Raw genomic sequence first — 46,441 nt, forward strand, 5'->3', positions numbered from 1 at the left:
AATCATCTCGATTTTGAGATTAAAATAAATCCAATTCCTGACAATCATAATCCCTACGACAGCCTCAGTGAAGACGAACTGGCAAGATTACTTAATCAAAAATTAACGGAGCTTGATCAATATGGAGGTTAAACTTTAAAAATAATGTTTCAAAAGCCATGAGATGTGGTAGGATAGGTAGATGAACATGAGTAAGCTTAACTCTCTGGAGTTAAATTTGGGTTTATATTTACTGATAGCACAGCATCCTAATTTATGTTTAACGGCGTATAAATTTAGAAATTATAGAGAATAGGGCATGGTTGAGAGTATAGATTACAAAAAATTAATGGCAACGACCTTAAGCAAAATGGAGGTCATGCAGGCTCGTATCAATGAATTAGAGACGAGACAAAGTGAAGCTATTGCGGTGGTTGGGATGGCTTGTCGTTTTCCTGGAGGTATTAATTCCCCAGAAAAATATTGGAGTTTTTGTCAAGCCGGGCTTGATGCTATAGTAGAAGTCCCTAAAAGCCGTTGGGATATCTCAGAACTGTATTCTCAAGAACCAACTTTAGGAAAAATGAACACCGCTTATGGGGGATTTATTCAAGAGAATATCACAGAATTTGATGCCCGTTTCTTTTCGATTTCAGCAAGAGAAGCAGCCTCCATGGATCCTCAACAAAGGTTACTCTTAGAAGTTGCTTGGGAAGCGTTAGAAAATGCCAATTTACCTCTGAAAAATTTAGCCGATAATAAAGTAGGGGTATTTGTGGGGATTACTAGCATTGATCATGCCCTGAAGGTTTACGGCACTAACTATGATCAAATTGACTCTTTTTTTGGCACCGGCAATGCTCTAAGCGCAGCCGCCGGAAGGCTATCTTATTTTCTCAATCTTCACGGTCCTTGTCTCTCGATTGATGCAGCCTGTGCATCCTCATTAGTAGCCGTCCATCAGGGGATTCGTAGCCTGAGAAATCGTGAATGTGAACTCGCTTTAGTGGGTGGGGTAAACCTCATTTTAGAACCCGCAATTACGATTAGTCTTTCTCAGTCGGGAATGATGTCCCCCGATGGGCGTTGCAAAACCTTCGATGCCTCTGCTAACGGATATGTGCGAGGGGAAGGCTGTGGGGTTTTAATCTTAAAAACTTTATCAGAAGCCCAGAAAAACGGGGATCACATTCTTGCCCTGTTGCGAGGTTCGGCGGTGAATCATAATGGGGCTGCTGCCGGTTTAACCGTACCCAGTGGACCCGCCCAGCAAGAATTGCTCCGTCAAGCTCTAGCTGATGCCAGAATAGTCCCTGAAGATGTCAGCTACATAGAAGCTCATGGCACAGGCACTTCTTTAGGAGATCCCATCGAATTGAATGCCATTGCCTCAGTTTATGGAAAGCGCTCCGACCCCCTTTATGTCGCCTCAGTCAAAACCAATATCGGTCATCTTGAAGCCGCAGCTGGCATGGCTGGAATAATCAAAACAATTCTGATTCTTCAACAGGGTGAAATCCCCTCCCATCTTCACTTCCAAAGCCCTAATCCTCTGATTAATTGGGAAGATCATCCTATTAAAATTCCTACTCAAAATATACCTTGGCCGAATAACAATAAAGTCCCTATAGCTGGGGTAAGTTCTTTTGGTTTTTCAGGCACAAATGCCCATGTCATTGTTCAACAGGCACCCGTCAGCAAAATCTCAGAAATTCAACAACAAATTCCCAGTCATCTCTTAACCCTTTCAGCCCACAACAAAACCGCTTTAAAAGAATTAGCCACACGCTTCCATACCCTCCTAGAATCTCATCCTGAAATTGGAGATATTTGTTATAGTGCAGCTGTCGGAAGGATAGATTTACCTGAACGTTTAGCCATTGTTGGCGATACTTGTCCAGAATTACAACAAAGATTAACCGCTTTTGCTGAAGAAAAACCACTTGATGATTTGACTTTTTATCAACGTTTTACATCGGAAAAATCCCCTAAAATTGTTTTTCTTTTTACAGGGCAAGGGGCTTGTTATCCCGGCATGGGGCATCAACTCTATCAAACCCAGCCGACATTTCGTCAATATATTGATCAATGTGCCGAAATATTAGCGAAGTATTTAGACCATCCTTTAACTGAAATATTATTTGGTGAACAGACCGATTTACTCAATCAAACTGCTTACGCTCAACCGGCTATATTCGCCCTAGAATATTCCCTAACAATGCTATGGAAATCTTGGGGAATTACCCCCAGTTTACTGATTGGCCATAGTGTGGGAGAATATGTAGCAGCTTGTATCGCAGGAGTATTTAGCTTAGAAGCTGGACTCGCCTTAGTTGTCAAACGGGGGCAATTAATGCAAACCACGACCTCTGGGAAAATGGCTTCAATTTTTGCTGATGAAGAGACAGTAATTTCCCTAATTAAAAATTATACTCAAACAGTTTCAATAGCTGCCATTAATCACCCTCAACAGATTGTTATTGCTGGAGAAAGTGCCAGCATTGAGGAAGTTATTAGCACCTGCAAAAAGCAAAAAATTCCCGCTCAATATCTTCCCGTTACTCAGGCTTTTCATTCCCCTTTAATGGAGCCAATTTTAAAAGAATTTGAAAAAGAGGCTCGTCAAATTTCTTATCAACGCCCCCAAATTCTCTTACTTTCAGGACTTGATGGAGAGGTTTTAGAAAATGCACCAGATGCCACTTACTGGAGCAAACAATGCCGAGAACCAGTAAGATTTTTGTCGAGTTTAATAACCGCTTTCAACAAGGGATATAACCTATTTTTAGAAGTGGGACCAAGACCAATACTAGCAGAACAAGGTCGTCGTTATAAAGATGAGTTCATCTGGTTAAGTTCCCTCAATCGTGGCTTAGATAACTGGCAGACAATTCTTTCAGCCTTGGGACAACTCTACCTAAATGGCGCACCTTTCAATCCAGAACAATTCAATCGAAATTATGGCTATAAAAAAGTCAGATTGCCGAACTATCCCTTTCAAAGGAAACCTTTCCAATTTCAGCCTAATCCTCGAACAGAAAATCAGAGCATTGACAAAATATTCCTAGACGCACAAACCTCTAACCTTACCGATACCGAAACCACAGTTTTCAATATGCAAAAACATCAACAGGAAATCCGTAATCAATTAAAATCAATTTTGGCTTTACTTCTGAAAGAAGATGAGAACGAACTGCCGGAGGATGAGACATTACTAAACTTAGGAGCAGACTCAATTATCTTGACTGACTTTTCTCGCAAAATTGAAGAAAAATTTCAAGTCAAAGTGAAAATAGATCAACTCTTTACCGATTTACAAACTCTTGTTGATATCGCCGAATACCTCTGCCAATTTGTCAAAGAAAAACCCTTAGAAAATGCTTCAGAAATAACAGCTAAAGTTATCGATGACGAGACAGAATTAAGCAATTATCTGCAAGTCATTGATCAATTGCAACCCATCGCTACAGCCTATATCATCAAGGCTTTAGAGTCCTTAGGGAAAAAACTTAATCAGGGGGAACAATGGACAATAGAAACCCTAAGACAAACCTTACCTGTTGCCCCCAAATATCACATTTTGCTCAATCGTTATTTGCAGGATTTAGAGCAAGCTAATATTCTTCAAAATCAAGGGAATATTTGGACTGTCAAAAACTTGCCTGACTCTTTTTCCTTACCCCAAGCCCTACAAAAGCTAGAAAAAACTTGTCCATCTGCAAAACCTGAATTAGAAATGTTGCAACGCTGCGGCGAAAATTTAGCAGAAGTTCTCAAGGGAAATATAGACCCCTTGACATTAATTTTCCCAGAAGGTTTCGTTGCTCATGCAGAAAGTATCTATGGCAATTCTCCCGTATCTCGATTGATGAATCAACGAGTTGCCCAAGCTATTAACCAGATTTTAACGCGCTTTTCTAATAGTGATCGCCCCTATCAAATTCTCGAAATAGGAGGAGGAACTGGTGCCACTTCAGAAGCAATTCTTCACCACTTAAACCTCGATCATGTCACTTATTCTTTTAGCGAAGTTTCTCCCTTCTTACTGCATCAAGCTAGGCAAAAATTTCAGAAAAAATATAACCTAAACTTTCATCAACTAGACATTGAAAAGTCCCCCATTTCTCAGGGGATACCTGCTCGTAATTATCATATTGTTGTGGCCGCTAACGTCCTTCATGCGACCCGAAATATTACAGAAACTCTAACCCATATTCGGGAACTGCTGCGCCCCGGTGGTTACTTAGTTCTCCTCGAAACCGTAGAAAATAACTCATGGCTGAATTTAACCTTTGGATTAACCCCCGGCTGGTGGCGCTTTCAGGACCAAGAATTACGCTCAGACACTCCCTTATTAAGTGGGGAAAATTGGTGTTCCGTTTTAAAGCGCTGTGGTTTCGCTACGGCGAATAGTTTCTCTAAACAAAACAATATTCCCATTAACAATGGCCAAGAATTAATTCTTGCTTGTGTGCCAGATGAACCCCTCTCAATTCCTGCAATTCCTAAGTTCACTGTCTCAGGTGAAAGCTCCGGTAAAGAAGCCTTAATGATGGCTCAATTACAATCTTTAAAAGACCTAAAAGACCTCCATGAGAAAACCATTATCAAGCAATTAGAAGTTCTTCAAACTGCCACCGTCTCCCCCAGTATAGCCCCCGAAATATTAACGAATCAGACTCAAATCATTCCTACCCAAAGCTCTAAGATAGAAACTTCCCTTCCGGTTTCTCAAGAGAAGCCCAAATCTCCTGAGAAACCTAGTTCTCCCAATTTAAACCCCTTAGCCTTAAAGCTGACTGAGAACAAATCCTTAACCGAACAACAACAAGCCTTTATTCAAAATTTACAGAGTATTTATAACCAGAAAACCGCCAAATCAAAAGCCTATTCACAAAATAGCCGTAAGACAATGGTGGATGTTAAACCGACCATTGACTTCCGCATGGCCTTAAAAGAATTTCAATATCCCATTGTTTCAGAATCTGCTCAAGGGGCTTATTTTAAGGACATTGATGGCAATAATTACATTGACTTAGCTATGGGGTTTGGGGTTAACTTTTTTGGGCATAGTCCGGATTTTGTCATTGAAGCGGTTCAAGAACAAATGAACCGAGGAATAGGTTTAGGAATGCAGTCAAATCTGGCTGCCGAAACCGCCGCTTTAATTAGTGAAATGGGTCGAGTCGAAAGAGTCGCTTTTAGTAATACGGGAACCGAGGCGATTATGGCCGCTGTTCGCATTGCTCGCTCTCGTACAAAACGTCAAAAAATCGTTATGTTCGCCGGCTCCTACCATGGAACTTTTGACGGCATCTTAGCACGAGTAGGAGAAGATAAAACCACGACTCAACCCTTAAGTTTAGGCACTCCTTTAGGAATGGTTGAAGACATAATAGTCTTGAGTTATGGAGTTGAAGAAAGCCTCGATATTATTGCTACTCATGCTGATGATTTAGCCGCCGTATTAGTCGAACCAGTTCAAAGTCGCAAACCCGATTTACAGCCTCAAGAATTTCTGCAAAAACTACGACAAATAACCCATAAAAAAGGGATCACACTCATTTTTGATGAAATTATTACCGGCTTTCGGATTGCTCCGGGAGGAGCGCAAGAATGGTTCAATGTTGAAGCTGATATAGTCATTTATGGTAAGGCCATTGGAGGAGGTTTACCAATTAGTATGATCTGCGGTAAAGCAGATTTCTTAGATACCGTTGACGGCGGTTTCTGGCAATACGGAGATGACTCTCATCCCCAAACCGAGTTAACCGCTTTTGGGGGAACTTTTTGTCGTCATCCTTTAGCCCTTGCTGCTTGTCGTGCTGTGCTTTTACATCTTCAAGAAAACAGTCCAACGATTCAAGAAAAAGTGAATCAATTAACTCATCGATTAGCCACCGAAGTCAATCAGTTTTTTCAAGAAATAGGCATTCCGATTCGGGTTGTTAATTTTGGATCTTTATTCCGCTTTGAACCCTTTGGAGCTTATAGTATCTTCTTACAACCCATCGAATTACCCCTCTTTTATTACCTATTAAATCTTCAAGGAATCTACACATGGGAAAAACGAGTTTGTTTTCTCTCCACCTGCCATACTAATGAAGATATAGACAAAGTTATAGTAGCCGTCAAAGAAGCGATTACGGAATTGCAGCAAGCTGGTTTTTTTGCTAATGCTAAACGCCCCCAAGTCAAGAAAGAAGAAAAAAAGCCCCTCTCTGAAGATGAAGATGGTAGGGGACATCTACCATCTTTAAATCAGTCCTTTCCCACCAGTGAAGCTCAACGTCAACTTTGGTTATTAGCTGAATTAGACCGTAATGCTTCAGCATCCTATAACGTCACAACATCTCTAGAATTACTAGGTTCTTTAGATGTTTACATTTTAGAAAAAACGATTAATCAAGTTATTAATCGCCATGAAGCTTTGCGAACCAAAATTATAGAACAAGGAGAATTACAGGAAGTTGTCAATGAAGTTAAAATTAAATTAAACCTCATTGATTTGAAGGATGAAGATAATCCCGAAGCGACGGCCTTAGCGTTACGATCTCAGTTTTCCCAAAAACCCTTTGACCTGTCGATTGCTCCTTTATTTGCTGTGATTTTAATGCGCTTAAAATCTGACCATTATCTGCTCTCTTTAAAAACTCATCATATTGTGGCAGATGGTTGGTCACTAGGATTAATTTTGCAGGAAATTGGTCAACTTTATTCATCCCCAAATAACACAACTAAAGAGGTTCTCACACCACCGATGCAGTTTCGGCAATATTTAACCTTGCGAGCGCAAGAGACGCAAAGTCCGCAAATGTTAGAGCATCGGGATTTTTGGTTGAAAACCTATCAGGAAGAGCTGCCAACCTTTGAGCTTCCCACCGACTTTCCCCGTCCCGCCGTTAAAACCTACACTGGCGGCCAAGAAAGTCAAGTCATTCCCTCGGAAGTTGGGCAAAATTTGCAGAAAGTAGGACGCAAAAATAAAGCTACATTATTTATGACGATGTTCGCCGCTTATACTGCTTTTTTGCGTCGAATTTCTGGCCATAAGGATTTAGTCATTGGTATTCCTATTTCTGGGCGACAAATAGAAGGTAGTGACAACTTAGTAGGCTTTTGTTCTCAATTTTTACCCCTGCGGATACAAGTCGATGCTACCACCTCTTTTATTGAACATTTACAACACACTAAACAAACCCTGATCGACGCTTTTCGCCATCAGAGTTATACTTTAGAGGATTTATTAGCAGCTTTACAATTACCTAGAGATTTTTCTCGTTCTCCTCTCATTTCGGTATCTTTTAACATGGATCCTAGTTTAACTCTGCCTGAGTTTAAAGACTTAAAAGTATCCTTGCCACCGTCACCGATTGCTTACACCCCTTTTGATCTAGGATTTAACTTAATTGAACTTAATGATAACCTCATTATTTACTGCAATTACAATACAGAACTCTTTAAAAAAGAGACAATTAAACAATTTATTGAAAGCTTTGAAATTTTGCTGAGGGGAATCATTGAGGATGCTAATCATCTTCTTTATCAGTTACCTTTATTAACCCCAGTCCAACAAGAGAAGTTACTCAGACAATTAACCGGAAAAACTCGCAAACTCCCTGAGAAAGCCACCATCATTGATGACTTTGTAGCTCAAGTTAAATTAACCCCTAATGCTCCCGCCCTAATTGCGGGAAAAATTAGCCTTAGCTATCAAGAATTAAATGAAAAAGTCAATCGTCTTACCCATTATTTACAGCAGGAATATCAGCTAGGTGTAGGAAAAGTGATTGGGGTCATGCTCCAGCGTAATCACAACTTAATCATCGGGATTCTGGCTACCTTTAAAACTGGAGCGACTTACGTTCCTATAGACTCTCAATATCCTCACAGTCGCATTGAGTTTATTTTAAAAGATAGTGGCTGTCATGTTTGCCTAACGGAGAGTAATTTTATCTCTAAGTTACCTGAAAAAATGGAAAAAATTTGCTTAGATAAAATTGATCCTATTGTTGAAAAATATGACAAAGATGAGCCTAAAATATTTCGCAATTCTAGCCAAACTGCTTATATTTTTTACACTTCAGGATCAACTGGTAATCCTAAAGGAGTCATGGGCCGTCACATCTCAATTTTGAATGTTATTCAAAGCTTACGACTTACCTTTGATTTAGATAAACATCCTGAATGGCGCTATATTTTCACAGCTGCTGTTACTCATGATCCATCTATTCGTAATATTTTTCTCCCCTTAACCATAGGTGCATCCCTATATATGTACGAAATAAAATATATAGGACATTTGGTTTCTTTCCTACAGGAAAATCAAATTAATGCCCTACACACCACCCCATCTATCTATCGAGAAATCTTGGGGCTACTTGAACCAGGAGAAACCATTTCCAGCTTAAAATATATCTCGGTAGGAGGGGAAAAATTAGATCGGGAAACTGCCTTAGCTTTGCGGAAACGTTTTCCAGCAGAAATTATTAGCAATGTCTACGGATCTACAGAAACTTGTGTGGGAGTATCCCAGTATGAAATCAAGGAAAACTTAGACAGCGAAATCCCCCTCGGTCAAGTTTTCCATAACAATCGCTTAGGGGTTCTTGATGAATTTAATAATCCCGTTCCCCTCCATGTAATCGGCGAAATTTGTGTAGAAGGTGCCGCCCTAGCATCGGGTTATCATAACCAACCCGAAATGACTCAAGAAAAATTTAAACCTAGCTTTCTTGATGAGACAAAAACTCTCTTTAGAACCGGCGATTTAGGCAAGCAAACTGCTCCCGGTATCATTGAGTTTATGGGACGAAAAGATAATCAAGTTAAGGTCAATGGTTATCGAATTGACCCCAGAGAAATTGAATATCAATTGACTCGTTATGCTCCCATTGAAAGAGCGATTGTTTTACCAATTCAAGTGAATAATCAAACTCAATTATCTGCTTACTGTCAAACAGAAAAAACTCTAGAAATTGCTGAGATTCGAGAATTTCTTGCCAAGTTTTTACCAGTTTATATGATTCCCAGTTACTTTATTTTTTTAAAGCAATTCCCTTTAACTCGACATGGGAAACTTGACCTGCACTCCCTGAGACAACTCAGAGAAACCGGTAAATCTCTGGTTAATTCTAATTATGTTGCACCCCGTAATCATTTAGAATCCAATCTCGTTAGTATCTGGGAAAAAATTCTCTCTAAACATCCTATCGGTATTTTTGATAACTTCTTTGAAATTGGCGGTCATTCTCTACTCTTATCAAGGGTTGTAACCCGGGTTCATAAAGAACTAAATGTATCCGTAAAATTAGCTGACTTCTTTAAAGTTCCAACCGTTGCTGGATTGGCGACTTTAATCTCCCAGACTCAATACAATTATCAAGAACCCATTTCGGCAATTCCCCCCCAAAAATCTTATCCGATGTCTCATGGTCAGCGTCGTCTTTGGGCTTTAGAATTCCTAGATCAAAATCATAATGCCTACGGAATGCCCAGTGCTTATCAATTCAAGGGCAATCTCAATATTGACGCTTTTGAAAATGCCTTTCAACAGTTAATTCAACGCCATGAAATTTTGCGGACAACCTTTACTTTAATCAATAATCAACCCCGTCAAGTTGTCCATAATCAAATGAACTTTGTCATTAAACAAATAGACCTGACAGCTTATGTTAGCACAGAACAAGAAAACCTTATCGAAGAAGCGATCAGCCATAATGCCAAAACGACCTTTGATTTAGAAGTGGGACCGTTACTTAAAGTTAACTTACTTAAACTAAGCCAAGAGAATTACATCGTCTTGTTTAATATGCACCATATCATTTTTGACGGTTGGTCAGCTGGGGTTTTAATTAAAGATTTCCTCACCCATTATCACGCCTATGGACAAGAAAATTCCCAATTAATGCCCCCTCTTAGAATTCATTATAAAGACTATACTTCTTGGCAAGAAAGTCAATTAGAAACCTCGAAACTTCAAGATCAACGGGATTACTGGTTAGCTAAATTAACTCCTGTTCCTGTGCGTCTTAACTTACCTGTTGATTATCCCCGCCCACCTGTTAAAAGTTTTCAGGGAAATACAATTACATGGCAACCTGAACCCGAATTGATCGATACTTTTGAGAAGTTAGTTAAAGCACAAGAAGCCAGTTTATTTATGGGTTTAGTTAGTTTGGTTAAGAGTTTTCTATTCCGTTACACTGAGCAAAATGAAATTACAATAGGCTCTGCTATCGCCGGCAGAAATCATCCTGATTTAGAAGATCAAATCGGATTTTATGTTAACACTCTCGTCCTGCGGGATCAGATAACAGATCACGACAGTTTTACGGATCTCCTTAGCAAAGTAAAAACAACCACTTTAGAGGCTTATGATCATCAAGACTATCCCTTTGATCAGATCGTATCTGAGTTGAATTTACAACGAGATCCTAGCCGTAATGCTCTCTTTGATGTTGCAATTGTCCTGCAAAATAATCAAAATGTATATCTGGCCTTGGACGGAATTACAGTTAACTCCATTGACCCAAAAATGATTACCGCTAAATTTGATTTAGAATTTATCTTTGTTGAGGAAGAAGAACTTTATCTCAAGCTAATCTACAACACAGATATATTTATCCATGAGCGAATTTTATTGATCATAGATTTGTTCAAAAACTGGCTGGAGCAAGTTTTAAAATTTGCCCATGAACCTTTGATAAACTTATCCTTAGCTTCCTCAGAAAATCTTATTCAAGAGGGGCAGGAACTGTTCACAGAAGACTTTAATTTTTAGTCAACAGCGATTACACTAGCAGGATATTTTAATGAAGACAAAACTACCGATTCTTGGCGTTTTAGGTGGTATGGGACCAGTGGTTACTGCCGAATTTCTGAAGTCGATTTATGAATATAATCCTTTTATTGATAAGGAACAAGAAGCCCCTAATGTTATCGTTTTTTCCCTTCCCTCTGCACCTGATCGCACAGGTTCTATTGATAGTGGAAAAGAAAGAGAATTTATTGATTTTATTCAAGTCAATCTGGAACATCTCAATAAACTGGCTGATTGCATAGTCATTGGCTGTTGTACGGCTCATTATGCTCTACCTCAGATTCCCGAAAATCTGAAGGATAAACTTATTTCCTTAATTAAAATAGCGGACCAAGAACTCCAAGAATATAATAAACCTACCCTTTTACTTGCTAGTACAGGGACTTACCAGAAAAAATTATTTCATGAAGGCTGCACCACCGCAGATCTGATTATTTCTCTCTCAGAAAGTGATCAAAAGTTGATTCATGAAATGATCTATAAAGTGCTAAAAAGAGGACAGGATCCGTTAAGTATTCTTAGGGATATAGAAGCATTATTAGAGAAATATAACACTCGCTCCTATATTTCTGGGTGTACCGAATTTCATCTCTTAACAAAATCTCTCAAACTCAAAGGAATTGACTCCATTAAAGCGATCGATCCTTTAAGTACCATCGCTCAAAACTTTTCTCAGTTAATCATCAAACAAGCTCAGGTAGATCTAGTGACCGACTGCCATCAGCCTTCAAACCCAAAAAGCCCTTGACCATCGCACCTCTATCAGGTACAATTCAAACTTGAGTTGATCACTTCTGACTTTTAACTTGTGCGTAGCGATATACTGGCTCATCAGGTTTTCAAGATTATTCCTATTTTTGATCAAGAGGTGTAAAAAAAAATGTCTAAGCATTCAATCAGTTTTGGAGGACAATTGGAAGATAATTGGCGGACTCTGTCAGAAGTCTTAGAAACTGCCACTAAACATAATAATCATGGAATTACTTATATTAAAAATGACGCAACTGAATATTTTCAGAGTTATCAAGACTTATATCAAGATGCTCTCGTTATTTTAAATGGACTGGAACAAAAAGGGATAAAATTAGGGCATAAAGTCATTCTACAAATTGCCAAAAATCAAGACTTTATTCCCGCACTATGGGCTTGTTTTTTAGGGGGAATTATTCCAGTTCCTTTGACCGTTGCTCCTAGCTATGATCTGGAAAATTCTGCCGTCAAAAAACTAGAGAATGTTTGGAAAATTTTAGACAATCCTTTGATATTATCCGACAGTGAGCTAATTACTGAAATTGAAAAATTAGGAACTTCCTCTCATCTAGAAGGGTGGCAAGTTATCTCAGTTAATGAACTCAGAAAAGCCCCCTCTAAAGTCCATCAATTGCCGATTCTTGATCCACAAGCTCCAGCCTTATTACTCTTTACTTCGGGTAGTACCGGTATGCCCAAGGGAGTAATATTAACTCATCATAATATTCTGTCCATGACTGCTGGTACAGTGGCGATGAACCACTTTACCCAACAAGAAGTTACCCTTAATTGGATGCCTTTGGATCATGTAGGAGCTATCGTATTTTTAGGAATTATGGCGGTAGATTTGGCTTGTGATCAAATTCATGTTCCCATGGAATTAGTCCTACGCCAACCCCTGCAATGGTTAGAACTCATTCAAAAGCATCAAGTAAGCATTTCTTGGTCTCCTAACTTTGCATTTTCCTTAATTAATCAACAGGCCGAAGAACTTAAGCACGTCTCTTATAACCTCTCCTCAATGAAATTTTTAGTGAATGCTGGCGAGCAAGTTTCAGTAAAAACTATTCGCCTATTCTTAGAAATTCTCGAAAAACATCAACTACGGGAGAGAGCGATTAAACCAGCTTTTGGCATGACTGAATCCTGTTCTGGGATTACTTGGTCAGCCGGTTTAAGTAAAAATGAACTCACCGAAGAAAATAGTTTTGTCTCTCTAGGAAAGCCGATTCCTGGAGCAACTATCCGGATAGTCGATCAGGAAAATAATCCTTTACCTGAAAGAGAAATTGGAAAGCTTCAAATTCAAGGTAATTCTGTTACTAAAGGATATTACAATAATACTGAACTCAACCAGGAAGTTTTTCAAGAAGGGTGGTTTACTACGGGAGATTTGGGGTATTTATTTAAGGGCGAACTCTTTATTACTGGGCGAGAAAAACAAGAAATTATAATTAATGGTGTTAATTACTTTGCCCATGAACTTGAAACAACAATCGAAGAATTAGAAGGGGTTAAAGTATCTTATACAGCCGCCTTTGCCGTCTTTGATCAAAGTCGAGAAACTGACTTATTAATTATTACTTTTAGCCCAGAATCTGAGCAATTTGAACAGGGGATAAAAGTTGTTAGAAAAATTCGCAGTCATGTAACCCAAAAATTCGGGATTGCTCCAGCTTATGTCATTCCAATAGACAGAAATTTAGTTCCTAAAACCTCTATTGGCAAAGTTCAAAAATCTAAATTAAAAAAGGATTTTGAACAGGGATTATTTAGCAGCCGTATCCAAGAAATAGATCAATATTTAGCAAAAGAGCGTCAGAAAAATCAAACCTTACCTCAATCAGAAAATGAACGTCAAATAGCAGCAGTTTGGAGTGAAGTTTTACAGTTAACCTCAGTTGGTTTAGAGGATAACTTCTTTGAACTAGGGGGACATTCTATACACTTAATCCGAGTTCAAAATGAACTTGAAAAACTTTTTAACCGTCAGCTATCCCTTGCTGAAATGTTTAAAAATCCTACCGTTGCCACCCTAGCCCGTTTCTTAAGCGAAGAATCAAATACTAATCAAGTTATAGCACAAAAAAGCCGTCAACGTGCCGAAAATCGGAGCCGTCGCCATAATCAAACCCATGACATTGCAATTATTGGTATGGCGGGGCAATTCCCAGGGGCTAAAAATTTAACAACCTTTTGGGAAAATTTAAAAAATGGAATCGAAACTATCTCTTTCTTTTCTGAAGAAGAATTACAAGAATCGGGAGTGTCTTCGGAACTATTTAATCAGCCTAATTATGTTAGAGCTAGACCAATTCTCGAGCAAGTTGAATACTTTGACAGCGAATTTTTTGGCTATACAGATAGAGAGGCAGAATTACTAGATCCTCAGCAACGTTTACTGCTTGAATGTAGTTGGGAATGTTTAGAAAACGCCGGTTATAATCCTAATACTTATCAAGGATCAATTGGTATATTTGCTGGCGCAAGTATGAACACCTATTTGATAAATAATTGTTATCCTAATCGGGGTAAATTAGATAGTAATGACGAGTTACAACCCTTCACACTAGATTCAATGGGAGGGTTTCAAACAATGGTAGCTAATGACAAAGACTATTTAACAACGCGAATTTCTTATAAACTCAACTTACATGGTCCGAGCGTTAATGTTCAAACCGCTTGTTCTACTGGATTAGTTGTAGTTCATCTCGCTTGTCAGAGTCTCATCAGTGGAGAAAGTGATATGGCTTTAGCTGGAGCTGCTTCAATTAATTCTCCTCAAAAAATTGGTTATTTATATCAAGAAGGACTGATTATGTCTCCTGATGGCCATTGTCGCGCCTTTGATGCTGAAGCAAAAGGGACTATTTTTGGCAGTGGAGTAGGAGTAATTATGCTCAAAAGATTGTCAGATGCTTTAGCCGATCATGACCATATTTATGCAGTTATTAAAGGCTCTGCTATTAATAATGATGGTGGCCAAAAATTAGGATTTACTGCCCCCGGTGGAGAGGGTCAAATTGCTGCCGCTACGGAGGCCTTAGCCTTTGCTGGTGTTGATGCTAATACAATTAGTTTTGTGGAAGCTCATGGCACAGGAACCCCCCTTGGAGATCCCATAGAAGTTGATGCTTTAGCTAAAGTTTATCAGGGGGCAAATGAGGGAGAATGTGTTTTAGGTTCAGTAAAAACCAATATCGGACATATGCAGATTGCTTCTGGTATTGCTGGTTTAATGAAAGCGACTTTGTCCCTCAAATATAAGATTATTCCACCTACATTACATTTCCAAAATCCTAACCCTCAAATTAATTTTTCTCAGACTCCTTTTTATATTAATAATGAAGCTATTTCTTGGACTACTAAGCAAGACAAGGACGAAAAATTACCCCGACGGGCAGGGGTAAACTCTTTAGGTATTGGCGGGGTTAATGCTCATGTTATTCTAGAAGAAGCTCCTCCCATTATTCCTCAAGACAATCAGAGCAAACGTCCCTATCATTTGCTCACCCTTTCCGCTCGAACCGAACCAGCTTTAAAAGAGTTAGTAAGTCGCTACATAGACTTTTTAGAAAGTCAACCTGAAAAGGATATGTCTGATGTAGTATTTACGGCAAATACAGGCCGAGTTCATTTCTCAAATCGGTTAGCCTTAACTGGCTATAAAAACAGTGATTTTATTGAACAATTACGTCAGTTCAAGCAACTAGATTATCAGTCAACTATTCATGGTATAGTTGATGAAAAAAGACCGCCTAAAATTGCCTTTTTATTTACAGGACAAGGTTCTCAATATGCAGGGATGGCTCATCAACTCTATCAGACTCAACCCACCTTTAGAAAAACTTTAGATGCAGGGGAAAAATACTATCAAAAACTAACGGGTAAATCCCTACTAAACGTCGTATTTGCCGATACAGATGACCCCTTAAACCAAACCGCTTATACCCAACCGGCACTATTTCTGATTGAAGTTGCTCTCGCTCAATTATGGCATTCTTGGGGAATTCAACCAGCCGCTATTTTAGGCCATAGTTTAGGAGAATATTCAGCTGCTTGTTTTGCTGGTGTTTTTGATCTTGAAAGTGGCTTAAAACTGGTCAGCCATCGAGGCAACTTGATGGGGCAATTACCCCAAAATCAAGGGGAAATGGCCGCTATTTTTCTCGATAAGAACTCAGTTATTGAGCAGTGCCAAAGCCAAGGCATAAAAATCGCTATTGCTGCCATTAACGCGGAACAACATACCGTTATTTCTGGAGAAAAAAGCGTAATTCAAAAACTCTGTAACCATTTCACTAATGCCAGGGTGAAAGTTCGTCAACTCAAAGTTTCCCATGCTTTTCACTCCCCTTTAGTAGAGCCAATGGTTGCAGAATTTAAAACGATTCTTCAAGAGATTTCTTTCAGTCAACCTCAAATTTCTCTGGTCTCTAACCTAACAGGAGAAATTGCTGATGACAGCATTATGACTCCTCAGTATTGGCTTCAACATTTACTAAATACGGTACAATTTCATCCAGGGGCTTTATTCCTACAATCTCTCGGATGTGATACCTTTATTGAAATTGGACCTCAACCTATTCTCTCAGGAATTGTTCAATCATCCCTATCTTCATCTGAACCTCTAACTCTACCCAGTTTACGCTCAGGATTTTCTGATTGGCAAGTTTTATTAGAAAGTCTGGGCAAACTTTATGTTCGCGGTGCAAAGATAGACTGGTTTAGTTTTGATCAAGACTATCATCCTAGACGATGTGCTTTACCTACTTATCCCTTTCAAAAACGTCAACACTGGATTCCTTTAAAAACCCCATCTGCAACTGTTCCACAGGAATCTAATCTAGTCAAAATGTTATCTGAAAAGGACAAAAATACTTTGATGCAAACCCTCTTAGAAACAGGTCATTATTCTGAAGATGAAAAACCAACAATATCCGCCATTGTTCAACAGTTGATTAAACTCTATTATCAGGAAAAAGAGGACTTTAATTTTGCCAAATTACTTTATCAAGTAGCTTGGCTTCCCTGGGATTTAGCCAACGGTAAGCTACAAAATTTGACCCCCCTTAAAACGGATTTAGAGGTTTACTTAGAACCCCAATTACAATCCTCAGAATTGATGGGAGTTTCTCGCGCTTTTTCTGAAATGGAAAAACTGGCGGCTGACTTTGTTGTTAAAGCTCTGAAAGATTTAGAACTCTTTCAAATGAATACCTTTCTTGATCCTGATCAAAGTTTTATTCAAGCTGAACTCAAACAAGAATATAAATCTTTCTGGAATCATCTTCTAGAAATATTAGCGAAAGTCGGCATTTTAGAAAAGCAAAATACCCTATGGAAAATTGTTAAAGAACCCGAACAGTCTAATCCTGATTTAGCGGTAGAGGATTTAATCAATCATTATCCTAATGCTCAAATAGAACTCAATCTATTTCGACAAGTTGCCACAAATTTAGCGGCCATTATTACGGGAAAAATATCTCCTTTATCTATCCTATTTTCTCAAGATGGACAAGGAGGAGCCAGCGAATTTTATAAAAATACATCTTCGGCAAAAATTCTCAATCTGGGTATCTCTAAAACCGTTGAACTTCTCCTCTCAAGTTATGCTCCCTCAGCCTCCCTCCGCATTCTCGAAATTGGTGCGGGAACTGGAGCTACAACCCAACAGGTTCTTAAAGCTTGTAACTCTCGTCAAATTACCTACACATTCACTGATGTTTCCCCCTTCTTTCTAGAGAAAGCTAGAGATAATTTGGCTGAATTTTCTGGACTAGAATACAAAGTTCTCGATATTGAAAAAGATCCGAAATTACAAGGGTTTTGCTGTCATTCTTATGACTTGATTATCGCAGCTAATGTCTTACACTCTACCGCCAATTTACAAGAGGAAACCTTGCCTCATATTCAAAGTTTACTACGTCCAGGCGGTCATTTATTACTGTTAGAATTAACTCAGCAATCTTCCTGGATTGATTTAATCTTTGGTGTGACTCAAGGTTGGTGGCGTTTTAGCGATTATCATTTGCGCCCAAATCATCCTATAATTACAGCATCGACTTGGGAATCTATTCTGCTTAAATCGGGGTTTTCTCAGGTAGAATTTGTTTCTCCTGATCAAAAAATAGGTAGTGTTTTATTTCAGCAAAGTATTATTCTGGCTCAAAGTTCAGAAATCCCCCCTAACCTCGCTAAAAACTGGCTAATTTTTACCGAGGTTGACCCAGAACAAGATACTTTTCCCTTAGGGATTCAAGAGCAACTACTGAAAAAGTGTGATTCCTGTCGGATAATTTATCAAGGGCAGAAAAATACACAAATATCATCTTCTGAGTCTTGTTTGAATGCTAATCAACTACAACAATTAGAGGAATGGTTTGCGTCAAATCCATCTCCAGATCGAATTATTTATCTTTTGAATAGTACTCCCAAAGAGCAACCAGAATCCATTTTATTGAATCGCTGTAACTATCTTTTAAATCTTCTCAAAGCTATTCAAACAATCCCTAATCCCCCTCAATTATTCCTTGTCACTCAGGGGGCCCAACCCTTTGAATTAGAACAGCCTTCTTTAGGGTTTCAGTCTCCTCTTTGGGCAATGGGGCGTGTTATTGCCCTAGAAAATCCGCAATTATGGGGAGGTATGCTGGATCTTGATCCCGACGTTGATATTACTCAAAATATTACCGCATTACTATTAGGATTAACTCATGCTCACGAAGAGGATCATTTGGTCTTCCGCAAAGGTCAAGGCTATGTTGCTCGTCTGCTTCCTCTCAAGTCTCTAGAGACAACAACCGTTAAGATTCAACCTGAGGCTACCTACCTAATTACGGGAGGAATAGGACATCTAGGCTTAGAATTGGCGGAACATTTAGTCAATTTAGGAGCAAAACATCTCATTTTAACGACACGCCGCTCATTACCGGCTCGCTTCCTGTGGGATTCAGCAACCGAATTAGCCCAAATATCAGAAAAAATCAGAAAATTAGAGGAAAAAGGAGCATCAATCGAAGTTATTTCGGCAGACGTTGGCAATTTTGAGGCTATGCAGGCCATATTTACCCAGATTGAAAAAACCGCCTATGCCTTGCGTGGCATTTTCCATCTTGCCGGAATCTCAGGCCGACAAGCTCAATTAAAAGACTGTACTTTGCAGGATCTAGAAGCAGTTTTTCAGGCAAAAGTTAAGGGTTCTTGGAATTTACATCAACTATCTTTGGGTACTCAATTAGACTATTTTGTGCTGTTTTCTTCGGCGGGTGCAATTTGGGGGGCAAAGGAACAAGGCTTATATGATACTGTTAGTCATTGGCTGGATGCTTTGGCTCATTTCCGTCATCTTCAACAACTTCCTGCAACGACTTTAAATTGGGCATTATTGGCGGGTCATGGTATAGTGTCTCAAGACTATGAGGACTGGCTCAAACAGATTGGCATCAGGGAAATTGCTCCAGATATGGCCTTGAGGGTGATGGATGCTATTATGGCTTCTAATCAAACACAAGTTTTAATCGCTGATGTGGATTGGGTTCGTTTCAAAAATATCTATCAATTTAAAGGTGAAAAACCACTCCTAAAAAATTTAGGACTCTCAGAAATTCCCATTAAGTCTGTTCAAGAATCAGACTCTGTACTGCATCTTTTAGAGGAGATGCCTTTCGGAGAACGTCGGGAATATTTGTTAGAATATGTTAGCAAACAAGTCAGAATGATTTTAGGGATTAAATCTATGCCAGATACAGAACAAGGATTGATAGAAATGGGAATTGATTCCCTATCCTCTATTGAATTGAAAAATCGTTTAGAGAAAGGATTAGAAGTTCTCTTACCCACTTCTTTAGTCTTTGACTTTCCTAATATTAGACGCTTAGTTGATTATCTGTTTGACCGTATTTTCGGTGAAAAAGTTCAAAAAACAGCCGAGAAGATGATTAACTTCACTGAAGTTCAGCAGGAGATTAGTGAGGATTTAATCTTACAAGAACTTACTGATTTGGAGGCTTTTTTAGGAGATTAAATAATCCTAAGCCTTGAAGTTAGAAAGCTTGAAGTTAAAAAAAATTCAAGGCATTTCCTAAAAGTTACCCTATATTCAAACTATGCAAACTCCATTTTTTCAACAAGAAACCGTAAAAAGTTCTCATCAATTTTTTGATAATTTGAAATTGATTGCCGCTCCTTACTGGTATCCAACCGATCCTAAAGGAAGGACATTTTCAGAGGTAATAAGTTCATGGGGAATGCTGTTTCTCCTTGTTTTAGTAATTGTTGGACTGGTGGCCTCTAATGCAGTTAATAGCTTCGTTAATCGCTATTTGGTTGATGTCATTATTCAAGATAAAAATGCCTCTAAGTTTATGACAAGTTTATTACTTTATGGCTTAGGATTACTTTTAATTACCCTGTTTACTGCATTTTCTAAATTTGTTAAAAAAAGAATTATTCTGGATTGGTATGAATGGCTAAATCAGCAGGTTGTTACCCAATATTTGAGCCATCGCGCTTATTACAAAATTAATTTTAGATCCGATGTGGATAATCCGGATCAAAGGATAGCCCAAGAAATAGAACCCATTGCTAGAAATGCTGTTAATTTTGGAGCTATTTTATTAGAAAAAGTCTTAGAAATGACTACTTTTTTAGTAATTCTTTTCTCAATTTCCCGACTAGCCGCCTTGATTCTAGTGGCTTATACAATTATCGGCAACCTAATTGCTGTTTCTTTAAGTCGAGAATTAGATAAGATTAGTCAAGAAGAATTGGAATCCAAAGCTAATTACACCTACACTTTAACTCATGTTCGGAATCATGCTGAATCTATTGCCTTTTTTCAAGGCGAAAATCAAGAGTTGAAAATCATTCAACGTCGATTTAATAATCTCGTCAGAAATTCTCTCAGTAAGATTGATTGGGAGAAAAATCAAGACATTTTTAGTCGAAGTTATCGCTCAGTTATTCAAATATTTCCCTTTGTCGTCTTCGCTCCAGCCTATATTCGGGGGGAAATTGATTTCGGACAAGTTAATCAGGCTATTATTGCTTGCAGTATGTTTGCTAATGGTTTTTCTGAGTTAATCCTTGAATTTGGTTCTTTGGGCAGATTTTCCAGTTATGTTGAGCGTCTATCTGAATTTTCGTCGGCCTTAGAAGAAATGGACCGACAACCCAAGGATGCTAGTACCATTAAAACCCTTGAACAAAATGAGATCGAGTTTGAGGATGTTACTTTACAAACACCGGATTATGAAAAGGTAATTGTTCAACATTTATCCCTATCTATCGAACCAGGCGAAGGTTTATTAATTGTCGGACCGAGTGGACGAGGTAAAAGTTCTCTATTAAGAGCTATTGCTGGCTTATGGAATGCAGGAACTGGTTGTTTAAAACGACCTCCCTTAGAAGAATTTCTCTTTTTACCTCAACGTCCTTATATTATTTTAGGAACTCTCAGAGAACAGTTACTTTATCCTAAAACAACCCGTGAAATGACCGATGGAGAACTTGAATCCGTTTTACAACAAGTTAATCTTCAAAATATAGCCACAAAAGTTCATGGCTTTGATGCGGAAGTTCCCTGGGAAAATATATTATCTTTAGGAGAACAACAACGCCTTGCTTTTGCCCGATTGTTAGTAACCCATCCCCGCTATGTAATCTTAGATGAAGCCACAAGTGCTTTAGATTTGAACAACGAACAAACCTTATATCACCAGTTACAAAAAGCACAGACAACTTTTATTAGCGTAGGTCATCGAGAAAGTTTATTTAAGTATCATCAATGGGTCTTAGAACTTTTAGAGGATTCTAGTTGGCGACTTGTTTCCATAGATGATTATCGAGCCTCAAAATCTCTGTAACTGTTTCATTGCTAAAACTCAATTTAGGAAAAATTACGATGACTACTACTTCACCAAAAACTCTGACTATGGATATTCAAAAACACAGGGTTCTTTTAATCGGAAAAATGTATGATGAAGCGGGGCAAAAACTTCTTGAAGAATCTACTAATATAGAGATTTTGTCCAACCCTACACTGGATAAAATTAATGAGGCCATTCAAGAAGTATCTGGCGTATTTGTGCGTTATCCTAATAAGTTAGAGGCTTCATCAATCCGATTAGCAAAACACTTAAAAGTAATTAGTACCTCTGGATTTGGCACAGATTCTATTGATATTATGGCAGCAACAGAACAGGGGGTTATCGTTGTTAATAATCCCGGAATGTCAACTACAGCTGTAGCAGAACACACCTTATCTATGATTTTAGCCCTTGCTAAAAAGCTCCCTTTTTTAGATCATTGTGTGAAAAAGGGTAACTATTTAATTCGCAATCAGATGCAACCGATTCAACTCGAAAACAAGACCCTTGGTATTGTAGGTTTAGGAAGAATTGGTACTCTGGTGGCTCACAAATGTAACCTAGCACTGGGGATGAGAGTATTAGCTTATGATCCCTATGTTCCAGCCAGCAAAGCGGAGACAGTAGGAGCAACTTTGCTCAAAGATTTAGATGTTCTTCTGGCTGAATCGGACTTTGTTTCTTTGCATACTGAACTAACAAGTGAAACGCGGGAAATGTTTAATATATCAGTTTTTAAAAAGATGAAACCAACAGCTTTTTTAATTAATACCTCCCGGGGAAAAGTCGTTTGTGAAAAGGATTTAGGGATCGCCCTTAATCAAAAATTGATAGCTGGATGCGCCCTCGATGTCTTTGAACCAGAACCGCCGGCTTTAGATAATCCTTTATATAATTTTGAGAATGTCATTCTCTCACCTCATTTAGCCGGAGTAACCCCTGAAGCGAGTCTAGCGGCTGCTGTTTCGGCGGCGAATCAAATATTACAAGTGCTTCAGGGAGAGAAGCCTCCTTATATGATTAATCCGGAGGTGTGGAATCTTTTTTAAAGCATCTAGAGAATCTCAGGGATTCGGTTAATTAAAAATGGCAATATTTCTGCAAAATCCTTAGGAGGATAATAATTTGGAAAACATCGGCAAAATTCCCCTCAAAGATGAATGGCGTAATCGCTGGGCAACCATCAAACAATTTATCCTTAATCCGGTTCGAGAAATGGCGTTTTTGCAAGATCAGTTTCAAGTTTCTGAACTGTATACTAATATAGCGAAACGCGATCCTCATCTTCATGATCCTAATTTTCCCCAATGGCTTAATTTTGGTTATTGGCAAGAAGAAACAACTTATAACGGAGCTTGTGCCGCTTTAGCGCGTAAATTAGCCGAAGTAGCCGAACTTAAAGCCGGAGATCACCTTTTGGATGTGGGTTTCGGTTTTGCTGAACAGGATTTACTCTGGGTAAGGGAAAACAATGTTGGCTCAATTATCGGTCTAAATACAACCGAGTTACAAGTAGAAATTGCTCAAGAAAGAGTAGCTAAAGCAGGTTTATCGGACAGGATAAAACTTCAAGTCGGCTCGGCTACTCAAATCCCCTTTCATGAGAATTCTTTTGATAAGTTGACCGCTTTAGAATGTGCTTTTCATTTTGACACTCGTGAGGATTTTTTTGCGGAAGCTTTTCGAGTTTTGCAGCCCGGTGGAAGGTTGGCTATAGCGGATTGTTTGCCTAGAGTGGGTCGAGAAATTAACTTCTGGCTGCGGGTTAATAGTAAGAAAATGTGTATTCCCTTTGCTAATCAATACGACCGACATACTTATGTGGAAAAACTCAAAAAGCATGGATTTGTTAATATCCAAGCTTTATCTATTAGTGAATATGTTTGGCCGGCAATGGTTCATTATTTTGCCCAGATTAGCCAAGGGATTAGTAAGCATGATTTAGTTATCGATCTCCAGAAAGATAACCCAGGACTTGAAGCTTGGTCAAGCAATCGGGGTTGGTTTATGGCGTTTGATGATTATCTTTTGTTTTCGGCAGAAAAGCCTAAATTAACCTGAGTTCGGGTTAAGCAGATTGAGGTAAAACCCAGTCCATCGGTAGGGAGGACTTCTTGTTAGCGATCGCCATTAATACTAAATCCGTTCAGTATAGGCTACATATCAGGACAGGCACTCATGCAAAAGGCAAAAGGGGGAATAAATAATCAGTCTTTAATAACCGGATTTAGTATAAGATATCCATTCAATCCGTGAAGTTGTTCAATTATCAACAGTATATCGCCAAAATAGAGAGAATAAACCCAATCCTTTGGCGAGAAAATAGGATTGAGTTAATAAGTAGTTAGGCGTTAAAAACTATCAGACACCCCCCTTATCAAGGGGGGATTAAGGGGGGATCGACACCCCCCTTATCAAGGGGGGATTAAGGGGGTATCGACACCAAAATCTATCTTCAATTTAATTATAACCAGCTACTTACAATCCAGTGCTTGGGATAGGTTAAAAACAAATCCCACGGTTCCGATTAAGTCAGAATTACTGACGAATTTGTACCGGCATCACCAAATAGGTCATCTTTAAACCTCCCAAGGGGGTAAAAATAACCGGTTGGGTACTAGCATTTAACTGCATTTGGATATCATTATTAGGTAAAGCCTTCAAACCGTCCATCAAATATTTAACATTAAAGGCAATATCGCCACTTTCTCCCTGAATTTCTGCCGCCATGGACTCTTTGGCGCTACCTAAATCAGGAGATTCCACCGCTAGGGATAAACGGTCATTTTCGCTATCGAGACTAAACTTGACTAAATTATTCTTTTGGTCCGATAAAACCGCCACTAATTCCAAACAACGGATTAATTGTTTGCGGTCTAAAACCAAAGAACGCTCGAAGGATTTAGGAATTAACTGATTATAAGTGGGATAGGCCCCTTCTAACTTACGACTGGTTAACCTCTGTTCCCCCATTTCAAAGATGACTTGAGAATCATCCACGTGCAGAGTAATAGTCTCGATATTTTGTTTTGTTGCCATCATTCTTTCCAATTCGCGCAGGGCCCGGGCCGGAATGGTGACATTAAAGCCACCAGAGGCACTTTCCACCTCCTCTAGGGGAGTTTGTACCACCGCTAAACGATGACCGTCTGTAGCGGCAAATTCTAGACAATCGACGGTTTTAGTTAAATGTACCCCCGTCAACACCTGTTTAGTTTCATCACCACTAGCGGCAAACAACGCACCTTTTAGTCCCTCTGTCAAGGCAACTATAGGTAAATTAACAATTTCCCCATCGGCCACCGTAGGTAATTCTGGGAACTCATCGGCCTTCATGCCGCGAATTTGGAACTGTGCCGAGGCAGTTTTCAGGAAAGCGAGACTATGCTCCTCATCATTCTCGTTTTCTTCCACAGAGATGGTGATTTCCCCCTCTCCCAAACGAGAGACAATATCGTTAAGTAATTTTGCCGGCAGGGTAATCTTGCCCCCTTCCACCACCTCGGCCCGAAAACTGGTGCGAATCCCTAAACTCAAATCAAAAGCAGTCAGGCTAATTTCGCCCTTTTCCTCATCGGCACAAAAGAGAACATTGCCCAACACCGGATGGGTAGGACGACTGGCAACGGCCCGACTAACTAGGGATAAATTGCTGTTGAGTTCGCTTTGACTACTGGTAAATTTCATGGCAGGAATAGTTTTTTTGTACGCTAAGAAATAATAGCAAGAATTCCCCTGTGGAAAATCTGTGGAAAACCGGAGCTTTTTTCGATCGCTCTTTCTGGGCTAAAATCTATCAATAGCAATAACTTCGCCCATTGCTAGGTTTTTACTGCAATTCTGAAAAGATTGTGGAAAAATTGTCAAAAGTGAAATTTTTGCCCTTTCTCAGCCAATTACATCAGCTGTTAACCATCAAGCTATAAGTCAAGAAGAGCGAGACTTGAGCCGACCAGCGCTCTTCCTAGGGAAAAATTGCGTCAAATGTAGGCCAGTGATCTTTAAAATGGAACAAGCAGCAGGAAGTTAACAAAACAAAGCTCCGGGCATTCCCCGAAACCGATAGACTCAAATAGACAAGGAGACAGGATTGGTTAGCACATCTTCGTATCAAACAACAAAATCGAAAGAAATCTTTACAGCCGCTCAAAAATTAATGCCGGGGGGTGTAAGTTCCCCCGTGCGGGCCTTTAAATCCGTCGGTGGTCAACCCATCGTTTTTGAAAGCGTCAAAGGGGCCTATATTCGCGACGTGGACGGTAACGAATACATAGACTATGTGGGAACTTGGGGGCCGGCTATCTGTGGTCATGCCCATCCCGAAGTGATTGCCGCCCTACACGATGCCCTAGATAAAGGGACCAGTTTCGGCGCTCCCTGTGTCCAAGAAAATATTCTCGCTGAAATGGTGATTGATGCCGTTCCCAGCATTGAAATGGTGCGTTTTGTCAATTCCGGCACCGAAGCCTGTATGTCCGTCCTGCGCTTAATGCGGGCTTTTACCGGCCGGGATAAAATCATCAAATTCGAGGGCTGTTATCACGGTCACGCCGATATGTTCCTCGTTAAAGCCGGCTCTGGTGTAGCGACCCTGGGCCTACCCGACTCGCCGGGGGTTCCCAAAACCACCACTAACAACACTTTAACCGCCCCCTACAATGACCTGGAAGCGGTAAAAGCCCTCTTTGTCGAAAATCCCGACTCGATTGCCGGGGTGATTTTAGAGCCAGTGGTGGGTAATGCCGGCTTTATCGTGCCGGATGCTGGCTTTTTAGAAGGATTGCGGGAATTAACCAAGGAATACGGGTCCCTATTAATGTTTGATGAGGTAATGACCGGATTCCGCATCGCCTACGGTGGCGCTCAGGAAAAATTCGGCATCACCCCCGATTTAACCACCCTCGGCAAAGTTATCGGCGGTGGGCTGCCAGTGGGGGCCTACGGCGGTCGGGCCGATATTATGGCGATGGTGGCTCCGGCCGGCCCGATGTACCAAGCGGGAACCTTATCCGGCAACCCCCTGGCCATGACGGCGGGAATTAAAACCCTAGAGTTACTCCAGCGCCCCGGCACCTACCAATATCTCGATAAAGTGACCAAATCCTTAACTGAAGGGCTGCTGAAAGTGGCCAGAGATGCTGGTCATAGAGTTTTTGGAGGTCATATCAGTGCCATGTTCGGGATGTTTTTCACTGGCACCCCCGTGCATAACTATGAAGAGGCCAAAAAGGCCGATGTGGCTAAATTCGGTCGTTTTCACCGGGGAATGTTGGAAAGAGGCGTTTATCTAGCTCCTTCCCAGTTTGAAGCTGGTTTTACTTCTTTAGCTCACACAGAGGCCGATATCGAACGGACTTTGGCCGCCGCTCAAGAGGTTTTAGAAAGTTTATAGTTAATACTGCTTCGGCCGGGAAAATCGATTGATAGAGTCCCAAGTATGGATGAGTTGACATTTCCCCGCTTGCAAAAGACGGGGATTCTCAGGGGAAATTTGGCTAGAAACCCCGAACAATCGAGGGATTATTATCCCCAGCACTGTAAAACTTATCAGTCCCAGCACAGGCCGCCCCTTTTTAGTCAACCAGATCGATAAGATCAAGAGCAAGAGGTATCTAACTTGACAAAAATTACCTCGGTTTCGATAATCCTGAAACCGTCAACAAAATTGAGTGATAAATAGCCTAGCAAAAAATCAAGAAAAACAGCAAAAAAACGTAGTTCCCCCCTTGACAAATAGCCAAAACTAGGCATTAGTTAAATTTAATGATTTTTTAATAAAAACCGCCTTCTATCACCAGAAAAAGCGATCGGTAGATTTTTATCGGAGTAATGTAATCATCTTTACAACTATCGGGGATCAAAGGATGTTAGGGTGAAGGAGCGATGACAAACCCACTTTAAGATCACCCCAATTGCTATGGCACAGATTCTCGATCCCCTCCCCAACGGCAAGAAAAATAGTATTCTTTGTTGTTATGTCAATGCGACCAGTCATATTCAAATTGTTCGCATCACCAATATTGCTAACTGGTATTTTGAAAGGGTGGTTTTCCCGGGGCAGCGTTTAGTATTTGAGACCCTAGCCGATGCTTTCTTAGAGATTCATACGGGGATGATGGCCAGTGCCATCCTTTCCGATAATATCCCCTGTGAACGCCTTTATATCAGCGATGGGGATGACGATGACTCCGATGGTCAACTAGAGGGGGAAATATTCTACCCCCATTCCCTAGAGGAAAGTCAAGGGGCGAAAATTGACAATACCGTACCCTTCGGTTTAAGTTTAGCTTCCGCCTAGCTAATAAACTAATCTGATAATTCCCCTCGCACGAGAATCACAGTGCAATTAACGGCACGGGCAATCGTCGAGGGGATATTGCCATTTAAGAACTGATTGAGCAAACTTTCCCTGGACGCACCCAAAAGCACCAAGGAACAGTCTTCCGATTCTACCAGATTAATTATTGCCTCGGCCGGAGAGGCCGAAGGAATCGGTAAAGGCACGATCATCTGTGCGATCGCTTTTTGTAAAGATGCTTGTAAAACTTCCAAAGTGGACAGATCTGGCAGTAACTCCGTCGGAGAATAAATTTTACATAACCAAAGTTTGGGATGATCCGAAGACTCGGACAAAGACAGCAAACTAGGCAATAATGCTAAAGCTCGTTGAGCATTGGGACCGCCGGCGGTGGGAATCAGCCACATCCTTTCCCGATGAGGATCGTTGGGAAAACAATCCTTTGTTCCCAATTTTACCAAGATGGTTTCACAGGGAGCTTGGGCGATCAAAGTATCGACTAAAAACCCAAAAATCGCCCCAGTAGTCGATTTTTCCCCCGTCCAACCCATAATTAATAAATTGCTGTGTCGTTCGCGAATCGTGGCCAAAATCCCTTCGGCGATATCCTGAGCAACGGAAATTTGTGTATGAACAGAGATATTCTGCTGTCGCGCTAATCTTTCCAAACGATGAAGTAATTTGCGTCCTTCCCGCGTATCTACCCGGACTTCCGCCGGAGAACTAAGACGAGGCACAGTAATCACATAGAGACAATCTATCTCATAATTGCGTTCACGGGCGATTGCGGCGGCAATTTTAAACAAAGCGGTAGCGGTGTCGGGATTGGCAATAGGTAATAAAATCCGGCCTATTCCCACGGCCGGGGAACGAGTTTGATAAACCACATAGGAAGGAGTACTGGGTTGGGGCAGTTGACAAACCCCTCCCAATTGATCAGCTTCCACCCGGATAATATCGGTGCGGGTGATGATCCCCACCAGTTTTTGACCATCGGTAACGGGTAAACGGGAAAGCTGATAGCGATTTAAGAGAAATAAAACATCGCTTAAAGCTGCCTGGGGGGCCACAGTAATCGGATTGGGAGTCATGATCTCCCGCAGGACGGTTTGACTGTTTTTTGATCGCCATTTATCCAGATCACTTTGGGTAAAAATCCCCAATAGTCGCCCCTGTTCCACCACGGGAAAACCGCGATGATGGGAACGGGACATAATTTTCACCACTTCCCCCAGGGGTAAATCCGCCGGCAGAATTTCCACCTGGGATTGCATCACATCTATAGCCGACAGATGGGCCAGCACATCATTAGCAGGGGTTTCCTCGTTGAGAATAATACCACTAGCGGAAAGTAAATGCTGATAGAGAGAACCGGGTAGAATGCTTTCGGCAGTGATATAAGAAACGGCACAGGTCAACATCAGGGGCAGCACAACATTAAAATTGTGATGCAGTTCAAAGACAATCACGATCGCCGTTACTGGAACCCTGACTACTCCCGTAAAAAAGGCCCCCATACCGGCTAAAGCATAACTAGGTTCGCTGCCGAAACCCATCATTTTCGTCTCGATTCCCCCCACCAGAAACCCCAAACAGGATCCCAACACCAAAGCGGGGGCGAGGAGTCCTCCCGGTGCGCCAGAACTATAGGAGATCATCGTCAGGAAAAAATAGACCACAAAAGCGAGGGCGGTATTCTGCCAGTTTAATTCCCCTGCCAGCAAAAATTCCCGTAAACCCGTATTATCTCGAAAAAAGTCGGGTAAAAAAGCCACTACCGTTCCCGATAAGCAACTGACCAGACCGATGCGCCAAGCTAAAGATAACCGCCAACGCCGCTGCATCTGACTACAAAAAAGGATGCCTTGATTGAATAAAGCCCCCAATAAGCCCGCTAAAGCCCCCAAAAGGCAATAAATGGGTATTTCTTGGGCAGAGAAGCTAATATTGGCATATTCAGTGATAATCGAGGGGGTATTCTGCAGCATCATCGAAACCACGGCCCCGGTAAAGGAAGCCACGATCGCCGTTTCTAGGGTCATACTGGAAACATCGCGCATTAATTCCTCGATCACAAAGAGGACTCCGGCGATGGGAGTAGTAAAACCGGCCGCTAACCCGGCAGCTGCCCCGGCTGCGATCATCTGACGACGGTGATCGGGACTGGTGGGCAGCCAGACGCTTAATTGGGCTGCTAGGGCTGCTCCGATGTGTACCGTGGGGGCCCGACGACCAAGGGTTAAACCACCGCCAAGGATCAGGATCGCCCCGATCATTTTTACTAGGGCGACGCGCCAAGACAGGGGCAAAGGATATTTAGCTAAGGCCGCTTTTACTTGGGGAATACCACCCCCGGCGGCCGCGGGGGAGAAGTGTTCGACAATCCAGCCGGCGCTGTAACCAAGCAGAAAACCGCCGAGGGGCAAAACTAGGAAAGGAGAGGAATTGGCTACTAGATGCACCCGCCAACCACCTAACCAACCGATGCCCAATTTCAGAATAATAGCGGCAAGGGCGGAGAGAATTCCGATTAAACAGGCTACCAGTAAAGCATAACGACTATCGGTCGCGCTACGTCCGAAGTGTTGGGATTTAAACCACTGATGGAGGTTTTGGTGACGGGCAAAAAGTCCCATAATTATCAGGGAGAATCAAGGCAAGCGAGGATTTATTTAGGGTTCTGATTCCTCGTTTCTTTAATCATAGGCCGTTAAGTTCTGTCACCGTTCACCTTGTTGCTACCAGTGGCCCTAATAGTAGTTTTTCGATCGATGGGCTAGGATCAAAGGTTGTCCCTGTCTTTGAGCGGAGGGTATTGTAAAGTTTCAAGACAAATATTGTCAGATATAGTCAAACATGGCAATATGTGGACATGAAACTATCAGACTATGCAAAAAAAGCAGCAATAAGTTATCGAACGGCTTGGAGATGGTGGAAACAAGGGAATTTAACAGGTTATCAATTGCCTTCTGGTACAATTATCATAACGGATGACAACCATTCAAAACCCGACTTGATAGCTTGCATTTATGCAAGGGTTTCCAGCGCCGAAAATAAAGACAATCTAGATAGACAAGCTGACCGATTAAAAGATTATGCTGTTGCTAGAGGCGACAAAATCTACAAAGTTGTCAAAGAAGTAGGCAGTGGATTAAACGATAATCGCCAACAATTAGCCAAAATTCTAGTTGACCCCAATTATAATGTTTTAATTGTTGAACACAAAGACCGTCTAGCCAGATTGGGGACTAATTATCTAGAAATCTTGTTAAAAAAACTAGATAAAAAAGTGGAGATTGTCAATCAAAGTGAGGATAAGCAAGATGAGTTTATGTCAGATTTAATAGCCATTATCACCTCTTTTTGTTCTCGAATTTACGGATTAAGAAGGTCGAAAAGAAAGACAGAAAAGAGCCTAGCTGAGTTAAAAGACAACGAATAATAATGTTAGTAGCAGAAAGACACATTATCAAGAAAGGACATCCATTTTGGGCTGAGATAGATAATTGATCTTGGCAGTCTAAAAATCTTGACAACTCAGCCAATTATTTAATCCGACATAATCTTTAGATAGGCGGAAAAAATCACCATTTTATATTGTTATGTTGGTTCAATAATTTTGATCCCTGCTCTAAATTCCCGCAGTGCTTGAGCATGATTGTCTATATTAATACAACGCAGCAATAAACCTATATCTAAACTTGGTAAAAGTTGCGATTTACTAACAGCATCATAACCATCATTCCCTAAGCTATAAAACAATAAATCATCATTCATCCAAAACCAAACTTCAGGAATTTGTAACCGTTTGTATGCTTCCAGTTTATCAATCCCTCCACTACTAACAACCACCTCAATCACTAAATCAGGATGTTTTCTATTTGCTCCCAATTCATAAGATTCATCACCTTCTTTTTTAACCTTTTCAAATTCATTTTCTAAGGTGACAGAACCAGTAGGAGTAAAATCTAATCCCAAAAATTCTAAATAAATTTCTAGTAAAGCACCAATACGTTCTTTGATAGTTTCGTGTTTTTTCCTTGGCATTTTTCTAATCTCCAAAACTCCATCTAAAAAAGATAACCTTAACCATGGGCGCTCAATTAGCTGTTCAACAGCTTTAAATTCTCTCCAGGTTAGGTCACTAATTAAAATTGGTTCTGCTTCCCGTTCAATTAGTGTAGTTATCATAATTTAAACCCAAATTTAGAGAGTGAATTTTGATCAATATGATATCATCTAAAAATAGATTATCATAAAAACAGGACTTACGCAAAAAAGACCGAAAGTAGGGGTAACTCATGAATTACCCCTACGCAAGAATAAGGCGTTCAGCCACGTCTTGCGTAAGTCCTAAAAAAACATCATGCAAGCATACAAACTCAAAGGAAAAATTGATCAATCTGGTAAGTTGCTGATTACCGAACCCCTGAATTTACCCCCCAGAAACGTGGAAATTGTAGTTTGGGCAGCCAATAGAATTTTCTTGCAGCCATTCTGATATAGTTTCTTGACTTTCTTGACCGTTTGCTAGTCGTTCCATTATTAAAACAACTTCGGGTTCTGGAACATCCAACGAATATCCATTTAATTCCAGAAAGATAGCCATTACTACGAAAGCTATCCGTTTATTACCATCTATAAAAGCATGATTTTTAGCAAATCCATAACCATAAGCCGCAGCTAAATCAAATATACTGGGTGTAGGTTCACCATAAGCAAATAAATTTTTCGGTCTATCTAAACTAGCTAAAAACAAATTGTTATCTCGCACACCTGCAAGACCACCATGCTGTATTAATTGGTCTTCATGTATAGCTTTAACAATTATTTCATCTAACCAGAAAATTCCATTCATTTCCCTAACTCATGAAGTGCATTTCTGTATTTTGTGCTGACTTTTCTGTAAGCCTCCATTGCTTTCTCAAAATCAGGATTACCAGCAGTTATAATAATACCTGTTGGTGTTTCAGTGACAAATACACTGTCTCCTTCTTGAACTTTAAGTTTTTCTAGGACTTCTTGAGGTAATGTTATAGACAAGTAATTTCCAACTCTACTAATTTTTAAGGTGTACATTTAGTTAATAACCTCCTATTGAGCCAATTTGAGATAATAATATAAAAACAGATTATCATAAAAAACATCATGCAAGCATACAAACTCAAAGGAAAAATTGATCAATCTGGTAAGTTGCTGATTACCGAACCCCTGAATTTACCCCCCAGAAACGTGGAAATTGTAGTTTGGGCAGCCACCAACCACTGAACCAGCACCAGAAACACCAAAAAGAAAATCTAGGATCAAAGCATTTCAGGGTTTATTTGAAAATGCCCCTGCCATTCCAGCAGACTTTGATCCAGATCAAGCTAAATGGGAATATTTAAAGGAGAAACATAACCTGTGAAAATCTTGCTTGATACCAACATAATTATAGATAGTGTAAACTTAAAGAGTTCACCTATTACCAAAATTCTATGACTCGCTGGTTTAATATTGCCGGTCCCTGTAAAGACGATATCCACTATATGTTATCTCCCACAGTACGATTACCAGATTTAGAGGAGCTAATTGAACAAGAAAGTTATTTTGTCCTTCATGCACCACGACAAACCGGGAAAACCACCGCTATGTTATCCCTAGCAAAACAACTTACTGATACTGGAAATTATGCCGCAGTCATGGTATCTGTAGAAGTAGGAAGTGCATTTAATCATGATCCTAGTGCCGCAGAATTGGCAATTTTAGGAACTTGGTATAATACAATTCAAGATAGTTTACCTGAAGATTTCCAACCACCTGTTAAACAATGGCAACAGGAAGAACCAGGAAGCAGAATAAAGGCTTTTTTAAGAGGTTGGGCAAAAGCTATCAATCGTCCCATAGTATTATTTATAGATGAAATTGACTCTTTACAAGACCAAACATTAATATCAGTTTTACGACAGTTAAGAGATGGTTTTCCTAACCGTCCAGAAAATTTTCCCTCATCAGTAGGATTAATTGGTTTACGAGATGTGCGAGATTATAAAGTAGCATCGGGAGGTAGTGATAGATTAAATACATCTAGTCCTTTTAATATAAAAGTTGCTTCTCTTACTATGCGAAATTTTAATCTGGCAGAAGTGGGAGAATTATATCAACAACATACAGCAGCAACTGGACAACTTTTTACAACAGAAGCAATAGAAACAGCGTTTAATTTAACCCAAGGACAACCTTGGCTAGTCAATGCTTTAGCTAAAGAAATTGTAGAAAAAATGGTAAAAGATAGAAGTATTACTATTACTAAAAAACATATTTTAACAGCCAAAGAAATATTAATTAATCGTCAGGATACTCATTTAGATAGTTTAGCGGAAAAACTCAGAGAAAAACGAGTTAAAAACATTATTGAACCAATTTTAGCAGGGCAAACCTTACCCGATACCCTAGCAGATGATCGCCAATATTTAATAGATTTAGGATTATTACGACGTGATCCGATGGGGGGATTAGTTATTTCTAACCCCATATATCGTGAAGTTATTCCCCGCGTTTTAGTCCAAGGAACTCAGGACAGTTTACCTTTAATTAGTCCTAGTTGGTTGACAGCAAAAGGTGAATTAAATATAGATGCTTTATTAACAGCATTTCTCAGGTTTTGGCGACAACATGGAGAACCATTATTAAGTAGTGCTGCTTACCATGAAATTGCTCCGCATATAGTATTAATGGCTTTTTTACATCGTGTGGTTAATGGTGGGGGAGTTTTAGAAAGGGAATATGCAATTGGTAGCGATAGAATGGATTTATGTTTGCAGTATAAAGATGTAATTTTAGGGATTGAATTAAAAGTATGGCGGGATAAAAAACGCGATCCGCAAGCTGATGGAATTGAACAATTAGAATCTTATTTAGGACGTTTGGGTTTAGATTTTGGTTGGTTATTTATCTTTGATAGGAGGAAAAATGCTTTACCAATGGAAGAAAGATTATCCACTGAAGTTGTGGTGACAGAAAATCAATATAGAATTACTGTAATTAGGGCTTGAGTTTTATATTTTTTGTTTGACGCAGAGGCACTACAGTCGCAGAGAGGAGAACGGAAAGAGGGATTTTTGCAGATCATTTTTCTCTGTATCCTTGAAAATTGTAGAGTAAACAAATCTGTACGAATTACCATTAGGGATAACTTTTAGGGATTAGGGAAAAAGACGATTTTTCCCAGAATGCCTAGTATTCCTGTCACCAAAATTCCGACAATGCCAAGAAACCCATTAGTGGTAATATTCACCCGTGCATTCAGGTCATCAATACGCTTTTCTATTTCCATAACTTTAGAATCTAGGGCTTTAATATCTCCTCTTATTTCTGATTGTCCTATCTCTAGCTTATTAACATCTCTTTGTAAAGAGTCGATTTTTCCCTCAATCCTTGTCAGGACTGCTTCTAGGGAATAAGTTACGGTTTCGTTAGACATTTTACTAAACTCCTACTTTTGCTGATTTTTTCTCTAATCGACAAGGCATCAAAATTGCCCATAGGTACGACTAAGGATAACTTTTAGGGATTAGGGAAAAAGACGATTTTTCCCAGAATGCCTAGTATTCCTGTCACCAAAATTCCGACAATGCCAAGAAACCCGTTAGTGGTAATATTCACCCGTGCATTCAGGTCGTCAATACGCTTTTCTATTTCCATAACTTTAGAATCTAGGGCTTTAATATCCCCTCTTATTTCTGATTGTCCTATCTCTAGCTTAGTGAGACGCTCATTAACATCTCTTTGTAAAGAGTCGATTTTTCCCTCAATCCTTGTCAGGACTGCTTCTAGGGAATAAGTTACAGTTTCGTTAGACATTTGCTAAACTCCCAGATTTATCCTGCCGCTATCTTAATTATTAATCTTTTTTCTAGTTTAAGATGGCTTACGGTTCACTGCCACGATTGCGCCAGACTTGCCAACCGACGTAACCGAGGAGGAGAGTCGCACCAAAGGCAAAACCCCAACCACTGGGAACATTGGAGAAACCGAGGGCTAAACTGCCCACCCAGAGAGTTAGGGCGTAGATAAATAATACTGTCAGACGGTGAGAGATACCCGCTTCTAGTAAACGGTGGTGTAAATGACGTTTATCAGCCACAAAAGGGGATTTTCCGCGTTTGAGACGGGAAATAATCACCGTGGACATATCGAGGAGAGGAACCGCGAGGATGAGATAGGGTAGTAAGACGGCGGTAACGGCAACGGTAGTCACAGCAGTAGTTTTAGCCAATCCAATCACCGCCACACCCGCCAGGGTAAAACCCATAAAATAGGCCCCACCATCCCCCATAAAAATTTGGGCGGGGTTAAAATTGTAACGCAGAAAACCCAAGGCCCCACCCGCTAAAGCGGCGGCGATAATAGCGGCGGCCGGTTGTCCCATCACCAAAGTTACAACCAAAATCACCACGGCAGATATACCCGAAACTCCCGCCGCTAATCCATCTAAACCGTCAATCCAATTAATCGCGTTAGCCATCCCCACTAACCAGAGGAGAGTAATCGGTAAACTTAGCCAATGAATTTGTAATAAATCGCCGAAGGGAATAGAGAGGAAATCGATCCTCACCCCAGCTTGCCAAGCTAGAAAAGCGACGCTAAACTGCATTACCAGACGATTGAGGGGCGAAAGATTAAAAAGATCATCCGCTAGACCGATGAGAAAAAAGCCCAAACCGCCTAGGGTTACGCCCCACACTTCCCATTCTCGATCGCTGTTTAAACCAGCAAACCCTCCCAACCACCAAACGATCAGGAGGGCAGTTAAAGCGCCGACAAAAATCGAAACTCCCCCCAGTCGAACCATAGGCCTTTCATGGACCTTTCTTTCGTTGGGTTTATCGACGTAACCGCTTTTCAGTCCGACGGTTCTGACGAGGGGGGTACTCCAAAGTACAACGGTATGGGCGATCAGAAAAGCAATTAGATAGTATAAATCTCCGGACATGGGAATTGGGGGGCGATTTAATTCACAATTGGCCACTGACAGGCAATCGCCAATTATGAACTTTTATTATCTCTCTTTTTAGTCCAAGGCGGGGACGGAAATATGGAGATGGGGATAGAGGGGGAAGCTTTCACAGAGTTTCCCTACCCGTTGACGGCAAGCAGTTCCCAGGGCTTCATCACCTGGATTAAGGAGAATATCGGCGATAATGTTGCCAATCTCGATAAATTCCGTTTCTCCTAGTCCTCTGGTGGTCATAGCCGGGGAACCCAAGCGCAGACCACTGGTGACAAAGGGAGACTCGGGATCGAAGGGAACAGTGTTTTTATTAGCGGTAATATTAATGGTACTCACCAAGCGATCGGCTTCTTTCCCGGTCATGCCCACGGATCTTAAATCGAGTAACATCAAGTGATTATCCGTACCATCGGTGACAATTTTAATCCCTCTAGCCTTCAACTGACCGGCCAAAGCTTGGGCATTAGCGATTACTTGGCCCGAATAGATTTTAAACTCCGGTTTCAATGCTTCCCCAAAAGCCACAGCTTTCGCCGCAATCACGTGTTCTAGGGGTCCGCCTTGGGTACCGGGGAAGACGGATTTATCGAATTTTTTGCCTAATTCCTCGTCTTTGGTCATAATTAACCCCCCCCTAGGACCGCGCAGGGTTTTGTGAGTGGTGGTAGTGACCACATGACAGTGGGGTAGGGGGTTAGGATGATGACCAGTGGCCACTAAACCGGCAATATGGGCGATATCTGCCATCAAGTAGGCCCCCACTTCGTCAGCGATGGCGCGGAATTTCTCGAAATCAATCCGGCGCGAGTAGGCAGAATAACCGCAGATAATTAGTTTGGGTTTTTCTTTGCGGGCGATGTCAAGGATGAGATCGTAGTCGAGGAGTTCGGTTTCGGGACTTACTCCGTACTGTACGACTCGGAACCATTTTCCGGAAACGTTAACGGGGGAACCGTGGGTAAGATGACCACCGTGGGAGAGATCCATGCCCATAATCGTATCGCCGGGCTGCAAGAGGGTCAGGAAAACGGCGAAATTAGCTTGGGCGCCGGAGTGGGGTTGTACGTTAGCGTGGTTTGCCCCAAATAGTCGTTTAACCCGATCGATCGCTAATTGTTCCGCTTCGTCAATGTATTCGCAACCGCCATAGTAGCGTTTTTTTGGCAGTCCTTCGGCGTATTTGTTGGTTAAAACCGAACCCTGGGCGGCCATGACGGCAGCCGAGGTAAAGTTTTCACTAGCGATTAATTCTAGGTGATCTCTTTGACGTTGTAGTTCTTTTTGCAAAATCCCTGCGATCGCTGGATCCGTCAGGGATAGTATATCTAAGTTCGTATCAGTCACGGTTACTCGATCCTTTTTTTAACAATTTACCTGTAATCCTTGGGTCACTTTCTCCATTTTGGCACAATCTCTAATCTTCCGACACACCAGTGAGCTTAATTGCCTCTCTTCGGGGTCGCTCATCAATTGTCAACTGTTAGCAGTAAAATCTTCATTTTTAGTCAATAAGTGATAGTAATATTAGCCAATAGAACCCCCCAAAAGCTTGGATTAAGTGATAAAATCGGAAGTAATACTAAATCTGGTTATTAAAGACTGATTATTTATTCCCCTTTTTGCATGAGTGCATGAGTAGAAAACGGGTTTCTCCGAGAAACCCGTTTTCTGTGCGTTACTCAACGTATTTAGTATTCGTAGAAGTTCTACAAAAAGTTGACAAATTTTAAAAATAGGGTGGATTACCTTCAAGATAACCACCCGAAAACTACCATTAATTATCTGTAATCAACCGGTATTTCTCATCCCTGCGGCAATACCATTAATCGTCATTAAAGCGCCCCTTAATAACTCCTCTTTAGAATAGCGGAAATGAATCACACCGGATTGAGCTTGACTATTGTATTGACGTAAACGCTTGAGGAGAGACACCTGTAGGAAACCGAGGGGAACGATCGAACCGTTGCGTAACTGCACCGAGCGCTGTAAATTCGGATCATTATCTAATAAATTTTTCTCGCCGGTGATCTGGAGAACAATCTCGCTAGTGCGATTATATTCCTCTTTGATCCTTTCAAACAGACGTTGAAAACGTTCTCGATCTTCCTGTTTAGAAAGTTCACTGACGTAGTGATAGGCAATCTGTAGATCCACCTTCGATAGAGTCATTTCTGCTTTAGAAATCACCATCTGGAAGAAGGGCCACTTGTGATAAAAATGGCGCAACAATTCTAAATTTCGGTTAGGAGAATCATCGAGAAACATCTGCAAAGCTGTCCCTAAACCATACCAAGCTGGTAAAAGAAAACGGGTTTGAGTCCAACTAAATACCCAGGGAATTGCCCGCAGGGTACTTAAATCCTGTTGACCACTTTTCCGGCGCGCCGGTCGGGAACTAATCTGTAAAAGACTAATTTCAGGAATGGGAGTTACGGACAGAAAGAAGTCTAAAAAGTCCGGTTCTTCATAAATCAAACTGCGATAGGTTTGCCGTGAACGGGTGGCCAACTCCTCCATGATGCGATTCCAGGGTTCGAGATCATCAAAACCACTGCCCAGTAAACTTGCCTGTATGACTGCCGTTACGGCCGTTTCGAGGTTATACAAGGCCAATTCTGGTAAAGAGTATTTCGAGGCTAAAACCTCGCCTTGTTCGGTGATTTTAATGCGACCGTTAATCGTTCCCCGGGGTTGGGCGAGGATAGCGGCGTAGGCAGGTCCACCACCCCGACCGACGGAACCGCCCCGGCCATGAAAAAGACGTAGATCCAAGCCGTATTGTTTAGCGGTTTTTTGTAAAGCCTTCTGGGCCTTATGAATTTCCCAATTACTGCTTAAAAAGCCGGAATCCTTATTACTATCGGAGTAACCCACCATAATCTCCTGTAAATTACCCGGTTCGAGGATGGCCGGTTCCGGGGTCACTTCCTCCCCGTTTAAAGCCCCTAAATGGTCGTAACCGCCGGCTAGGGCTGCCCGGTAGAGGGGCAATTCAAACAAAGTCTGCATGATGCCGGGGGCGTGTTTGAGGTCATCGACGGTTTCAAAGAGGGGAACAATGCGGAGGGAACTGCGGCTAGTGGCAGGGTCGTATAAACCGGCTTCTTGGGCTAATAACAGCACTTCTAGCACATCGCTGGCCTCGTTGGTCATGCTGATAATGTAGGTTTGGCAGATTTCCAGACCGAATTCCCCTTGCAGACTTCTTAAAACTCGCAGGGTTTCAATGGTTTCGCAGGTTCTTTCCGAGAAGGGCATTTCCCGGGGAATTAAGGGGCGACGGGTTTTTAATTCCGCCACTAACCAGGCGATTTTTTCTGATTCGGTTAATTGGCCGTAGGGTTTGGGTAAAACTCCGAGATAGGCGGCGATTTCTTCGATACATTCGGCGTGACGGGTGGATTCTTGCCGAAAATCTAACTGAGTCAGGACAAAGCCAAAAATCTCCACTTGGGCGATCAGTCGATCGAGTTCTTGACAGGAAAGACCGGTTTGCAAGAGACTGCGCTGTAATAGCTGTAATTCGGCTAAAAACTCGGAACCAGAGCGATAGATGTTGGTTTCGTTGAGTTTAGTTAATAACTGTCGTTCTTCCGGATCATTGAGGCGATTATTGCGATCGCGTGTATTTTCCAGACGTTTTTGAATAAAGGCCAATTTGAGGCGATAGGGTTCCTGACGGTAGCGGATTGCTAACTGGCTATAGATTTCGGGCATTTGCTGCTTATCTCTGTCCAGGGAGTCCAGCAACTCCGGCAAGACGTGACACCAGTGCAGGGAGGCACTTAAAATACTGGTCAGGTCGCGAATAGCATCGAGATATTTTTTAATAACGAGATTGCGCTGATAACAGCAGGTTTTCCAGGTGACTTCGGGGGTAACGGAGGGATTGCCATCCCGATCCCCCCCCACCCAAGAACCGAAGCGACAGAAGTTATTTTTCGGCGCTTGTAAACGGGGAAAGGAGGATTGTAGGCTTTGCTGCAGACGCAGGGTTAACTGGGGTAGGGAATCGAAGAGAACTTCATCGAAGTAGTGCAGGGCATAATCCACCTCATCGACGACGGTGGGTTTAAATTGATGTAGTTCATCTGTTCGCCACCAAAAACGAATTTCTTCTTTTAACTGTTTGGTGACTGTTTGTGCTTCTCTGGAGTTAGTTAACCCCATACTGCGAAAGATTTCTTCTGCTTGGTCGAGTTTTTCGAGAATGCCCGAGATGCGGCGCTGTTTAATGCGAATGGTATGACGGACAATTTCCGTGGGGTGGGCCGTGAAAACCAGACGAATATCTAATTGATCGAGAAGACGCTGGATTTCCTGGGGGGGGACGTTCACCTGTTTGAGATAGGGAAATAACCAGTGAAATAGTCCCGATTTTGGGCCGGAGTGATCGGACTCGTTCAGGGTTTTTTCTAGCCAATCAGCCCCGACAATGGTGGCTAAAAGGCTTTTTTGCGGTGGGTCTGTCTTGGGACTTTCGTTTTCTTCCCCGATCACCGTCCGTCGCAGTAGTTGCTGATCCCTTTGTTCGTAGTGTTGTTCGATTATATTTATTAACTGGAAATAGAGGGCAAAAGCGCGGGTAACTTTGATCGCTTCCCCTAGTTCCAAGTCTTCGATCATTTTGGCGATCATTGCTTCCGGACTATCATCGGTCACTTGTCCTTCCTCAGAACAGAGATGGCGCAGTAATTCCAGTAAATCGACTAATTCTTGACCACATTCGGAGACTAAGACTTCTTTCCATAAATCTTCGATTAATTTCAGTCTTTGCTGCAGAAACAGGTTGGAAGTGCTGAAAATATCCTGTTCGGTTTCGGTTGAGGGGACAAGGACGCTCATAATTTCAGTAATCAGTAATCAGTAAACAGTAAACAGTAAACAGTAAACAGTAATCAGTAATCAGTAAACAGTAATCAGTGAAAATAGGGATTAACTGCCTTGAAATGAAAAACTCTATCAAACCAATAACTGATCACTGATCACTGATAGATCGGGATTAAGCTGCCCGCGCATTTAAATTGCTTGTTGAGACGAGGCAAGAGGCAAGAGGCAATAGTAAAGGGATTGGGGGAAATTCAGCTAATCTAAGGATAGGCGGTTAAGATGCGTCTTAGCTTAGTTCTTTAGGGTTGGTCAAAAATGAGATTATATGCCAAAGAATCACATTTTTTCCGATTTTTAACAAAAATTTCACTATTATTGCCTCTTTTCAGGGGGCAAAAGGATTTTTTTCTTGGATTATTGGTCACTGTTGACCGGTAACTGATCGGGAATATTGAGAAGGGGCAAGCGATCGCCGCGAAATAATTCCTCACTTTCCCGGCCCAATTCAATTAACCAATGATTGAGGGAACCCAGGGCCAGATAGGATAAAAGAAAGGGACTGACCGCTAGACTAAGCCAAAGCTCGATCGGTTGAGTTTTCATGGCAATTTCTCGGTTAAAGGACGGCGTTTGATGCGACGAATCGGAAAATTAGCAATCAGGGCTGTAGTTCGTTGGTCACTTTCTAGGAGCAACTCGGTTTCCTCGGTGTCGATATCAAGATAACGACTGACCACTTCTAAGATTTCTTGACGCATCATATTGAGAATTTCGGGACTAAGATCGGCGCGATCATGGGCCAGAATAAGTTTTAAGCGTTTTTTAGCTTGGTCGCCACTTTTGCCCGAACCGCGCCATGCTAGAAGTTTATCGATCAGGTCATTCATAGTAGGTTAAGGGGTTGAGATGAGAGAGTTTAAGGCCCAAACAAGCGACGACGCAGACGAGTAAGAAAACCTTCTTGACCGGCCATTAAATCTAGAAACGGCACATCGCGACCCTGTAAACGCTGGGCAATATTTCTAAAGGCCATGGAGGGGAGAGAGGTCTTCTCCTCTAATACTAATGGTTCCCCTTTATTAGTGGAAATAATAATTCTTTGATCGTCGGGAATAATCCCCAACAGGGGAATTACCAATAAGTCGAGAATGTCCTCGACGCTGATCATCTGGTTAAGTTGGATCATTTCTGGCCGCAGCCGGTTGACAATCAGACGGATACTCTTAATATCCTCGCTTTCTAGTAATCCCACCACGCGATCGGCATCTCTCACCGCCGACATTTCTGGGGTAGTAACTATGATCGCTTCCTGGGCGGCGGCGATCGCATTGCGAAAACCCATTTCAATTCCCGCTGGGCAATCAATCAATACATAGTCGTAACTTTTTGACAATTGGGCGACTAAATCCTTCATTTGATCGGCAGTAATTGCCTCTTTGGTGCGGTTTTGTGCCGCCGGTAATAGAACCAGATTTTCCTGTCTTTTATCCTTAACTAAAGCTTTATCAAGGCTACAATCTCCCGCCACCACATCGAGGGCAGTATAAACGATACGCTGTTCTAATCCTAACAATAAATCGAGATTTCTTAGTCCGAAATCGGCATCGACAAGGGCGACTCGACAGCCCAATTGAGATAAAGCTGAACCTAAGTTCGCCGTTACCGTCGTTTTACCGACTCCTCCCTTTCCCGATGTCACCACAATTACACGAGCCATAATTTATATCAGTTATCAGTTATCAGTTATCAGTTATCAGTTATCAGTTATCAGTTATCAGTTATCAGTTATCAGTTATCAGTTATCAGTTATCAGTTATCAGTTATCAGTTATCAGTTATCGAGTTTTTCGTTTCAACGCAGTTAATCGCTATTTTTACCAGTCACTGAATCACTGTTTACTGATCACTGTTTACTGATCACTGTTTACTGATCACTGGTCACTGATCACTGTTTACTGGTCACTGATCACCTTTTTTCGACCCACCCCACTTGATCTTTAAAGGTGTAGGTTCTGGAAAAATTATAAGCCCCAATGATGCGGATTCCTCCTTCGCTGATACAGGCGATTTCTGGTTCTATGCGATCGCTATCTAAAGCTGGAGACCTTGCCACTAATTCGGCGATCCTCAGTTGAGTTAAGTCGATTCGCAGGGCCATAATTACCGCTGCTCGATCGCCTCGGAATCCCGCATGAGCTACACCGCGTAAACCTCCCCAAACTAATATATCGCCATCAGCGACGATCGATCCGCCGGGGTTGACATCGCCCATGATTATAACTGTACCGGGGTGACGGATTTCTACACCCGATCGCAGGGTGGTTTTTAAGTACAAAGGTTCGGCAAGGGGAGATTGGGAAGGTTGCTCATCCCCGAAAACCCCCGGATTGGAGCGCATTTGTTCGACATTGTAACCCATGGTTGCCGCCGCTACTGCGGTTTGTCTTCTTTGGGTTTGGATCGTGTGCAGGGGTAATTCGGCACTGTCTAAAATTGTGGCGATCGCTTGTAGTTGCCGCGTATCCATCAGGCGATCATTGACCTGTAGGTGTACAGGTGTTCTAGCGGGGCAGTTTTGACCGCTATTACGGAGATAATATTTCAATCCTGTCAAGATATCTGTCCAATCCTGACTTGTCTCCCCGGCGCCGGTTTCGGGTAAAATTAGCACCAATTTCTCACCCTCACTTTTTAGGTGAATTTGGGCGTATCTTGACCTTACCGAGGCTGATGGCTCAATTTTTTCGGTTTCTAGGTCGATTTCTTGATTTATTCCGGTTTTAGTTTCATCCATAAAGATAATTTTTTACTTAAAAAAGACAAAGCGCAAAATAGCGATCAGCAAACCGACGGAAGCGGTAATCAGTGAACCGCCTAAAATGGTTATTAATGCCCAAATTTGATTTTTTTGACTGCCCTCGACTATTTTGAGGCGATTATCCATCCCTTCGACTCTTTCGGTTAATTTTGCCTGTCCTATCTCTAGGGATTTAACATCTTGCTTGATTTCCTTAATATCAGCTTTAATTTCGCCAATATCAGCTTTAATTTCGACGATACTATTCTCGATCGCCGTGAAACGAGTTTCCATCGCCGTGAAACGAGTCTCGATCGCCGTGAAACGAGTCTCGATCGCTTTTTGTCCGTTGATAATTAAGTCTTCTAGCCTTTGCAAGTCCGTATCGGCAACAGTTTTCATAAAAATTAACTGGCTATCAGTATAGATGTTTCTTTAATTATGAACCTTGAGCAGCCAGCAGCAGTGGGAATTAGGAATTATGAATTAGGAATTGCGGCTGATGCGAGATAGAGAGGTTTGTAAAATCAAAGGGAGGCATCACGATAAAGGTAATCACTCCAAAGCATGAGGCCTCCCATGAATAGGATAGATGCTCCCACCCTCTTGACTATTATTTATGTCCTGGTGGATGACTGGTATCAAGAACAGGGATATCGCTTGACTCCCATGCTACCTGGACCTGAGCCTAGTTTCAGTGATAGTGAAATGTTGACCTTTTGGTTTATTCCCCGAACGCTCCCGCAGCAGAATCCGTATTGCAGTTCATTCAAAGCAACAATATCCTAGCCGACAAGGGGTTTATTGGTAAGTAGTCGTGCAAAATTAATTTCCTAGTAAAGATAGGCACTCATGCAAGAGGCAAAAGGCAAGAGGGGGTTAGATATGTGTAATTAGGGTCTGCTGAATAAATCTAAAAACCTTGTTGGATAAGACTTTTAGACTTGTTTTTACTCAAAAAGTGCCAGCCGTTGCGGGGATCGGGGGGAAAATTCAGGTACTTTTTCCCTGAAAATTAGGTAATTGACTACCTCAAAATCGGTAAAACCCCACACCCCACACCCCACACCCCACACCCTGCCCCCAGGAAAAGCTTTTTCAGCAAACCCTAATTAATTTTGCTTAGGTACTTAAATCGAAATCCGCTAGTTTTACTCGATGGCTTTCTCGGCGCGCTCCCCTATAGTATATATGTATGGGGGAAGTTCAGCTAAAACGCGGTTGAGAAACTGGGCAACCTTGTATGTTATTAAATTATGTAATAACATGATATGTAGTAAACCTTGCCTAAAATCATGAGTAATAAACAATACAATCTAACCTGGGCTAGAATAGGCAATGCTTCAGGTTTCCGTCTGAGTGCCAGTTTTTTTAAGGATAATCCCCAATTCAAAGAAGCTAAAGGTGCTGTTGAAGTTATCAGTCCTGATACCTTATTAGTCCGCTTACAGCCTCAATCTGTAGAACAGGAGGAAGATGAACTAATGATGAGTTTATTCTTAGATTTTCTGACCAAGCAAGCCCTATTAAATCCTGATGCTGAGTTAGAAGCTTATACGGAAGCAATGGCGGCGGTCGATGAAGAGTTGATGACAGGAGTAGAACTTGATAGTTAACGGTTGGCGAATCTACTTCATTAAAAGACTTTTTGGGCAACAACGCCGCGATTTACAAGTTGAGGTTCGTAAACTAAAAAACACCTTGCCAACAGAAGCATACCGTACTCATTCTACAGTCAAACTCTACAGGGCGATTATGGTCGCCATTAAAGAAAAAATCCCTCTCGACCCTTTTGCTTCCCATTTTGCTCTGACTGGGGCGCTCAAGCATTACGGAAGAGTCAAAAAGATGGGACTACCTGACCGTTATCGCTTATTCTTTCGGGCTATACAAACCGAGGAGTATAAAGCAATTTTTGTTTTATGGCTAGGCTATCCTCGCAAACAAGGGGATAAAAATGATTGTTACAAAGTTTTCACAAAAATGGTTCAGCGAGGTGATTTTCCCAGTTCTCTTGACGCTTTAATCCTTGATAGCCAAGAAGATTAGCTAGTGATAAGGTGGTTGAAAAAGCGATCGTAACCCACAGATACACTTTCAACTGC

At 41.3% G+C, this 46,441-nt stretch carries 28 protein-coding genes and 1 pseudogene (1 of these 29 running past the window's edge); 14 read left to right on the plus strand and 15 right to left on the minus strand.

The features are described 5' to 3' along the window. The 7 genes from EWV66_RS15305 to EWV66_RS15335 all read left to right on the plus strand — a co-directional run. On the plus strand, positions 1–132 hold the 3' portion of the coding sequence (locus EWV66_RS15305; RefSeq protein ID WP_287107966.1) for a type I polyketide synthase. Its footprint begins 11,574 nt before the window's first position; 132 of the gene's 11,706 nt are visible here — the last part of the coding sequence; the start codon falls outside the window, past its left edge; its stop codon occupies positions 130–132. Positions 133–328: 196 nt separating this feature from the next. Beyond that, positions 329–10,762 (plus strand): non-ribosomal peptide synthetase/type I polyketide synthase, encoded by a 10,434-nt coding sequence (locus EWV66_RS15310; protein WP_287107965.1) that lies wholly within the window; start codon positions 329–331, stop codon positions 10,760–10,762. A gap of 31 nt (positions 10,763–10,793) precedes the next feature. Beyond that, positions 10,794–11,549, plus strand: a complete 756-nt coding sequence (locus EWV66_RS15315) for an aspartate/glutamate racemase family protein (RefSeq protein WP_002768078.1) — start codon at positions 10,794–10,796, stop codon at positions 11,547–11,549. A gap of 132 nt (positions 11,550–11,681) precedes the next feature. Next, positions 11,682–19,577, plus strand: a complete 7,896-nt coding sequence (locus EWV66_RS15320) for a type I polyketide synthase (RefSeq protein ID WP_287107963.1) — start codon at positions 11,682–11,684, stop codon at positions 19,575–19,577. A gap of 82 nt (positions 19,578–19,659) precedes the next feature. After that, positions 19,660–21,417: an ABC transporter ATP-binding protein/permease gene (locus tag EWV66_RS15325; protein WP_147068649.1), complete on the plus strand. Its 1,758-nt coding sequence runs from the start codon at positions 19,660–19,662 to the stop codon at positions 21,415–21,417. A gap of 38 nt (positions 21,418–21,455) precedes the next feature. Next, entirely contained in the window at positions 21,456–22,469 is a 1,014-nt protein-coding gene (locus EWV66_RS15330) for a hydroxyacid dehydrogenase (protein WP_287107961.1), read from the plus strand. A 76-nt stretch (positions 22,470–22,545) separates the two neighbouring features. Further along, on the plus strand, positions 22,546–23,481 hold the full coding sequence (locus EWV66_RS15335; protein ID WP_287107959.1) for an SAM-dependent methyltransferase: 936 nt from the start codon (positions 22,546–22,548) through the stop codon (positions 23,479–23,481). A gap of 477 nt (positions 23,482–23,958) precedes the next feature. Here the strand turns inward: EWV66_RS15335 and dnaN are convergent, their stop codons facing one another. Beyond that, entirely contained in the window at positions 23,959–25,107 is a 1,149-nt protein-coding gene (gene dnaN, locus EWV66_RS15340; RefSeq protein WP_002739977.1) for a DNA polymerase III subunit beta, read from the minus strand. Between the two features lie 403 nt (positions 25,108–25,510). Here dnaN and hemL point away from each other — a divergent pair, with 403 nt between their 5' ends. After that, entirely contained in the window at positions 25,511–26,812 is a 1,302-nt protein-coding gene (gene hemL, locus EWV66_RS15345; protein WP_072923782.1) for a glutamate-1-semialdehyde 2,1-aminomutase, read from the plus strand. Positions 26,813–27,337: 525 nt separating this feature from the next. Continuing rightward, positions 27,338–27,718 carry a DUF1830 domain-containing protein gene (locus tag EWV66_RS15350; RefSeq protein WP_002761692.1) on the plus strand — a complete coding sequence of 127 codons (381 nt, stop codon included), beginning with the start codon at positions 27,338–27,340 and terminating at the stop codon, positions 27,716–27,718. Between the two features lie 8 nt (positions 27,719–27,726). On the opposite strand, the gene EWV66_RS15355 is transcribed toward EWV66_RS15350, so the two are convergent. Beyond that, positions 27,727–30,354, minus strand: coding sequence for a chloride channel protein (locus EWV66_RS15355; RefSeq protein WP_287107956.1), 2,628 nt, complete (start codon positions 30,352–30,354; stop codon positions 27,727–27,729). A gap of 236 nt (positions 30,355–30,590) precedes the next feature. On the opposite strand from EWV66_RS15355, the gene EWV66_RS15360 reads away from it, so the two are divergent. Next, positions 30,591–31,160 (plus strand): IS607 family transposase, encoded by a 570-nt coding sequence (locus EWV66_RS15360; protein WP_052277935.1) that lies wholly within the window; start codon positions 30,591–30,593, stop codon positions 31,158–31,160. A 158-nt stretch (positions 31,161–31,318) separates the two neighbouring features. Here EWV66_RS15360 and EWV66_RS15365 read toward each other — a convergent pair whose 3' ends face one another. The 3 genes from EWV66_RS15365 to EWV66_RS15375 all read right to left on the minus strand — a co-directional run bounded on the left by EWV66_RS15365 (position 31,319) and on the right by EWV66_RS15375 (position 32,797). Continuing rightward, positions 31,319–31,909 (minus strand): Uma2 family endonuclease, encoded by a 591-nt coding sequence (locus EWV66_RS15365; RefSeq protein ID WP_052277936.1) that lies wholly within the window; start codon positions 31,907–31,909, stop codon positions 31,319–31,321. A 244-nt stretch (positions 31,910–32,153) separates the two neighbouring features. Next, entirely contained in the window at positions 32,154–32,576 is a 423-nt protein-coding gene (locus EWV66_RS15370) for a type II toxin-antitoxin system death-on-curing family toxin (protein WP_287116003.1), read from the minus strand. Further along, positions 32,573–32,797, minus strand: coding sequence for an AbrB/MazE/SpoVT family DNA-binding domain-containing protein (locus EWV66_RS15375; RefSeq protein WP_052277937.1), 225 nt, complete (start codon positions 32,795–32,797; stop codon positions 32,573–32,575). The genes EWV66_RS15370 and EWV66_RS15375 overlap by 4 nt, the downstream gene beginning before the upstream one ends. A gap of 69 nt (positions 32,798–32,866) precedes the next feature. On the opposite strand from EWV66_RS15375, the pseudogene EWV66_RS15380 reads away from it, so the two are divergent. Together EWV66_RS15380 and EWV66_RS15385 are read left to right on the plus strand one after the other, a co-directional pair. Further along, a pseudogene (locus EWV66_RS15380) lies at positions 32,867–33,125 on the plus strand (hypothetical protein). 70 nt (positions 33,126–33,195) lie between these two features. After that, entirely contained in the window at positions 33,196–34,752 is a 1,557-nt protein-coding gene (locus tag EWV66_RS15385; RefSeq protein ID WP_052277939.1) for an ATP-binding protein, read from the plus strand. A 143-nt stretch (positions 34,753–34,895) separates the two neighbouring features. On the opposite strand, the gene EWV66_RS15390 is transcribed toward EWV66_RS15385, so the two are convergent. The 10 genes from EWV66_RS15390 to EWV66_RS15435 form a co-directional block, all read right to left on the minus strand. Further along, positions 34,896–35,180, minus strand: coding sequence for a hypothetical protein (locus EWV66_RS15390; protein WP_002764782.1), 285 nt, complete (start codon positions 35,178–35,180; stop codon positions 34,896–34,898). An 83-nt stretch (positions 35,181–35,263) separates the two neighbouring features. Beyond that, the gene (locus tag EWV66_RS15395; RefSeq protein ID WP_004161694.1) at positions 35,264–35,560 is read right to left on the minus strand and encodes a DUF4164 family protein; all 297 of its coding nucleotides are present in this window, start codon (positions 35,558–35,560) and stop codon (positions 35,264–35,266) included. 67 nt (positions 35,561–35,627) lie between these two features. Beyond that, positions 35,628–36,692, minus strand: a complete 1,065-nt coding sequence (locus EWV66_RS15400) for a glycosyltransferase family 4 protein (RefSeq protein ID WP_081417804.1) — start codon at positions 36,690–36,692, stop codon at positions 35,628–35,630. 78 nt (positions 36,693–36,770) lie between these two features. Further along, positions 36,771–38,054, minus strand: a complete 1,284-nt coding sequence (glyA, locus tag EWV66_RS15405; RefSeq protein ID WP_287107951.1) for a serine hydroxymethyltransferase — start codon at positions 38,052–38,054, stop codon at positions 36,771–36,773. 444 nt (positions 38,055–38,498) lie between these two features. Next, a complete protein-coding gene (gene ppc / locus EWV66_RS15410) occupies positions 38,499–41,555 on the minus strand; it encodes a phosphoenolpyruvate carboxylase (protein ID WP_004161692.1) in 3,057 nt (1,018 codons plus the stop codon). 399 nt (positions 41,556–41,954) lie between these two features. After that, the gene (locus EWV66_RS15415) at positions 41,955–42,143 is read right to left on the minus strand and encodes a hypothetical protein (protein ID WP_004161691.1); all 189 of its coding nucleotides are present in this window, start codon (positions 42,141–42,143) and stop codon (positions 41,955–41,957) included. Continuing rightward, on the minus strand, positions 42,140–42,427 hold the full coding sequence (minE, locus tag EWV66_RS15420; RefSeq protein ID WP_002764792.1) for a cell division topological specificity factor MinE: 288 nt from the start codon (positions 42,425–42,427) through the stop codon (positions 42,140–42,142). Before minE ends, EWV66_RS15415 begins: the two co-directional genes overlap by 4 nt. Before the next feature lie 29 nt (positions 42,428–42,456). Continuing rightward, complete coding sequence (minD, locus tag EWV66_RS15425) at positions 42,457–43,257, minus strand: septum site-determining protein MinD (RefSeq protein WP_002764793.1); 801 nt, start codon at positions 43,255–43,257, stop codon at positions 42,457–42,459. Positions 43,258–43,505: 248 nt separating this feature from the next. Further along, entirely contained in the window at positions 43,506–44,333 is an 828-nt protein-coding gene (gene minC, locus EWV66_RS15430) for a septum site-determining protein MinC (protein ID WP_052277940.1), read from the minus strand. 12 nt (positions 44,334–44,345) lie between these two features. Next, the gene (locus EWV66_RS15435; protein ID WP_052277941.1) at positions 44,346–44,738 is read right to left on the minus strand and encodes a hypothetical protein; all 393 of its coding nucleotides are present in this window, start codon (positions 44,736–44,738) and stop codon (positions 44,346–44,348) included. A gap of 893 nt (positions 44,739–45,631) precedes the next feature. Here EWV66_RS15435 and EWV66_RS15440 point away from each other — a divergent pair. Both EWV66_RS15440 and EWV66_RS15445 read left to right on the plus strand, forming a co-directional pair. Then, complete coding sequence (locus EWV66_RS15440) at positions 45,632–45,952, plus strand: hypothetical protein (RefSeq protein WP_002793380.1); 321 nt, start codon at positions 45,632–45,634, stop codon at positions 45,950–45,952. Then, positions 45,942–46,385, plus strand: coding sequence for a type II toxin-antitoxin system YhaV family toxin (locus tag EWV66_RS15445; RefSeq protein WP_052277942.1), 444 nt, complete (start codon positions 45,942–45,944; stop codon positions 46,383–46,385). Before EWV66_RS15440 ends, EWV66_RS15445 begins: the two co-directional genes overlap by 11 nt. Positions 46,386–46,441: the final 56 nt, after the last annotated feature.

Source organism: Microcystis sp. M_OC_Ca_00000000_C217Col, from assembly GCF_007095585.1.
GTDB lineage: Bacteria > Cyanobacteriota > Cyanobacteriia > Cyanobacteriales > Microcystaceae > Microcystis > Microcystis panniformis.

What these genes read in the sequence shown, in the direction of transcription:
- EWV66_RS15375 (WP_052277937.1), bottom strand. Translation starts at nt 32,797, where the DNA reads ATGTACACCTTAAAAATTAGTAGAGTTGGAAATTACTTGTCTATAACA.
- EWV66_RS15310 (WP_287107965.1), top strand. Translation starts at nt 329, where the DNA reads ATGGCAACGACCTTAAGCAAAATGGAGGTCATGCAGGCTCGTATCAAT.
- EWV66_RS15320 (WP_287107963.1), top strand. Translation starts at nt 11,682, where the DNA reads ATGTCTAAGCATTCAATCAGTTTTGGAGGACAATTGGAAGATAATTGG.
- EWV66_RS15365 (WP_052277936.1), bottom strand. Translation starts at nt 31,909, where the DNA reads ATGATAACTACACTAATTGAACGGGAAGCAGAACCAATTTTAATTAGT.
- minC (WP_052277940.1), bottom strand. Translation starts at nt 44,333, where the DNA reads ATGGATGAAACTAAAACCGGAATAAATCAAGAAATCGACCTAGAAACC.
- EWV66_RS15325 (WP_147068649.1), top strand. Translation starts at nt 19,660, where the DNA reads ATGCAAACTCCATTTTTTCAACAAGAAACCGTAAAAAGTTCTCATCAA.
- EWV66_RS15400 (WP_081417804.1), bottom strand. Translation starts at nt 36,692, where the DNA reads ATGTCCGGAGATTTATACTATCTAATTGCTTTTCTGATCGCCCATACC.
- ppc (WP_004161692.1), bottom strand. Translation starts at nt 41,555, where the DNA reads ATGAGCGTCCTTGTCCCCTCAACCGAAACCGAACAGGATATTTTCAGC.
- dnaN (WP_002739977.1), bottom strand. Translation starts at nt 25,107, where the DNA reads ATGAAATTTACCAGTAGTCAAAGCGAACTCAACAGCAATTTATCCCTA.
- EWV66_RS15435 (WP_052277941.1), bottom strand. Translation starts at nt 44,738, where the DNA reads ATGAAAACTGTTGCCGATACGGACTTGCAAAGGCTAGAAGACTTAATT.
- EWV66_RS15350 (WP_002761692.1), top strand. Translation starts at nt 27,338, where the DNA reads ATGGCACAGATTCTCGATCCCCTCCCCAACGGCAAGAAAAATAGTATT.
- EWV66_RS15385 (WP_052277939.1), top strand. Translation starts at nt 33,196, where the DNA reads ATGACTCGCTGGTTTAATATTGCCGGTCCCTGTAAAGACGATATCCAC.
- EWV66_RS15390 (WP_002764782.1), bottom strand. Translation starts at nt 35,180, where the DNA reads ATGTCTAACGAAACCGTAACTTATTCCCTAGAAGCAGTCCTGACAAGG.
- minE (WP_002764792.1), bottom strand. Translation starts at nt 42,427, where the DNA reads ATGAATGACCTGATCGATAAACTTCTAGCATGGCGCGGTTCGGGCAAA.
- EWV66_RS15360 (WP_052277935.1), top strand. Translation starts at nt 30,591, where the DNA reads ATGAAACTATCAGACTATGCAAAAAAAGCAGCAATAAGTTATCGAACG.
- EWV66_RS15370 (WP_287116003.1), bottom strand. Translation starts at nt 32,576, where the DNA reads ATGAATGGAATTTTCTGGTTAGATGAAATAATTGTTAAAGCTATACAT.
- EWV66_RS15440 (WP_002793380.1), top strand. Translation starts at nt 45,632, where the DNA reads ATGAGTAATAAACAATACAATCTAACCTGGGCTAGAATAGGCAATGCT.
- EWV66_RS15415 (WP_004161691.1), bottom strand. Translation starts at nt 42,143, where the DNA reads ATGAAAACTCAACCGATCGAGCTTTGGCTTAGTCTAGCGGTCAGTCCC.
- EWV66_RS15355 (WP_287107956.1), bottom strand. Translation starts at nt 30,354, where the DNA reads ATGGGACTTTTTGCCCGTCACCAAAACCTCCATCAGTGGTTTAAATCC.
- EWV66_RS15330 (WP_287107961.1), top strand. Translation starts at nt 21,456, where the DNA reads ATGACTACTACTTCACCAAAAACTCTGACTATGGATATTCAAAAACAC.
- minD (WP_002764793.1), bottom strand. Translation starts at nt 43,257, where the DNA reads ATGGCTCGTGTAATTGTGGTGACATCGGGAAAGGGAGGAGTCGGTAAA.
- EWV66_RS15395 (WP_004161694.1), bottom strand. Translation starts at nt 35,560, where the DNA reads ATGTCTAACGAAACTGTAACTTATTCCCTAGAAGCAGTCCTGACAAGG.
- EWV66_RS15315 (WP_002768078.1), top strand. Translation starts at nt 10,794, where the DNA reads ATGAAGACAAAACTACCGATTCTTGGCGTTTTAGGTGGTATGGGACCA.